This window comes from Cytobacillus oceanisediminis 2691, from assembly GCF_007678455.1.
Taxonomy (GTDB): Bacteria; Bacillota; Bacilli; order Bacillales; family Cytobacillaceae; genus Mesobacillus; species Mesobacillus oceanisediminis_A.
Genome location: NZ_VEEP01000008.1, coordinates 97942 through 155612 on the forward strand (window position 1 = coordinate 97942; position 57671 = coordinate 155612).

The window sequence follows — 57671 nt, forward strand, 5'->3', positions numbered from 1 at the left end:
TCTTGACAGCTTTTCGTCCTTCACTGCCTAACCTGTCAGAATAACCTGCTTTTCTTGACAGCTTTTTAGCTTCAGCAGCCTAACCTGTCAGAATAACGAGGGTTTCTTGACAGCTTTTCTGCTTCCACTGCCCTACCTGTCAGAATAAACAGCTTTTCTTGACAGCTTTTCGTCCTTCACTGCCTTAGCTGTCAGAATAACCTGCTTTTCTTGACAGCTTTTTAGCTTCAGCAGCCTAACCTGTCAGAATAACGAGGGTTTCTTGACAGCTTTTCTGCTTCCACTGCCCAACCTGTCAGAATAACCTGCTTTTCTTGACAACTTTTCTGCTTTCACTGCCTAACCTGTCAGAATAAACAGCTTTTCTTGACAGCTTTTCGTCCTTCACTGCCCAACCTGTCAGAATAACCTGCTTTTCTTGACAACTTTTCAGCTTTCACTGCCCTACCTGTCAGAATAAACAGCTTTTCTTGACAGCTTTTCAGCTTTCACTGCCCTACCTGTCAGAATAAACAGCTTTTCTTGACAACTTTTCTGCTTCCACTGCCCAACCTGTCAGAATAAACAGCTTTTCTTGACAGCTTTTCTGCTTCAGCAGCTTTACCTGTCAGAATAACAGCCTTTACTTGACAGCTTCTCTGTCTTCACTAGCCGTAGCTGTTATAACATCCCGTGTTACAACTGCTTACTTATGACAATCTTCTGGATCTCGCTCGTACCCTCGTAAATCTCGGTGACTTTGGCGTCACGGAAGTAGCGTTCGACTGGATAGTCTTTTGTATAGCCGTAGCCGCCGAATACCTGGATGGCTTCGGTTGTGACTTCGACTGCTGTTCTTGATGTGAACAACTTTGCCATAGAGGCTTCGATTCCGCACTTTTGTCCTTCAGACCGCAATTGAGCCGCTCGGTAGATTAATAGTTTTGCAGCTTCAACGGATGTTGCCATGTCTGCCAGCTTGAAGCCGACGCCTTGCTGGGCTGCGATTGGCTTGCCAAATTGGACTCTTTCTTTTGCATATGAGGACGCTGCGTCCAATGCAGCCTCTGCAATGCCAAGAGCCTGAGCCGCGATGCCGATACGGCCGGAGTCAAGGTTGCTCATCGCGATTTTGAATCCTTCGCCTTCCTGGCCAAGCAGGTTTTCTTCTGGCACCTTCATATCCTCGAATGTCAACTGGACTGTTCGGGAGCCGTACAGCCCCATTTTGTGCTCATCCTTGCCGACGATGAAGCCCGGTGTATCTTTCTCAACGATAAAGGCTGAAACGCCCTTTGTACCTGCTTCAGGATTAGTCGATGCGAAAACAATATAGACATCCGCTTCGCCGCCATTGGTGATGAACACTTTTGATCCGTTCAATACATAATGTCCGTCTTTTTTTACCGCCCGGGTTTTCAGGCTGGCAGCATCGGAACCGGCACTTGGCTCAGTCAGGCAGAAGGCTCCCAGGTATTCCCCTGAAGCTAGCTTAGGTACGTATTTTTTCTTCTGCTCTTCTGTACCGAAGTACAGGATCGGATTTGTTCCTACAGATGTATGAACGGATAGGATGACGCCAACCGTTGCGCTGACCCTGGAAATTTCATGGATGGCAATGATATAGGAAATGAAGTCCATCTCTGAACCGCCATATTCCTCAGGTACCGGAATCCCCATCAGGCCAAGTTCGCCCATCTTTTTTAAAATCTCCCTCGGGAACTCGCCTTCCTCCATTTTTTCAACGAACGGCGCAATTTCCGTATGTGCAAAATCACGGACCATCTTGCGCATCATTTCTTGTTCTTCTGTGAATCTCAGATTCATGTTTTCACCCTCCAGACGTCCAAACAGTGAGTATGTATGGACGCATTTGTCGCTGCATTCTTTACGCGTATGTGTAGAACCCGCGGCCGGATTTTTTGCCTAGCCAGCCAGCTTTTACATATTTCCTTAATAATGGGCACGGTCGATATTTATCGTCGCCGAAGCCTTCGTGAAGTGTTTCCATGATGTAAAGGCAAGTATCCAGACCGATGAAATCAGCAAGCGTCAACGGACCCATTGGATGGTTCATGCCGAGCTTCATGACTTCGTCGATTGCTTCCTTTGTTGCTACGCCTTCATATAATGTGTAGATGGCTTCGTTGATCATCGGCATAAGGATGCGGTTGGACACAAATCCAGGGAAATCATTCACTTCTACAGGAACCTTTTCCAAAGTCTTGGTGATATCTTCGATTGTCTGATACACTTCATCAGCTGTCGCCAGGCCGCGAATGATTTCGACCAGCTTCATGACAGGTACCGGGTTCATGAAATGCATGCCGATAACTTTTTCCGGACGCTTTGTTGCTGCAGCAATCTCGGTGATTGGTAACGATGATGTATTGGAAGCAAGGATTGTGTGTTCAGGTGCGATTTCATCAAGCTGGGCAAAAATCTTTGCCTTGATGTCCATGTTCTCCACAGCAGCTTCGATGACCAGGTCAACCTTACCCGCATCCTGAAGGTCTGTTGAGGCAGTAATCCTGCCAACAACAGCGTCCAACTGTTCTGCTGTCATCCGGCCTTTATCGACCTGGCGGTTAAGATTCTTCTTAATTCCGGAAAGTCCGCGTTCCACAAATTCCGGCTTCAGGTCGTTCAAAAACACATCATATCCACCCTGCGCGCACACCTGGGCAATACCGGAGCCCATCTGACCTGCGCCGATTACCATAATTGTTTTCACACTCATCATTTCTCCTCCTAAAAAAGTTTGTATCAATGGAGGGCAGCTCTCGCATATGCCCTCATTCTTTTTTCGTTATTGTTTCGGAACCTCGATCATCACAGCATCACCCTGGCCGCCGCCTGAGCAGATCGCCGCAATGCCTACCCCGCCGCCGCGGCGTTTCAGTTCATGCATCAATGTCAGGATGATGCGCGCCCCGCTTGCTCCGATCGGGTGTCCGAGGGCAACCGCACCGCCGTTGACATTGACTTTTTCCGGATCAAGGTTTGCGATTCGTCCGCTTGTCAATGCAACCGCTGCGAAGGCTTCATTGATTTCAAATAGGTCAATCTCTTCAAGTGATTTGCCGGTCTTTTTCAATAACTCGTTAATGACGATTCCCGGTGTTTTTGGGAAGTCCTTTGCTTCAGTGGCAATTGCGGCATGAGCCAAAACCACTGCCTGCGCTGTCCTTCCTTCACGCTGCGCACGCTCTTCGCTCATCAGGACGAGGGCGGCCGCACCGTCATTGACACCTGGTGCATTGCCTGCAGTAATAGTGCCGTCCGAATTGAAAACCGGCCCCAGTTTGGCCAGTTTTTCAACTGAAGTGTCCTTCCTCGGCGCTTCATCATGCTGGACCAATATCGGGTCGCCCTTACGCTTCGGCACCTCAACCGGGACGATTTCTTCGGCAAGCTTTCCTGATTCAATCGCTTCGATAGCCCTTTGATGGCTGCGGTACGACCACTGATCCTGCTCCTCACGGCTGATTTCATATTCCTTCGCTACTTCATTTCCGTATGTCCCCATATGGACACCTTTGAAGCTGCATGTCAGGCCATCATGGATCATCAGGTCTTTCACCTGACCGTCGCCCATCCTGAAGCCCCATCGTGCTTTAGGCAGGATATAAGGCGCATTGCTCATTGACTCCATTCCGCCGGCTACAATCACTTCCTCATCTCCAGCACGGATGATCTGGTCGCCAAGTGTCAGGCTGCGCATCCCGGATGCACATACTTTGTTGATGGTTTCTGTTTTCACTTCCCATGGAATGCCTGCTTCCCTTGCTGCCTGGCGTGATGGAAGCTGTCCCTGGCCTCCCTGCAGCACTGTCCCAAGAATGACTTCGCCGACTTCCTCAGGTTTAACACCAGCGCGTGATAATGCTTCCTTTACAGCAATTCCTCCTAACTGACTGGCCGAAAAACTGCTCAATCCGCCGCCAAGCTTGCCAAACGGTGTTCTTGCCCCTGCTAAAATGACTGTTCTTCCCATTGCCATCTCTCCCTTTTAATCTATTAATTTTTAAAAATGAAAAATTCTTGTGACATTGAGTGACTGAACGCTCGCTCGATACTGGTCCAAAAAAAATCCTTCTGCTGTTCCATGAGGCTATAAAAAGTGGATTCTTGCTGAATAAGATAAATGTAAGCGCTTTATCATATTATTCATTTTACTTTAAAAATAGTAGAAATTGAAACACTTTGCTAAAAATTCTGGCATATGTCGAATTTTTAATGTGAGTCAACTTCTACTATTCAGGTTTTAACTATTCATTAAGAAACTAACGGCTTAATCTCACCAAAAACGGATTTTTCAAGCAGTTCCGCAACGTCGAGCGTCTCAACGCTGTCTTCAACTTCCTTCGCCTTAGTGCCATCGGAAAGCATTGTCAGGCAGTATGGGCAGCCGGAACTGATGACGGACGGGTTCACGGCAAGTGCCTGTTCGGTACGGGAAACGTTGATTCTGTGGCCCGTTTCTTCCTCCATCCACATCAAGCCGCCGCCAGCGCCGCAGCACATTGCTGTATCGCGGTTGCGTTCCATTTCCTTGAGGTCCACGCCCGGGATCGCTTTGAGGATATCTCGCGGTGCGTCATAAACCTCGTTATAGCGGCCAAGGTAGCAGGAATCATGGAAAGTGATCGTTTCGTTCACTGCATGCTTCGGAGTCAGTCTTCCTTCCTTGACTAATTGAGCAAGAAGTTCAGTGTGGTGATATACCTCTGCTTCAAGGCCGAAATCTGGATACTCATTCTTAAAGATATTGTATGCGTGAGGGTCGATCGTCACGATCTTCTTTACTTCATTTTTCTCGAATTCTTCGATATTCTTTGTTGCCAGCTCCTGGAACAGGAATTCATTGCCCAGACGGCGCGGTGTATCGCCGGAGTTCTTTTCCTTGTTGCCAAGGATGGCGAATTTGACGCCTGCTTCGTTCATCAGCTTGGCGAATGACAGCGCGATCTTTTGGCTGCGGTTGTCAAACGCACCCATTGCGCCGACCCAGAATAAGTATTCGAATTCTTCATCTGCTTTCTTAAGTTCTTTTACGGTAGGAACGACAACATCGTCGCGAAGCTCGCGCCAGTTTTCTTTTTCCTTGCGGTTCAAGCCCCAAGGGTTGCCCTGGCGTTCGATATTTGTCATCGCACGCTGTGCATCAGCGTCCATCTTGCCTTCTGTCAAAACAAGATAACGGCGAAGGTCGATGATTTTATCAACGTGTTCGTTCATGACCGGACACTGGTCTTCACAGTTTCGGCAAGTCGTACATGCCCAGATTTCCTCTTCTGTGATGACATCGCCGATCATGCTTGGGCTGTAAGCCAGAGCTGCAGCCGATTCATTGACACCCTGTCCTGAAGCTGACAGAGCAATCTGATTGCCTTTTGTGCCTGAAAATGCAAATGTCGGTACCCAGGGCTGTTTTGATGTGACCGCTGCACCTGTTAGAGTCAGATGGTCACGCAGTTTGACGATCAAGTCCATCGGAGACAGCATCTTCCCAGTCCCTGTTGCAGGACACATATTCGTACAGCGTCCGCATTCAACACAAGCATAGAAGTCGATCATTTGTTCATAATTGAAATCAGTGATTTTACCAGCACCGAATGTTTCCTGTGTTTCATCTTCAAAATCGATCTTCGTGATTTTTCCTGGTGAGTCAACCCTTGTTAAATAAACATTGGCTGGTCCAGCAATCAAGTGGGCGTGCTTTGATTGCGGCACGTACACAAGGAACGCAAGCAGGAATAATAAGTGAATCCACCATGCAATATAGAAAACCGTAATGGCAGCTGCCTCAGGAATTCCGCTGAAAGCCGCAGCAATAAGTGATGCAACCGGCTCAGTCCATGTTCCTTCATGGCCATGCCAGATCATGCCCATCCCGTTCCCGAGCAGTACAGAAAGCATCAATCCGCCGATGAACAGCAAGACCAATCCGTTTTTGAAGCCGCGCTTCAGGCGGACAAGTTTTTCAACATAACGGCGGTAAAAAGCCCATACAACCGCTACAAGAATCGTCAGTGTAACAAGCTCCTGGAAGAAAGTGAAGCCCGGATACAACGGTCCCAGCGGCAAATGCGAGCCAGGCTTTATGCCCTTCCAGATAAAATCAATTGCCCCAAACTGGACAAGGAGGAAGCCATAGAAAAACATAACGTGGATGGCGCCGCTTTTCTTGTCCTTCAAGAGCCTTTTCTGGCCGAATACATGAACAAGGATTCTTCTCCAGCGATCTTTGATATCATCATCAAACTCAGATTTCTTGCCGAGTTTGATGTATTCGATTCTCGTCTTTACCACATAAACGAACAGACTGATAGCGTAAGCGGTTACAAACAAGAACGCAATAAGATTGATCCAAAGCAAACCGTTCATAAAATCATTTACCCCTTTCGATGCTGAATTTTTGGGAGAAAATTTTTAACCAAATCAATTTTCTGAATTTACCTTTAACTCCATTATATAATGAATGAGCATTCAGTCAACTCATTTCCATTCATTTCTGAAAATTGTTTACGCTCGCCCTTTTACAGGAACTTAACATATATAAAGCGTTTTCGGCAAAAATAATATGAAATGTACAACCCTAAATTTTTAACAAGGGAGCCAAAACGCTATGGTAATTGGATGGATGATATTTTGGATAATAGCCGGGATTGCACTGTGGGTCACAGCGGACTTCTTTCTTGGCAGGAAGCAGCATCTTGCAAATGCAAAAAAGTACGCTTTTCCAGAAAGGTATAGTGATCTGGAAATATTCGCAAAGGGACCAGAATTGTTCGAGGATTTATTTTCTGAAATTAAAAAGGCCAGACAGCACATCCATATTTTATTTTATATCATCAAAGATGATAAACTCAGCCACGAGTTCGTCACTTTATTGAAGGAAAAGGCACAGGAGGGAGTTGAGGTTCGGCTTCTTGTAGATTGGATCGGAAGCAACTTGAAACGGAAGACGATCCAGTCCCTGAAAGCAGCGGGAGTGCAGTTCGCTTATACCCATATTCCGAAGCCCCCCTTCCTGTTCTATTCATCCCAGGTCCGCAACCATCGCAAGATTACGGTTATTGACGGACAAATCGGTTACCTTGGCGGCTTTAATATTGGTGATGAATATAATGACAAGAATCCAAAGCTTTCACCTTGGCGGGATTATCATTTGAAATTAACTGGTGAAGGGATTGTTGACTTGCAGAAGGAATTTTTACGTGACTGGCAATGTGCAAGCAAGGTGAACCTTCTCCAGAACAAAGCGTACTTTCCTGAGTTGCAAAAGGGATCGATTCGCCAGCAGTTCGTCCCAACCGAAGGTGATTCACTCGAAGACTTAATCGCCACATTAATCAGCGAAGCAAAGAAATCCATCATCATCGGCACACCATATTTCATTCCAAGCAAAGAGGTATTTGAGCAATTAAATGCTGCGATTTCCCGGGGAGTGTCCGTTACGGTCCTTGTCCCATATAAGTCCGATCATATTCTCGTAAAAGAAGCATCGTACAGGTATTTACGTTCCCTCCTCAAGGATGGAGCCGATGTATATCAATATTTGAAGGGTTTTTATCATGCCAAAGTCGTGATGATCGATGACAATATTTGTGATATCGGAACAGCAAATTTTGATCAACGAAGCATGTTTTTAAATTATGAATTGAATTGCTTAGTTTATGACCCTTCTTTTATTAAAAAAGTGAAGCATATTCTCACTGAAGACATGTTGGATTCTCATAAAGCTTCACTTGCTGACTTCAGCCGCGCTAACCTGTTTTTATCATTCAAAGAAACAGCCGCAAGGACGATTTCATTTTTCCTATAGGCTCTTTTCGTAAAAATTCGGAAGCATCTCTGAAAAGCAGCGAAAACAGCCTTTCTATAACATAACCGGAGTTAGTGTTCGGCCTCCTCCGGAAAAAGGAGGTTCTATATGATCATTCGGCTGGGATATGTATCCACCGCCATCAGCCTATGGGATGCATCTCCCTCCAAGGCACTTACGTTTGCCAGATTTGGGCAGCTGCCTGAGGAGGTGCGGTATGAAAAATTGCTTTCCGTTACCTATCAAAATCTCTTGAACACGGAAAGAATGATTCATTACAATATCGCCCATGACATTCCTTTATACCGCTTTTCAAGCTCGATCGCCCCGCTGGCGACCCATCCGGAGGTCAAGTGGGATTTTGTCACACCTTTTCGTGAAAAATGGCTGGAAATCGGTGCGTTGGTGAAAAAGCATGAGTTGCGCACAAGCTTCCATCCTAACCAGTATACGCTGTTCACTTCCCCGAGGGAGGAAGTAACGGCCAATGCCATCATCGATATGGAATATCACTACGGAATGATCGAAGCAATGGGATTGGAAAACAACGCACTCATCAATATCCATATTGGCGGTGCTTACGGAAACAAAGAAGAGACAATTTTGCGTTTTCATGAAAGCTTCGCAAAACTGCCTCCCCATATCAAGGCAATCACCACGCTTGAAAACGATGATAAAACCTATAATTCTGAAGAAACTTTGAAGGCTTGTAAAAAAGAGGACGTGCCATTCATGTTCGATTATCACCATCACATGGCAAACCTCTGTGAAGAGCCTCTTGAAAAATTGCTTCCTGAAGGTTTCGCAACCTGGGAACGGATAGGGATGAAGCCAAAGATCCACATCTCCTCACCGAAATCAGAAAAAGCGTACCGCTCACATGCCGATTATGTGGATCCGGATTTCATCCTTCCGCTGATCCATATTTTGCGGAGTATCGGCCAGGACATTGATTTTATGATTGAAGCGAAGGAGAAGGACAAAGCAGCGTTGAAGCTCGTCGAGGATTTGACGAAAATCCGCGGAGTGAAGCGGATTGGCGGTGCTGTTTTGGAGTGGAAGTGAAGAATATAGAAGCTAGGAAAGATAATGGCATCCGTTTCCTATATGGTATAATTATCTAGCACAGCAAAAAGCAGGGTGAGCAGCGGCCGTCCCCAATCCAGCAGGAAAGGGGGTGACGCTGATGGTTACTTACGAAGCAATGAACTTGATGGTGAGTTTCGCCACGCTTATCGTTGCCGTAATCGCCATAGGTATTTCTTCTAATAAAAAGAAGTAACCTACCCTGCACATCGCCAAATGTGAGTAGATTACTTCTATTCGGAACTGGCCGCTGTAATTCAAGCAGCTTGCTGTGTATTGAGATCTCGGTTGCAGCCGAGATCTCTTTTTTTACTATATGGACTTTATGCTTAAATTATAAACCTTATATTACATCAATTCAACAAAACCGATAATACTTCACTATAATTTGGAAGTTCAGTTACTAAGAGAGACCCAGCCAAGTGGCTGGATCTCTTAAAAGGTATATTACATCTTCTCCGGAGCAGATACCCCGATCAACTCAAGTGCATTCTTCAAAGTGATCTGCGCTGTCTTGATCAGCGACAGACGGGCTGCTGTTCTTTCTTTATTCTCCAGATCCAGTACTTTTTCAGCGTTGTAGAAGCTGTGGAATACGGATGCCAGTTCGAAAATGTAGTTAGAGATTCGATGCGGCATACGCTTCTGGGCTGCTTCGGCAACAGCCAGCGGGAATTCTCCCAGCTTTTTCAGCAGGTCGATTTCCTTCTCGGATTGGATATGCTTGAAGTCTGCTTCAATGTCGAAAATCAAACCTTGCTCTGCAGCAGAACGCAGAATGCTGTTAATGCGGGCGTGAGCATATTGTGCGTAGAATACCGGGTTTTCGTTTGACTGGGAAACGGCCAGGTCAAGATCGAAGTCCATGTGAGTATCAGCGCTTCTCATTGCGAAGAAGTAACGCACTGCATCCAGGCCTACTTCATCAATCAAATCACGCATTGTCACGGCTTTACCCGTACGCTTGCTCATCTTCATCTTTTCGCCATTCTTGTACAGGTGGACGAGCTGGATGATTTCGACTTCAAGCGCATCACGGTCATAGCCCAATGCCTGGATCGCCGCCTTCATCCGCGGGATGTACCCGTGGTGGTCTGCTCCCCAGATGTTGATCAGCTTTTCAAAACCGCGCTCAAGCTTGTCTTTATGGTAGGCAATATCAGGCAGCAGGTAAGTATAAGAGCCATCCTGCTTGATCAGCACGCGGTCCTTGTCATCTCCAAGCTCTGATGAACGGAACCATGTTGCGCCGTCCTCCTCATAGATATGGCCATTTTCACGCAATGCTTCAAGCGCCACGTCAATTTTGCCGTTTTGATATAGAGATGTTTCCGAGTACCAGACATCGAACTTAACACGGAAGTTTTCAAGGTCCTGCTTCAGTTTTTCCATTTCATATTTCAGGCCATATTCACGGAAAGCATCAAAACGCTCCTGTTCAGGAACATTTACATACTTATCACCAAACTCTTCAGCCAGGGTCTGGCCTATCCCAATGATGTCAGCGCCATGGTAGCCATCCTCAGGCATCTGCTTATCCATGCCAAGCGCCTGGAAATAGCGAGCCTCAACAGAGAGCGCCAGGTTATTGATCTGGTTGCCGGCATCATTGATATAGTACTCACGGGAAACATCGTAACCCGCTTTAGCGAGCACATTGCACAAAGTATCGCCGACAGCCGCGCCGCGCGCATGTCCAAGGTGTAGGTCGCCAGTCGGGTTCGCCGAAACGAACTCAACCTGGATTTTCTGGCCGTTTCCTACCTTTGATTCCCCATAGTTATCCCCTGCTTCAAGGATTGCCGGAATCAAATCCGTCAGATAGCTATTGTCCATGTAAAAATTGATGAAGCCCGGACCGGCAATTTCAATTTTCTCAATGGATGCCTTGCTTTTATCAAAGTTCTCGATCAATTGTTCAGCGATCTGGCGCGGAGCTTTCTTCGCCACGCGGGCAAGCTGCATCGCCATATTCGTGGAGTAGTCACCGTGCGCTTTTTCCTTTGGCGTTTCAAGGATCACAGCCGGAATCTGCGCTTCTTCAGCAAGATTGGCCTTGATGATCGCCTGCTTGATTTCTTCCTTCAGCTTCAATTGAACCTGTTCAACTATATTCATTTGCCTTCCTCCTTATATTTAATCGTCATATGGTATGTACCTGCACTCGCGCACTGGATCGCCATTTCATACAGCAAGTCCACATGGCCCTCCTGCTTTTCCTCGTTAAAATCCAGATCAAGACGCTTCGTCAGCGCAGAAGTCTCGAGCAGACCGTATGGCGTCTTGTAATTGCCAGGGGTTTTTTTATTCAGCAGAAAATGAAGCCTCATCTTGATTGCACCGCTGCGCAGGATCAGCACTTCATCTCCTGAAATTTTCACCGTCGTATGAACATCCCCTTCCTCCATCACTTCATCATACTGGAGGTACGAGCTGTTCGCCTTTTTATAGTATCGGCCAAAAGTGGTCAATTCAAAAGTATCCTTCTCACTGCCACTATAAATTGCCGTTTTCACCGTCACCTTTACAGGAGTCTGTTCAGCGGGTCCAGTTGACACCGATAACACATCCTTTTCAAACACTATTATAACTTTATAAGTATAAATATTCTCCTATGAAAGTGCAAGGTTCTCGGAGATTTGAATGATAAATGGAATACCCTGATAGGATTAACTCTGCTGAAAAGCGGGTATTGATTATCAAAACCTTTTAAGGAGGTGGCCTTCATGAAAATTGAAGTTAAATGTGAAGTAGAAAACTGCAAATACTGGGCTGAAGGCGACAAATGTGTTGCTGATTCAATCCTTGTCGTTGCGAATTCAGGAAAACAGGCACTAAATGAACGCGAAACCATTTGTGATACATTCGAAAAGATGTAAGAATGTGAAAAACCGGCTGGCGAAATGCCTGCCGGTTTTATCATGTTTAGGAAATCCAGTGATATCCCTCATTATCCCGCGAAAACTAGCCTCGATTCCGCGAAAAATCCCCCCCTATCCCGCGAAAGTCTCCCCTAATTCCGCCAAAAACAACCCCGATTCCGCGAACTGGAAAAAAACTCCTGATTTTTTCCAGTTAGAAGAATAGCATTCCAGCTGAAATGACAACTCCTGAAACAACCAGCATGAGGACACAGTATCCCATGATATCTTTTGCCTTCAAACCGGCAATTGCCAGTGCTGGCAGTGCCCAGAACGGCTGGATCAGGTTGGTCCATGCATCACCCCAGGCAACAGCCATCGCCGTTTTTGGGATCGAAACACCAAGAGTCTGTGCTGCGTCAAGCATGACAGGCGCCTGGACTGCCCATTGTCCTCCGCCAGACGGTACAAAGAAGTTGACTAGTCCCGCGCTCAGGAAGGTGAAGAACGGGAAGGTGAATTCATTCGAAATCGACACGAAGCCTTCCGACATGACCGCTGCCAGGCCAGAAGCTGTCATCATACCCATGATCCCCGCGTAGAAAGGGAATTGGATGATGATTCCGCTTGCCCCTTTTACCGCATTCACCACCGCGTCAAGGAATCGCTTTGGCGTTCCATGGAACAGGATTCCGAGGAATAGGAACAAGAAGTTAACTATATCGAGATTTAGCTTGAATCCGTTTGTTGCAAAATAGTAAAACAGGAAAACAAGGCCCATTATTCCAATCAATAAAGAAATGATTCTGCTGTTTTCCAGTTTTTCTGCAGGTGTCATCGCTCCCTGCTCAATTGCCGCTGCCTGAACATCCGCTTCAAGCAATACAGGATCGACCATCACTGTTTGATCCTTAGATGGCATCATCATTCGGTTAACTACCGGCAAGACGATAAGCAAGATTAAGATAATCAAAAGATTGAAGCCTGCAAAAATCGTCTGGTCAGTCGGGATGATTCCAATCAGATCCTGGGAGAAGTGCCCCTCCGTCGCAATCGTCAGCGGAATCGAACCAGAGATGCCGCCATGCCAGACGATGAAGCCCCCGTAAGCGCTTGCAATTAACAGTCTGTAGTCGACATTTTGAATCTTTTTCGCCAGCTCTTTCGCGAATAGAGCACCTATGACCAGACCAAATCCCCAGTTGATCAAGCTTGCGATCATTGAAACGACCGTGACGATCACAATCGCCTGCCCCGGCGATTTCGCCAGCGATGCCAGCGCACCCAATCCTTTTTTAAAGATATTGCTGCTCGCGAGAACATGCCCTGTCACAAGCACGAGCACCATCTGCATCGAGAACGTCAGCAGGCTCCAGAAGCCGCCGCCCCAATGCTGGGCCATTTGATAAGGACCACTGTCAGTAAAAATAAGGCCCAATCCAAATACAACAAAAGTTAGGATAATGACAAAAAGAAATGGATCAGGCAAATACCGCTGCATCAGGCGGTTGAAAAAAGAAACCAACATTTTCATCCTTATTACCTCCTTTTTAGTAGTTACCTTCATAAATACTATATTTTCTATACATTTCGGAATATTCCTTCTTTTAATACCAACTATTAATACTTGGTTTTTAAAAAATCCCTATACAAGACTGTTGATTTTCGTTCCAGGCGCTTCGCTTTCCGCGGGGCTGGCGCTGAGCCTCCTCGTCGCTTTGCTCCTGCGGGGTCTCACCTGACCAGCTGCGCCCGCAGGAGTCTACGCGCCTTCCACTACAATCAACAGGGTTTAAAAATCAAACCTTCAGCTTTTAATAGAGCCGTAAATAACCATAAAAAAATGCCCCCTCAATAAAGGGAGCATTGCTTAACTTTCTTATTTTACAAACCCAAGCAGCATTTCACGGATGATTTTGCTAGCTGTGTTTGCGGTCATTTCGGATGTATCGTAGATTGGCGCTACTTCCACAAGGTCGGCTCCTACTACATTGACTTCAGAGTTTGCGATCGCATGGATGGAAGCCAGCAGTTCCTTGGAAGTGATGCCGCCAGCGTCAACCGTTCCTGTTCCAGGAGCGTGAGCCGGGTCAAGAACATCGATATCGATCGTCACATAAACCGGACGCTCAGCAAGCTTCGGCAATACTTCCTTCAACGGTTCAAGAACCTCAAACTTAGAAATATGCATGCCCACTTCCTTGGCCCATTCGAATTCTTCCTTCATCCCTGAACGGATCCCGAATGAATAAACATTCTTCGGTCCGATGTGCTCAGCGATCTTACGGATTGGCGTGGAGTGTGACAATGGCTCGCCCTCATAATGCTCACGCAGGTCAGTGTGTGCATCAAAGTGAATGATGGCAAGGTCTTCATACTTTTTCGCGAATGCCTTCATGACCGGCCATGACACGAGGTGCTCGCCGCCCATTCCAAGCGGGAATTTTTCCTCAGCCAAAAGCTTGTCCACGTACTCCTCGATTAAATCAAGGCTCTTCTGGGCATTACCGAATGGCAGCGGGATGTCTCCTGCATCGAAGTAGTTAAGGTCTGCCATCTCGCGGTCAAGATACGGGCTGTATTCTTCAAGGCCGATCGATACCTCACGGATGCGGGTCGGGCCGAAACGTGAACCCGGACGGTAGCTGACAGTCCAGTCCATTGGCATTCCGTAAAGGACAGCCTTGCTTTCTCCATAGTTTGAATGGCTGCCGATAAACACATTGCCAGAATAGGCTTCATCAAAACGCATTGCAAACACCTCTTTTTAAAAATATTTTTACAGTAAAACGGCCCCCGGGAAACCGGGAAGCCGATTGAGATTTTGATTATTTTACAAGGTCGCCAACAAATTTAGGCAAGACGAAAGCTGCTTTGTGAAGCTCTTTCGTGTAGTACTTTGTTTCGATGTCGTGGAAACGCTCCTCGCCCACTTCAAGCGGATCGTGCTTCTTGGATCCAAGTGTGAATGCCCACATTCCGCTTGGGTATGTCGGGATGTTCGCCACATAAAGGCGAGTAATCGGGAAGATTTCCTTAACATCCTTTTGCACGTTGCGAATCAGGTCAGCCTTGAACCATGGGTTGTCAGACTGGGCAACAAAGATACCGTCTTCTTTCAATGCTTTTGAAATTCCAGCGTAAAAGCCCTTTGTGAACAGATTTACTGCCGGTCCAACTGGCTCAGTAGAGTCAACCATGATGACATCATACTGGTTGTCGCTTTCTGCAATGTGCATGAAGCCGTCGCCAACCTGGACATCGACGCGCGGGTCGTCCAGCTTGCCTGCGATTTCAGGCAGGTATTTCTTTGAGTACTCGATGACTTTTCCATCGATATCGACAAGAGTCGCCTTTTTCACGCTTGGGTGCTTAAGCACTTCACGGATGACACCGCCGTCGCCGCCGCCTACTACCAATACGTGCTCAGGGTTCGGGTGAGTGAACAACGGAATATGCGCAACCATTTCGTGGTAAACGAACTCATCTTTTACAGAAGTCATGACCATGTCGTCAAGCAGAAGCATATTGCCCCACTCCTCTGTTTCAACCATGTCAAGCTTCTGGAATTCTGTCTGTTCTGTATGTAACGTCTTGTTCACTTTCATAGTGATACCAAAGTTTTCTGTCTGCTTTTCTGTAAACCAAAGACCCATTTTTCTTCCTTCCTTTCGGCAAAAAAATTTTCCGTTATGTTGCGGCGAATTTTTCATGGTGGGAGCCACTGACCAAATTTTATATGAATCAAGCATTGCGCTTACATTTATTTGTTATACTTCCCCAACATCACGAATACAAACATCAGAAAAAGTATAGTTGAATCTAGCAAAAATGCAAGCAAAATTTGATTCTATGTTTAAAAACAGCTGTTTTTTTTCATACTGATACTATCTATCTTTTTAGGGGGAAGCAGTATGGAGCTGATGACCGACCAGCGGTTTCGCAAAACAATCAAATATTTGCGTGCTTTGATCTTTTTCGGGCTTGCGGGGCTTGCATTGGCGATGATCGTCTATTTTTCGCTGATCGGCTATGCGAAAATCCAGGGTCCGCCCCCTCTCGCCGTGCCGCAATCGACCTTGTTATTTTCAAACGATGGGACGGTAATCGGCGAAAGCCATTCGGGACAGAAGCGCTATTGGGTGGCGCTCAAGGATATCTCGCCCCATTTGATCAATGCGACGGTTTCGATAGAGGATAAGACCTTTTTTACCCATAACGGGTTTGATTATAAGCGAATTGCAGGTGCCGCAATTGCGGATATGAAGGCAATGTCCAAAGTCCAGGGCGCGAGCACGATCACACAGCAGTATGCAAGGAACCTTTTCCTCGAGCATGATAAGACATGGTCACGGAAAGCGACCGAGGCGCTCTACACCTTGCGCCTTGAGATGAATTATTCCAAAGATGAGATTCTCGAAGGCTATCTGAATACGATTTATTACGGCCACGGAGCATACGGCGTCCAGGCAGCGAGCCTTTATTATTTTGGCAAGGATGCAAAGGATTTATCCCTGGCGGAAGCTTCCATGCTTGCAGGGATTCCGAAAGGACCAAGCATCTACTCGCCTTTTTCATCTATGGAAAAAGCAAAGCAGCGTCAGCAGACGATTTTAAATACAATGAAATCCAATGGGTATATCACAGAGCTTGCCGCGCAAAAAGCAGGCACGGAAAAGCTGAAGCTTGTCGGTGAGCACCAGCATAACCGGATTGGCACGGCACCTTACTTCCAGGATGCTGTTCAAAATGCACTCCGGAACTCGTTGAATTTTGATGACCGGACGATTTCACTCGGCGGTTTGAGGGTTTACACAACACTTGACCTTGAGCAGCAGGAAGTGGCCGAAAAATCGATCAGCAAAATGATCGCGACTGATTCAGAAATCCAGGCAGGATTGGTGGCGATGAATCCGAAAAATGGTTATGTAAAGGCACTCGTCGGCGGCAGGGATTATAAGGTGAGCCCTTTTAACCGGGCAGTGCAGGCTGTCAGGCAGCCAGGGTCGACGATGAAGCCAATCCTGTACTATGCTGCTCTCGAGAATGGCTTCACGCCGTCGACAACGATGAAAAGCCAGTTGACGACCTTCCTGTTCGATGATGGTCGTTCGGAGTATACGCCGCATAATTTCAACAATAAATACGCTGAAGAGGATATCACAATGGCGCAGGCCCTGGCATTGTCGGATAACGTCTATGCCGTAAAAACCCATCTGTTCCTGGGCGAGGATACGCTGATCAAGACAGCGAAGCGCTTTGGAATCAAGACAGAGATGGAGAAGGTTCCCTCTCTCGCCCTGGGTACCTCAGGCGTCAGAGTCATCGAGATGGCCAATGCATACAGCATTTTAGCCAATGGCGGGAAAAAAGTAGAACCAGTCCTGATCACAAAGGTCGAAAACCATAAAGGCGAGGTCATCTATGAATATGAGGGTGAAAAGAAAGAGGTATTGAAGCCCGAACTCGCATCGGTGATGACCCATATGCTGACAGGCATCTTCGATAAAAAATTGAATGGCTATTCTTCCGTGACAGGAAGCACGCTGATCAAAAAGATGACTCGGCCATACGCAGCAAAATCAGGCACGACAGAAACGGACAGCTGGATGGTTGGCTATACCCCGCAGCTCGTGTCGGCAGTTTGGACGGGATATGACAAAGGGAAACCGATTGAGCTGACCGTGGAAAAATCCTACGCTAAAAATATCTGGATGGATTTTATGGAAAAATCGCTCGACAATGAACCTGTCAAAAAATTCAAGGCAGCCAAAGGCACGGTCGCCGTCTATGTGGATCCCGCTAACGGAAACCTCGCCTCCGATGGCTGCCCAGTTAAAAGACTTACTTGGTTCGCGGCAGGAACCGAGCCAACCGAATATTGCACAGACCATCTTGCACACGAGGAGCATAAAGAAGAAACATCTGAAATGAAGAAAGAGAAGAAGCCTTGGTACAAGCGCTGGTTCGGATTATAGAACCACATATATCAAAAGAAAAACCCCGGAAGCATAGCTCCGGGGTTTTTCTCGTCCTAGCATAAAATGTGTTTTACGCTGTTATCAGTTTACTTTTTTTATTGAAATTGAGCAAGCCAGATATTGTCACTTGCTATCAAATGTCACAATTTAGACACTTTTTTAGAATAATTATCCAATCGCTACTCTGCAGATAAATCGGTCTTCAACTTCTCTTCAGACCGCTCCCACATTCCAGGGTCATGGTTCTTCAGGAAGTCTGCGAGAATTTTCTTGGATTTTTCATCCATATGGTCGACGATGATATGGCGCTTGATCGACTTGTCAAGACGGTTCACATGCTCCGGAAGCGATTTATAACCGCGGCGGATTTCCCGGTTGACGGTCATTTCACAGGCAGTGACGCCAGCGTAATATGGCCCTTCTTCCTTCCTGTCAATTGTCACCCAGACAACCCAGTATAGCTTGGCATCCGGCACTTCATTGCGGTCAGGAAGGAACTTGATGCCTTTTTCAACAGCACTGCGCGCGTGCATCGCTCCCACTTCTACAGCTGCTTCCCCCGCATCAACATCAATGATGACCGGTGATACATTATCAAGTGTAAGGACGCCTTTACCAAAACCCTTATGGCCATCCATAGGGTCATTTTTTATAATATTGAAGCCAATATTCTTTCCCTTTTTTTCTTCCATGAAAAATACCTCCTAGAAAAACAGATTGGATATTCCATCAGTCACAGCCGGGATCAAATAGCTGAAAATCGGCTGGATTGTATATTGGTCAAGGGGTGTGATCACCAGGATCAAGAAAATGATTGAACCGTATGCTTCGTATTGGGTCATTTTTGCCCGGATGTCCGCTGGTGCCAGGTCCTCGATGATCCGGTAGCCATCAAGCGGCGGGAACGGCAGAAGGTTGAAGACGAACAGCATCGCATTCAGCCCGATAAATATATTCAGGAATTCCAGGAAAAATTCCGGAACTACCTGGGCCAAACCGAGCGTGACAAATATGTACCAGATTGCAAAAGCCAGGAACACAAGAATAAGATTGCTTATTGGCCCGGCAACCGATACAAGCACACCGGCAAGCCTGGGATTCTTGAACATGAATCGATTGACTGGAACTGGCCTTGCCCACCCGAATCCAGCGATAAAAATCAAGATAGTCCCCAGCGGATCCAGATGCTTGATCGGATTCAAGGTCAACCGTCCCTGTCTCTGGGCAGTCGGGTCGCCAAACTTATACGCCACCCAGGCGTGCGCGAATTCATGGACCGCGAAAGCGATCATCAAAGCTGCAGCTACAAACGGAATTTGCTCTAACGAATAGGGTAAGCTCACATTCCATTCCCCTTTTATTGTCTTTTCCCTAAAGTATAACCCATTCTCGTTGGAATGTGAAAAAGACAATCTTTCACCAGACTTGCGAATTTCCGCGAATTATGAAAAACTCAATTTAGATTTACATATCTATCATTTTAAGGAGGCAAAACAAATGCCATACGTAACAGTAAAAATGATTGAAGGCCGCACAGAGGACCAAAAGAAAGCACTAGTTGAAAAGGTAACAGACGCTGTCAGCGAAACAACAGGCGCACCAAAGGAGAAAGTCGTTGTGTTCATCGAGGAAATGGCGAAGAATCATTATGCGGTAGCTGGCAAAAGGTTAAGTGACGAATAGGACTCCTAAAAGCTCAGAGAAATCTGGGCTTTTTTCTTTTTGTGCCCGTAAACCGTGATTTTCTCGTTTTACGGGCACATGTTTCCCTTTCTTGTGACCGTAATCCGCGGTTTCCTCTTTTCACGGGCACATATTTCCCTTTCTTGTGACCGTGACCTCGGCTTCTCCTTTGCACGGGCACATGTTTCCCTATTATATGGCCGCCATTTCAATTTCACACCTCTAACGGTCGCATAATACCTTTTCTTTTTTTACATAAAAAAACCGAGCACAAAACCCTATAAGGGCCCATACTCGATTCCAAGTAAAAATCTGCTTATGCTAATAATTGCTTTGACTTGCTTTTCAAACTCGAGATATAATCATAAGCTTCATCAATTTCTTCGTCTGTGTATTTCTGGCTCTTTTTCACGGTCTGGATCTTCTCGCGTACTTCGGCTTCTGGCAAGTTATCAAAATATAAAACCGTGGAAACGAGTTCAAGGAATCTTGCATTCTGGTCGTTGATGTCGGTCAGGCAGTCGCCGAGGCATGGCATCTCGATGCTGTTTTCACCGAGGAATTCCTGGCCTGCTTCTGTCAGGGTGTAGCGGTATTGATAGTAGCCGCCTTTCTTTTCCTTCACTTCGTCGAGGAAGCCCATATTGCAAAGCTCCTCTACTCTAAGGGTCAGTTCTTCGGAATAGGGTCCGTAAAAATGGAACTGGAATCGTTCCTGGAATGGGAACTCCATCTTTTTGGCGATATAGATCATCTTCTGAAGCTTTTTCCTGCCGATGACTTCTCCAGAAACTGAAATGGCATGTATGATTTTAGCGTGGTCTTTTAACAAAACGAGTCAACTCCTGTATCAAATGGTCCCATTGTCTAAGTTCAGTTCAAGAATCTGTGCAATCTGCCTGATTTCAGGTCGGGCTTTTTCCCTTTCCAGGAAATCGGCAGGATAATAAAGTTTGTGGTCGGTCCTTCTTTTTCCGGAAATGGCGTCGACAATCTCTGACTCGCGTGAAAGTTCGCGGATTTCGCCGTTTTTCTTCAGCAGGTGGATTGGGAGGCGTTCTTCCTCCTCGCCAGGACGGTAAAAATCGTATGGAAGGTCTGATGATGAATCGACCACCAGGTAGTATTCAGGGTCAAGACCAGCCTGCTCGAATAACACAGAAAGCTTTGCCAGCTTCTTGTATTCTTTTGCAGGGTCGAACTCGACATATTTAAATAGATTTCGGTTATTGAAGCGGCGGCACAAATCGCTCAGGATCTGGTCCTCCTCTTCCTCCCATATCTGGAAATAATAGAGGAACACAGCTTCATCCAATTTTAAATAGTCTTGCAAAGTCATGCGGTCCTCAAAGATTGAGTAAAAATGGTGCGGTTTATGTTTAAATGTGTAGTTTTGCTCATGAAGGTGTTTGGCACGGTGCAGGATTTTCGTCAGGATGACCTCGGCACTCCTTGTCACTGGGTGGAAATAAACTTGCCAGTACATCTGGTAGCGGCTCATTATGTAGTCCTCGACAGCATGCATCCCGCTTTGCTTGATGACGACCTGGTCCTCGCGCGGGCGCATGACGCGCAAAATCCGTTCCATATCAAAATGTCCGTAGCTGACTCCTGTAAAATATGCATCCCTCTGCAGATAATCCATCCGGTCGGCATCAATCTGGCTCGAAATCAGGCTGATGACAAGCTTGTTCTCATAGGTTTTTTCGATCACTTCAGCAACCTTCTTCGGGAAATCTGCGGCGACCTTTGAAAGCACCTGATTCACTTCTGTATCGCCAAGGATGATTTCCCTTGTGAAATCCTCATGATCAAGGTCGAATACCTTCTCGAACGAGTGCGAAAACGGTCCATGGCCAAGGTCATGAAGCAGGGCGGCGCATAACGATAGCAGGCGCTCTCCTTCATTCCATTCAGGGCGGGATGCGAACGCATTGTCAACTATCCGCCGGGTGATTTCATAGACTCCCAGTGAATGGTTGAAGCGGCTGTGTTCAGCTCCGTGGAAGGTCAGGTACGTTGTGCCGAGCTGCTTGATCCTTCTCAGGCGCTGGAATTCCTTTGTCCCGATCAAATCCCAGATGACACGGTCACGGACATGGACATACCGGTGTACTGGATCTTTGAATACTTTTTCTTCAAGTAATTTTTCTTCCGAATATTCCATCGTTCTCCTTCTTCCTGATTAGCTTGTTTTTATTATAGCCTGTTTCATTCGTCAAATCATCTCGATTTTCTGCAAATTTTTACAAAAATTGCATACTGTTTTTAAAATCCTATTCCCTTCATTCCAATATTCCCGGATGTATAAACTAGTTTGCAAGTTTGCGCGGGAAAAAAAATCACCTCTAAACGGTGGTTTAAAGGTGATTTATCTATTTTATAAGGAAAAAGTTTATTTAAGCTTCTTTTGCACTTTTTCCATGAGCTCTTCCTCAGACAGTGCAGCGACTGGCCGATTGTTGACGAATGCGAAAGTCTTCTTCCTGCCTGGTCCGCAGTAGGACTGGCAGCCGATGTCAACTGTTGCTTCAGGATCAAGCTGCTTGAGCTTCGGTATCAATGTTTTAAGGTTTACGGCCTGACAATCGTCGCAAACACGGAATTCGTTTGCCATTTAGGACAACCCTTTCTTTAAAAACTGTCCAGCTGCGCCGCCCCTCCAAGTGCCTTAGCAGGAATCCGGATTGCTGTCCCGATCCAGCTTTGCTTTATGGCTGACAAGGCGGTTGCGCTTTTCTTTAAGACTAAAGCGTATTTTACCTCTAATTGGACTTGAATGCAAGCTGTTGAACAGGCCCACTTGCTTATCTATCTATATGGAAAACACGTATTTCCCGCAAAAAATCTACTATCCTCCAATTATACGATGTATAAGGTTTCCAATTTCAGGACAAGATTGAAATAGAAGTTTCAATAGTTAACCAAAGTAAAAGGGAGTTGAAGAAGAATGAAAACACGCCAGGATGCCTGGACAGATGAAAATGATTTATTGCTGGCTGAAACCGTGCTCCGCCATGTAAGAGAAGGCAGCACCCAATTGAATGCTTTTGAAGAGGTGGGCGACAAGCTCGACCGTACTTCCGCTGCCTGCGGATTCCGCTGGAACGCCGTTGTGAGGCATAACTATGAAAAAGCCTTGCAGCTTGCCAAAAAGCAGCGTAAACAGAGACAGAGAATCCTAGGAAAAGATCAGGGCGGCAAGAAAAAACTGCTATACAACCCGCCGGTTCCAACATTGGATGAAAGTTTGACAGGATCGTTGCCAGCAGAAGAACTAACTGAAATGGCCCAGCCTACCTTCGACCTATCCGTTCTTGAACAAGATGATAAACAGATCGATGCTGCACTCATGGCAGAAATGCAAGAATTAGTGAACAAGGAGAACGCGCAAAAGGATTACTCAGTGGAAACGGCTGAAGAAGTGTCCGAAATGCCGGTCCAGGCTGTACAAACACGAGTAACCCATACGGCACCTGTCCGTCACACTGTCCCGCCAACCGGCCTGACAATGGGACATGTCATCGCCTATCTGCAAAGCCTGAACGGCTCATCGCTGCAGGTTGATATTTATAAGAGCGAGAATGAAAGATTGAAGCGTGAAATCCATAGTTTAAGAAAACATAATGAAGAACTGCAGCAAAAAATCAACAGGCTTGAAGAAAATACGAACACCATGCAGGAAGATTACGAAACACTCATGAAAATCATGAACCGCGCCCGCAAGCTTGCCCTGTTTGAAGAAGAAGAGCGTCCGGCAACCAAATTCAAGATGGACCGCAATGGCAATCTCGAAAAAGTAGCCGAATAGATATCTAGTTATAAAATAAATAGATAATAGATGGAGAAGGAGACTTTGGCAGCTGCCCCCTCTTATGTTTTTTAAAAAAAGCCGGAAATCACAGATTTCCGGCTTTCATTGCATTAATCCAGGAATTTTTCATTCCGTTCGATGACACGATTATAATAATGATCAAAAAGCCCAATCTCGTCTCCGTTCAAATATCCTGAAGTGAGCTCGTTGCTGTTGGCATGCAGGAATGTCAAAAACCGCAGCATAACATCCTGAATGGTCAGCTCAATCCCGAATAATTCGGACAAGGAGGCCATGACCTCTGGCTGGACTTCCGGATAGGTGAATTTCGTGATCTCCCCTTTTTTGGCGCGATCGTAAAATCCACGGATCAATTCAGCCCTCTGGCTGCCGCTTCCCGTCACACAAAGATAGATTTGCACAGCTACCCCTTTTTTCAGGCGGCGTTGCGAGATGCCAGCGAATTTTTTACCGGCGATGCTCAAATCATAGCTTCCAGGACAATAGGAAGCAGAAATTTCCCTTGCCTCAATCTTTTTATTGAAGTCAGCGAACATCTCCTTGATCAATAACCACATAGCATCATAGCCGCGATTGATGTCAATCCCTTTTTCCTTTTCAGGTAAAATGAGTGAAAGATTCAGGACACCTTCGTCCAGCACGACAGCAAGTCCGCCTGAATTGCGGACGATATACTGATAGCCCTGCTCCTCGAGGTAGTCGAGACCTTCCTGGAGATGAGGAAGCCTTGTATCCTGGATTCCGAGGACAACTGTGTCATGATGGACCCATGCCCTTGCAGTTGCCGGTGACTGTCCTTTGCCGACCGATTCGCATAATGTATCATCCGTCCCGAATGACTGCAGGGCATGAAATTGCGTGCCGAGCGCCGACTGGTCGATCAATCTCCATTTATCCTGACGCAGTAAATTAAGCGCCTCATCCATCGTGGTTTCCTCTTTTCTATCTCTAGCTTTTTCGTTGATATTATAGCATATCTGGGCCGGCAGCTAATACGATAGCCGATTTAAAAAAGCCGATCGAAAAGTTCCGACCGGCTCAGAAATTCATTATTTTTACTTCGTAAGTGCCTGTGCTGCCGTTATGAGCGCAAGCTTGTACACGTCTTCTTCGCTGCAGCCGCGGGACAGGTCGTTTACCGGACGGTTCAAGCCCTGCAAAATTGGTCCAACTGCTTCGAATCCTCCTAAGCGCTGAGCAATCTTATAGCCGATATTCCCTGCTTCAAGGCTTGGGAATACGAAAACATTCGCATTGCCCATGATCACTGAATCGGGAGCTTTCTTTTCAGCAACAGATGGAACGAAAGCTGCATCGAATTGGAACTCTCCGTCAACGATTAATAATGGGTCGCGAAGCTTGGCTTCTTCGACTGCTTTGGACACTCTTTCAGTCTCAGGAGAAACAGCTGAGCCTTTTGTGGAGAAGCTAAGCATGGCCACGCGCGGCTCTACATCGAACATTCTTGCTGTCTTTGCACTTTCGACCGCGATTTCAGCAAGGTCCTGGCTGTCGGGAGCGATATTGATCGCGCAGTCAGCGAAGACATACTTCTCATCTTCACGTACCATAATGAAGACACCTGAGGTCTTGCGTACGCCTTCCTTCGTCTTGATGATCTGCAATGCCGGTCTTACTGTGTCCGCAGTCGAGTGTGCCGCACCGCTTACAAGACCATCTGCTTTGTTCGAATACACGAGCATCGTACCGAAGTAGTTTTCATCGAGAAGGATTTTGCGCGCCTGCTCTTCTGTTGCTTTTCCTTTCCGTCTCTCAACGAATGCAGCGACAAGCTCATCCATCATCGCAAAATTGACAGGATCATAAATTTCTGCCGCATCCAACGAAACATTCATATCAGCAGCTTTCGCCTGGATCTGTTCAATATTCCCTACTAAAATTGGTGTTAATACTCCGTCTGCAGCCAGTCTTCCCGCTGCAGCAAGAATCCGTTCGTCGAGGCCTTCCGGAAACACGATCCGTAAATTTTGTCCGCTTAATTTGGCTTTTAAGCCTTCAAATAAATCACTCATGCTGACTCCTCCTTTTATCTATACTTATAGCATACTTTACCAGCCCTAAAATTCAAGAATGTTACCGTTTACAGCCCAGAAGTCTTTTTATTGAAAATTTTCAAGCATGTTTTTCCTGCCCCTTTTACTATTTGCAATCTTTAACAAAATATCCTTTTTCCCATCAGGATAAACAAACGGGGTTTATTAACATGACGAATGGCGAAACTATGATATGATATTGGTATATTGTTGATTTATAGGAGTGATATAAAATGACTGAAGCAGCACAGACTTTGGATGGCTGGTATGCCCTTCATGATTTCCGCACTGTTGATTGGACAACCTGGAAAATGCTCCCGGGTGAAGAGCGCCAGGAAATCATCCAGGAATTCCTCGGCCTTGTGGAAAAGTGGAATAAAACTCAGGCTGAAAAACAAGGCAGCCATGCCCTGTATACAATCGTTGGCCAAAAAGCAGATTTCATGATGATGATCCTGCGCCCTACGATGGAAGAATTGAATGAAATCGAGACAGAATTCAACAAATCCAGACTTGCTGAATACACGATTCCTGCTCATTCTTATGTTTCTGTTGTCGAGCTCAGCAACTATCTGCCAGCAGGCGAAGATCCTTACCAGAATCCGCAAATCCTTGCCCGCCTTTACCCTGAACTTCCAAAGGCGAAATATGTTTGCTTCTATCCAATGGACAAGCGCCGTCAGGGCGAAGACAACTGGTACATGCTGCCGATGGAAGACCGCCGCAATATGATGCGCAGCCACGGCATGATCGGCCGCCAGTATGCAGGCAAAGTCAAGCAGATCATCACTGGTTCCGTCGGCTTCGACGACTATGAGTGGGGCGTAACATTGTTCGCGGACGATGTCCTTCAATTCAAAAAGCTAGTATATGAAATGCGTTTTGACGAAGTCAGCGCACGCTATGGCGAATTCGGTTCATTCTTCGTAGGAAACCTGCTGGAAGAAGACCGCGTTGTTTCATTCCTGAATGTCTAATGATTCGATAAATCCCCGGGCTGATGCCCGGGGATTTTTTTGTCCGTTCTCATTAATATGAAGCATTGTTTATGCCCCTTTCTTACGCCCCTCCATCCAAAATATTTGAGTCATAAAATGCAGCTTCCCTCATATGAATGAAATAGTGAGGATTCATTTTACTTGTACCCTATCCTATTAAAGCTCAATTTCACCATTTACATAAATAAGGTGAAATGAATGAAAAGAAAATAATTTTAAGGAGGCTACACAATGACTCAATACAATAACCCATACTATAACTACAGAACCTATCCACAGATGTATCAGCCTTATAGCGGCACAGAAGAAAAATCGGCAGCACAAGCCCAGGTGCCGCAGATGTCTCAGATGGGACAGATGGGACAAATGGGGCAAATGGGGCAAATGGGCCAGCCAGGATTCCCGCAGGCAACATCATTCCCAACCCAGTCTGGCGGTGCCTTTCCAGGTACAAGTGCAGGTGCAGTTGGAGGTGTCCAGGTACCAGGAATGCTTCCAATTGAAGCATCCTACATCGAGAATATCCTTCGCTTGAACAAAGGAAAACTCGCAACAGTGTATGCTACTTTTGAAAACAACACCGAATGGAATGCGAAAATTTTTCAGGGACTCATAGAAGCTGCTGGACGTGACCATCTCATCCTCAGTGACCCGCAAACAGGAAAACGGATTCTCCTGCCAATGATTTACCTTGATTATGTTACTTTCGATGAAGAAATCGAGTACGAATATCCATTCGGCGGCGGAGCTGGACTGACGGTATACCCGCCAAGATAATGAAAACTACTATTCTCCAAAGCGGCTTCGGCCGTTTTTTTGTTGTGGTATCATTCATTATTTTTAAACAATCTTTTTTCTGACAGGTGACAGAAAACACGTAGTTGGGACAGTTAATCATGATTAATCAGCTAAAAAGCATGTCATAGTTCAGCCTACAAATTCTTGACAATGATTCTACTCGAAAAATAAAATTTATATACTTACTATATCCGATGAAGGAAGCTGGGTGGATGAGATGGTTTCAAATGAAAGCAATATTAGGCTTGTAGTGGCAGGTTTGCTGCTTGGGATCTTGATGGCTGCAATGGATAATACGATTGTGGCGACGGCAATGGGAACAATTGTTGCGGACCTTGGCGACTTTGACAAGTTTATCTGGGTGACCTCTGCTTATATGGTTACCGTGATGGCCGGAATGCCCATTTTTGGGAAGCTGTCAGATATGTATGGCCGGAAACGATTTTACATATTTGGCTTGCTGGTTTTTTTAATAGGCTCCGCGCTTTGCGGAATTGCCCAAACAATGGTGCAGCTAAGCATTTTCAGGGCGATCCAGGGAATCGGCGGCGGAGCTTTGATGCCGATTGCGTTCACGATTGTTTTTGATATCTTCCCTCCCGAAAGGCGCGGCAAAATGACTGGACTGCTTGGCGCCGTTTTCGGGACTTCAAGTGTCCTTGGACCACTCCTTGGTGCTTATATCACTGACTGGTTCAGCTGGCATTGGGTGTTTTACATTAATGTCCCGATTGGCATTGTCTCTTTATTCTTTATTGGGAAGTATTATCATGAATCCACTCAGCATTCCAGGCAGAAAATTGACTGGGCTGGCGCCTTCACATTAGTTGTCGCAGTTGTCAGCTTAATGTTCGCCCTCGAACTCGGCGGAAAAGAATATGACTGGGGCTCAGTCCAAATCATAGGTTTGTTTTCAAGTTTCGCTCTATTCTTTTTAGTATTTATTTTTGCTGAAAGAAAAGCAGCGGAACCGATCATTTCTTTTTGGATGTTTAAAAGGCGGCTGTTTGCTGCATCACAGGTTCTGGCCTTCCTCTACGGAGCAACATTCATCATTCTCGCAGTCTATATCCCTATTTTTGTACAGGCGGTTTATGGGGGCTCGGCTAAGACGGCTGGACTGATTTTGACACCGATGATGCTAGGTTCTGTTGCCGGCAGTGCGGTTGGCGGCATATTCCAGACAAAGACCAGCTATCGGAACCTTATGTTCATTTCGGTTATCGCCTACTTTGCAGGGATGCTGCTGCTCAGCATGATGTCACCTGATACGTCGAGACTGGTCCTGACACTTTTCATGATATTGGTCGGATTTGGAATGGGCTTCTCTTTCTCCCTCCTCCCTACAGCTTCCATACACAACCTCGACCCGCGGCACCGAGGATCGGCGAATTCAACTAATTCGTTCCTTCGCTCGCTTGGAATGACACTGGGCATCACCATATTTGGGACTATCCAGAATAATAGTTTTATGGACCAGCTAAAAAGTGCCTTTGCTGGAATGGGCGGCGGCCAAGGAAACCAGCTGATGGGAGACCCGCAGCAATTATTCCAGTCTGGACAACGTTCGCAAATCCCGGAATTTGTCCTGGATAAAATCGTCGAGGCGATGTCTTCTTCAATCACTCATATTTTCGCACTTGCTTTAATTCCAATTGCTATTTCGGCAATTGCGGTCTTTTTCATGGGAAAAGAACGTGTTGAAATCAATAAGACGATTGTCAAAGAATCTTAATGAGCCTGTAAAAAGAGCATGCCAGCCGGCATGCTCTTTGATTATAAGTATTTAACTGCGGCAATGATCAACAATACCCAGGCGGCGAGGAATGATACTCCACCAAGCGGGGTGATGGCCCCAAGGATGCTGATTTTTGTAAGGGTCAAGGCATACAGGCTTCCGGAAAACAGGATGATTCCGATCAGCATCAGCCAGCCTGACCAGTTCAGCAGTGAAGTTGCAGGGAGTTTTCCCAGCAGGACTCCAATTATCAAGATTCCGGTTGCGTGGAACATCTGGTATGTAACACCGGTTTTCCAGGTTTCTAGATATTTTGGTTCGACCTTGCCTTCCAGCCCATGTGCTCCAAAGGCTCCGAGTGCGACTGCAAGAAAGGCATTGATTGCCCCTATTATGATAAATAACTTCATCATTTCCACCTCTATCTTTAAATTAAGGCTCTTTTCTCAAACTATGTTGCCATTGATTACAAAATGGGATTGAATGACCTAGTTTTCTGCATAAAAAAGCTTATTATGAGAAAAGAGCTTGCACACTTAAAAACGAACTGCAAAATGGCTTAATAGCACGTTAAAATCGGCTTTAAGATTTTAACAACAATCTTTACGAAAACAACCTAAATTAGAAATCGAATAGCGAGTCTCCGTTTGAATCATCATCCATTTCCAGTTTTTTCGGCTGCGGAACCATTGTTGATGGCTGGCTTACTGGCATCTGCTGCTGAGGAAAGACTGGTTGAGCAGGAATAAATTGCTGTGCTGGCTGCTGGATGATATGGCATTGCCCGGACTTGCCTGACCCCTGCTGTGGTTCATCAAGAACAAGTTCACAAAGCGTTTTAATCGACTGGATTCGTTCTCGCTGTGCAGCTTCAGATTGTGTCGATTTGGCCCGGCTTAATTCTTCTTCCATTTTCAAAAGCAATTTTTGCAGTGAAATATTCATTAACTCACCTCCACGGGCGGTACCTGATAAGTAGGATCAGACTCGATCATGCTGTACGGTTCCATTCTACAATAAATCTTTTATATTTTCGACTGTATAAGAATTTGCTGTCAGTTCCACGTGGAACATGTCGATTTTTACAAAAAGAACTCAGTCGACCAGAAAAAAACTCTGGTCCCCAAGAGCTAATAATTTTTCATCTCGTCGATTTGCCAATCGATTTCCTGTCTGCCCCACTCTCGCAAAATCTCGTTTACTCTTGAGAATGGCTTGCTTCCAAAGAAACCTCTTCTTGCGGACAAAGGGCTTGGATGTGCAGACATGATGATCTTATGTTTGCTTTCATCAATCAACTTTAATTTACTTTGAGCCGGTTTGCCCCAAAGGATGAAAATGACTGGTTCTTGACGTTCATTCAACAGGGTGATGACTTTATCGGTGAAGGTTTCCCAGCCCTTCCCCTTGTGAGAATGCGCTTCGCCCTTCCTGACTGTAAGCACCGTATTCAAAAGCAGCACACCCTGGTCTGCCCACTTTTTCAAATATCCGTGATTGGGTATCTCACAGCCAAGATCAGCCTTTAGCTCCTTGAACATGTTCCGGAGTGATGGCGGGATTGCAACCCCTGGTTTTACCGAAAAACTCAAGCCATGTGCCTGACCCGGTCCGTGGTATGGATCCTGGCCAAGGATGACCACTTTTACCTTATCATAGTCGGTATACCGCAATGCATTGAAGATGTCTTCCTTATCGGGATAAACCGTTTTGTTCTGGTATTCTTCTATCAAGAATTCTCTTAAATCCAGATAATAAGCTTCTTCAAACTCCTCTGCCATCAGTGGTGCCCAGCCGTTTTGCATTAAGCGCATCGTGATCGCTCCTTTCTCTACTATCTAACTACCCGATTTCCAAAAAGGTATGTGAACATTTGCCAGCATGTTTAATAGAGCAAAAAACGGTTATATAAATAGTGTAGACGCGGAAGGCTATAAAAGCTTCCCAAACTAGTATAGGTTAAAAACACTTAAGGAGGAAGATAATATGTTGAAAGTAGAAGTTGTGGAAAACGGCGTACAGGCAACTGAAAAAATCAGCTCTCTGGAAGCTGAAGGTTTTGGAAAAGAAAACATTTATATTTTCGCTCATGATGAAGACCGAAGTGAGCACTTGACAGATGCTACCGAAACAGGCGGTATGGGCTTCAAGGAACAGGGCTTCTTTGATTCCATCGGCAATATGTTCAAGTCCCGCGGAGACGAACTGCGAAACAAATTCGAATCCCTCGGACTTTCAAAGCAAGAAGCTGAGCAGTATGAGGTCGAATTGGACAAAGGCCGTTTAGTCCTTGTCGCAACCGATGAAGTAAAATAAAGCCATTAATCAGCAATGGTATATCCGATCCGCTGTGATCGTTTATCATAGAAACCCCCTGCCGAAGCCGGCAGGGGGTTTGCGCTTTTAAAGGTTTTTAGCCAAAGAATCTCTGGTAGATGCTGCGAGCCTGCGCCAGATCCTTCGTTCCATGGATCAATGCACGCCCGTCCTGGAAAATGACCATCCTGTTATCATCCATTTCAACAGATACCAGATAAGGGTTTCCTTTTACCTGATAACCCAAATCCCTCATTTTTTCAGCCGTCTCCTGGAGGTTAAGCTGCTGCTGTTTCGGCGGCCTGATCTGTACGGTATCACGGCCGCACAGGACAGTCGTTTTGGTCATATTTTCAACATCCAAATACGGATATTCCGGATTGTCGCCGCATGAGAGACAGCCAGGGTCCTTCGCTTTTGACATTTTCATGCTTGTATACTGATTCCGCCACAGATCAAAGCTGACAAAAGAAGTTCTGACCGCATCCCAGTCTTCCACAAGGATCTTCAGTGCTTCGGCACCCTGGTGGGCAATGACCATCTGTACCGCAGGCCCGATGATTCCGCCGGTATCGCAGGTCAGCCCCTGCAGCGGCACCGTCTTCAGCAAACAGTTCAGACATGGTGTTTTTCCAGGAATAATGGAGAAACTCATGCCAAAGCTGGCAACGCAGGCACCATATATCCACGGAATCTGGTACTTCTGCGAAATATCATTAATGGCCATCCTTGTTTCAAAATTATCGGTAGCATCGATAATCAAATCGACGCCATCAACAAGCTCAGCCAGTTTTTCGGGAGTGGCATCCGCAATCAATGCGGTGATTTCAACGTCAGAATTGATCGCCTTCAATCTTTTTTCAGCCGCTGCAGCCTTTGGAAGCTTCTCAGCGACATCCTCTTCAGTATATAATTGCTGTCTTTGCAGGTTGCTTGCTTCGACATAATCCCGGTCGACAATCGTCAGACGGCCGATACCTGCTCTAACCAGCAGCTCGGCATTCCCTGAACCAAGTGCACCTGCGCCAATCATCAGGACATGCTTGCTGCGGATTTTGTCCTGGCCTCCCTTGCCTATTTGAGGAAACAGCGTCTGGCGTGAATATCTTTCTGACATAGGGTGTACCCCCTCCTGTAAAACAAACGCCCTGATTCCATCGACAATCCTGTCAACGGAACGGGGCGCCGTAATTTGCTATGGATCAACCGCCGGAAACAGGCGGTATGAAGGCAATTGTGTCTCCTTCTTTAATGACTTCATCATTAGATGAAAATTCTTCATTGATCGCTGTCATTGAAGTATCAAGCTTTTGGACACCATATTTTTCTGCGACTATTTGCTTCAGTTCGGCAACTGTCTTGCCTGCTGCTTCGATTTCGACTGATTCATGGCCTGCTTCGTCACGCAGGTGGGCAAAAAATAATATTTTATTCATTGAGATCCTTCTCCTCCGGTTTCCCTGTCGGATATGGGACAGTTTCTAGTTGGTTGCCAATCCATTCTTCCCCGTCTTCCCAATGCTCTTTCTTCCAGATTGGGACGATTTCCTTGATGCGCTCGATCGCATAACGATTGGCTTCATATGCATCGTTGCGGTGAGGTGTGGAAACGGCGATCACGACAGCAATATCCGTGATGTCGAGCTTGCCGACCCGATGGGTGATCGCGACCTGCGCGCCATCCCAGCGTTCCTGGATTTCCGTGCCAATCTGCTCAAGCTTTTTGACAGCCATCGGCTCATAAGCTTCATATATAAGATAAAGGGTTTTCTTTCCCTTCGTCAATTCACGGACAGTGCCAATGAATGTCGTGATTGCCCCTGCTTCACGCTGGACCACTTTATCAATGACAGATTGAACGTTGATTGGATCTTTCGCTATTTCATAATTCATCAAAATCACCTCAATAAACTGATCCGGATCAGGATTTAATATGTTTATGGACACTTTTTCCGGGTTCTGGCTCCGTTTTGTCCATTAGAGTGTCCCTTTAAAAATGGCTCTGTTAAACAAGACTGTTGATTTTCGTTCCAGGCGCATCGCTTTCCGCGGGGCTGGCGCTGAGCCTCCTCGTCGCTCTGCTCCTGCGGGGTCTCACCTGACCAGCTGCGCCCGCAGGAGTCTACGCGCCTTCCACTACAATCAACAGGTGTATAAACATCATTGGGCTTTAACAGAGCCTTAAAAATAAACAGGCTCAGGATTCTCAACAACTGCGTATCCGCCAATTTTGTCGACTTCGGCTTTGAAGACCTGTGATTGGATCACTGACCTTAACCATATACCCTTTTCGCTTTCGAAGAATGCCTTTGTCATCAGCAAATCGTAGCTTTCGTCAGCGACCGGGATGAAGTCGAGCCCCATTGCCCTGGCAGCCGGGAATATGCCGAGTCCGGCCGCATTGTCGTTCCCCTTCACTTCAGCAGCGACGCTCAAATGTGAGAACATTTCACGGTCATAGCCGTTGACCTGTTCTGCGTCAAGGCCGGCATCTTTTAACATTAAATCAAACAGGATCCGTGTACCGGCGCCTTTTTGCCTGTTGGCATAATCTGCGCCCTTCACAGCGATGTCGCTGACATTTTCGATTCCGAGCGGATTGCCTTTTGGCAGCATCCAGCCCTGGGTTCTTTTCAAGAAAGGATAAAGGACTGCGTCTTGCCCGGCAAGGAATTTCCTTACGTAGGTAACATTATATTCTTTCGTCTCCGGGTCAAGCAAATGAATGCCCGCTACATGGGCTTCCCCTTTTCTGATTGCCATCAAACCGGCCATGCTGCCAACATGGGAAGAAACAATTTTCATGTCGGTGCGCTGATTTTTGAGCTGGGAGGACAAAAGGTCAATCGTCAGGTCATGGCTGCCGCTGAAGACGATCGCGTTCTTGATTTCTTCAACCGGTCTGTATAGCTCGACCATGACGGTATCTCCCTGTTCATATCCTAACTCCTCCGGCGGAACAACGAGCAAGCCGTCCGCACGCACCAGTGACATCGTGACCCCCGCCGCGCGTGTCAGCGGATTGGCGACAAATTGTCCATCCACATAGCCGATATTCATTCGGACAAAGTCCTCCGCCCCCATTGTGGAGACGATCCTGCGGCCAAGCTTCACTTCTAGTTTTGGCCTTTCGGGTTCTGGTATCCCCAGATACTTGCAAACGAGCGGCCTGACGAACCACTCAAGCGCCATGTAGGCCGACACTGGATATCCAGGCACGCCTACTACCACTTTATCTTTAATTTTCCCAAGGATGACTGGCTTACCCGGCCTTGTCGCGACACCATGGGTAAAAACAGTGCCTAGCTCCTCAAGGATGTGTACGGTATAATCTTTTGAACCTGCGGAAGAACCAGCATTAATCACGACAATATCAGATGTTTCTACCGCGTTCAGCAATGCTTCCCTGATTTTTTCCGGTTCATCCTTCACGATCGGATGCAAATAAGGCTTGCCGCCCCAATCTTCTACATATGCGCTAAAAACGGTGCCATTGAACTCGATGATCCTTCCTGAAGACAGCGACGCATCTGCGCTGACCAGTTCATTTCCTGTCGGGATGATCGTTACCAGCGGTTTCTTCATAACGCATACTTCGGTCACCTGTGCTGCAAGGAGTGCTCCGAGGTCGGCAGGACGCAGCTGATGCCCCTGCGTGAACAACATCTCCTCCTGGACGATATCCTCACCGATCGGGCGGATATGCTGCCAGGGAGTTGCCGGCTCGATGATTTCGATGGTCTCATCGTCAATGACGTGAATGTTTTCGACCATAATGACGGCATTGAACTCCTGAGGGATCGCATTGCCTGTATCAACGTATTTAAACTGCTCATCCTTTTTTAAATGGAGCGGGCGCTGCTCATGTGCTTCATAAGTATCCTCAGCGTTGACGGCAACTCCATCCATTGCGGATGCATGGTAAAAAGGCATCGACACATTGGCGAAAACAGGTTCAGCAGTAATTCGGCCAAGGGCAGCGGCAGCCGGAATCCATTCTTTTTCCTGAGGCAGGTCGAACGCAGCCAGCACTTCATCTCTGGCTTGCACGCGCGGCTTGTCTTCAAGATAAATCTTTCGGTTATAACGTATTTGGTCCATGATGCTGCTCCCCCTATCTCGTCAAAATGACTGGAACGTATTCGCCTTGAGAAATCCCCTCTTTTTCGGAAACAATCTCCACGATTCCATCGCTTTTTACCAAAGTTGTGATCAGGCCTGATTTGCCGATGATCGGCTCGGCCCACCATTCTCCATCTCTTTCCTCAAGTCTCACCCTGATATAGTCAGATCGCCCTGGTGAGGAGGCAATATTTTTAACAATCCGGGCAAAAATCCGCTCGGGCTTCTGTTCGTATTTTTCACCCTTCAGCTTCCTGAAGACCTGTTCGCCAAACAGCTTGAAGATGATCATTGCCGATGCTGGATGCCCCGGCAGTCCGATGACTGGTTTTCCATCCGCCACCGCTAGAATCGTCGGCTTGCCTGGCTTAATCGAGATTCCGTGGACAAATACGCCTGGATCTCCAAGTGACTGGATGACCTCGGTCGTGTAATCCTTCGTGCCGACAGAACTTCCCCCTGATAAAATAAGGCAGTCCGCCTGTTCATACAATTCGCGGGCCTTGCTTGCGAACTCCTGATAGTCATCGCGGGTGATGCCGCCATATATGACCTCAATGTCCCATTCATTGGCCAGGCCTTTGACAGTCAGGTAATTGATATCGCGGATTTGACCGGTTTCAAGTGTTTTCGTTTCATAAGGAACGATTTCGTCCCCTGAAGAAAGGTAAGCAGCTTTCAGCTTGCGGTAGACTTTCACCTCGGAAACGCCTAATGCCGCCAGGGCTCCGAGCTCCTGTGGCCGCAATTTTGTCCCTTGTGTCAACAGCACCTCGCCTGAGCGGATATCTTCCCCTGATCGGATGACGTTTTCGCCTGGGGCAATCTGCTTGTAAGTATTCAACAGCCCGCCGATTTCCTCGCAATGCTCGATCATCAGGACGCTGTCGCTGCCCGGAGGAAGCATTCCGCCCGTCGGGACATAGATTGCTTCTCCCCTGCCCACCGGTTTTACTGCTTCTTCGCCCATATGGACCTCACCGGCGACATTCAGGAATCCAGGCATGGATTCAGAAGATCCATAGGTGTCCCTGGCGATGACGGCATAACCATCAACGGTCGATCGATCAAAGCCCGGCACATTTTCTTCCGCTCTGATGTCCTCGGCCAGGATGAAATGAAGTGCCTCATCAAGCGTGCGAACCTCGGTTTCTTTGATCTTGCTGATTTTCTCATCAATTAACGCAAAGGTATCTTCAACCGTTTTCACTTTGAAAAATTGCATGCTGCCTATCTTCCTTTCTGGCACCTGAAAACTATTCCCCGGATTCCGTCCACTTCTTCGCATTTTCATATTCTTCGGGATGGTTCATATTGAAAAAGACGCGTTCAAGATTGTTTCCGCAATAGAGTTGCAAATCTGACTCATCGAGGTATCGGACATTCAGTTTTTCAAGCATATGCCTGATCCTTAACGTTCCGTCCTCAATGCATTTCACCGCTTCGCGGGCCACGCGTTTTTGGTACGCCGCAAAAAGCGGATGCTTCCGCCCATCACTGACGGGCACGACTGCATCGTGGTGCTTGAGGGCTTTCACAAGGTTCTCGGCAAGCTCTGCGGATACAAATGGCATATCACAGGCAACGATGAAATTCTCTTCGTAATCTGATGCCTCGAGCCCCGCATGGATTCCCGCCAGCGGTCCAGAACCCGGATATTGGTCTGTCACACTTTTGATATTTAAAAATTGATAGGTTTCAGGATCATTTGTTACTAGAATTATATCATCAAAAACGTGCTGTAACTCATCCTTAATTCTCTCAATATTCGTTTTTTCGTGAAATTTCAGGAGAGCTTTATTCGTTCCCATCCTGCTAGATTTGCCGCCTGCTAAAATAATCGCTCCGGCTTTCATCCCACAGCACCTTCTTTTAATTTGTCTGTTTGGTTTCCCCAGCGGCTTTGTAGCCATTTTCCTGTGCAACAAAATCGAGGTGGATTGTATTCAAGTCTAGCATTGCCGGTGTCGGCTTCACAATATATTGTCTTGTATCGATTACTTTCGTGTAGCCCTTGCATTCCTCACAAACCTGGATCTGGGCAGCGGACTCACCCTCGATGGTCAGGAACTGGACTGTTTCATGATCTTCATTGCCACAATGCGAGCATGTAATGCGTTTATCATGCCAGTGGGCCAGACAGCGAGGGCAATGCAATACCTTTTTTCCTCCGTCTTCCAGCTGAGCAAGGCGGACTGGTTCACCGCAGACAGGACATCCGGCGCCGTGAACAGCATATTGGATTTCATCCTGGACTTTTTCAGCGGTCAGCTGCAAATAGGGACGCAGCACGGTTTCGGCGATAAATTGGGGAATCCACGCATCGACACCCTGCTCTTCTGCAAAGCTGGCAAAATAAATATGGTTAAAAGCAAAAGCCTCATCAATCCAGCGTGTTGCTGTCTCTTCATCTAATAGTCTCTTGATTGATTCCATTGTTTTTTCGAGCTCTGGTTGATACTTCGCTAAAAGTTCACCTATATCCTCTATCCACTGTAAGAATAGGGGAATATCAAAATCAATGGCCGTCAATGCAGCGACAGGCACCCCTGTTTCCATGGCCGCTTTGTCAAGCTTAGGCTCGATACGGTCAGGGTTGAGTGATGTTTTCCATTGTTCCTGCAACGTGATAATATCTTTCTGCAGTTTCTGGTACTCTTTTGAGACAACGGACTTTTTCATTGCTGTAGCCTCTTTTCATCAGATTTTATTAAGCGGCGACGATTTAAATTTTGAGGGAATGGGCCCATTTGGTGAACCCATTCCCTCTGTCAAAGGTTTTAAGCGCCTTTTTTCTTGTTCTTGCCTTTGTCAAGATCAGGGAAGTTGCCTTTCTTGACTTCTTCTTCATACCATTCTGTATAGTGGTCTTTTGCCCACTCTGCCGGAACCTCACCTGTAATGACGCCCGTATATCCTGGACGTGAATTTTTGTGGATGACACTCAGATAGATGTGGCCGACCACGACTGCGATCGCAAGACCGAAGCCAACGTTATGGGCGACATATGCCCACTGAACCATTGCTTTCGGGAACAAGGCCGGGAACCACATCGGGAATCCCGAACCGATGATCAAAATTGCTGTGAAGATCTGGATGATCGAGTTGATTTTTTCACCCGCGTTGAAGAATGTCTGTTTTACATGCTTGAACTTAAAGCCGAACAGTTCTTTAACGAACTCCGTGAAAAACTGGATATCCCTCTTTTTCCAGGTAACGAGTTCCTTGCCCCAGCGAAGCAGGCCTTTTGGATCCATGATCATCCAGATGAAAGTCGGCGTGACGAACGCGACAGCGAAAATCCTATGGAGCAATCTGGCACCTTCTGGTCCGCCAAGCACAGGGTATAGCCAGTCAAACCATTCTGTATACATCGGCAAGGCCGTGATATACAGGGCGAAGAATGAAATGGCGTTCACAGCATGCGCTAAGACAAAGCCTTTTGAAAAACGTTTGACCTTCACACCTGAGTACTGCGTTTTACTCATGGCTGCCACCTCCATCTTCTTCATGGCCTTTGTCCTCTTTATTGAACAGCTTATTGCTGACGAATGCGCCAACAAGTGCCATGCTTGTCGCTCCAAGCATCATTTTGCCGATTGGCTGTGCGTAATCCTTCCAGACTACCGCTGAAGTTGGAACCTTAGGCTTTTCAGGCAATCCGTAAACGGAAGGCTTTTCAGCTAGGACATAAATCGTATGTGTACCGCCGACTCCTTCTGGGTTGTAGATCATGGCGTTAGGGAAACGGCCCTTGATTTCGCTCAGGCGCTTTTCAGCTTTCTTGAGCATTTCATCTTTTGTGCCGAACTCCATTGCGTCTGTATGGCAGGTAGTGACACAAGCAGGCTGCATGCCTTCCTCAAGGCGGTCAACACACATCGTGCATTTCTGGGCCTTCTTGTATTCCTTGCCATTCTTGTCTTTGTATGTTGCCAGCTGGACGACATCGAATGGGCAGTTCTGTACACAGTAGCCGCAGCCAACGCATTTATCCGTGTTCACATCGACCGTGCCGAATTCTGTGTAGTGCATAGCATCCTCCGGGCACACCTTAACGCAGGCAGCTTCCGTACAATGGAAACAGGATGAATGACGGAAAAGGTATTCAAGATTTCCTTTTCCGTTTTCGTGTTCAATGAATGACAGCACGTTCCAGGTATTTGCCGTTACATTCGCATGTGATTGGACGCTGCCCTGGAAAGCTTCCGGCTCAGCCGGAAGGTCATTCCAGTTTTTGCAGGCGACCATACATGCGCGGCAGCCATCACACTTGGTCACGTCAACAAATTTTACATATTCAGCCTTCGCCATTAGTCAGCCCTCCTTACGTCGCAGAGGAATGCCTTATATTCAGGAATCATCGTGTTGGCGTCCCCGATATGAGGTGTTAAGCGGTTTGCTGTATCCCCTGTTGCATATCCTTTATATCCGAAGTGCCAAGGCATGCCAATCTGGTGGACTTTCTTGCCGTTTACAGTGTGCGGCTTGAAGCGTTTCGTCACCATCGCATAGGCTTTAACCTCGCCGCGAGCTGATGTCACGATAACCTCGTCCTTGTTCTTGATGCCTTTTTCCTTCGCTAGCTCTTCACTCATCTCGATGTACATATGGCCCATCAATTCTGACAGCCATTGCTGGTTCCTTGTCATCGAGCCTGATTGCCAGTGTTCACTTACACGATACGTTGTCGCCACGATCGGGTACTGCTTCTTCGTGCCTTTAAGGTTGAAGTCGCCATCCCAGACCTTGATGGTCGGGTTGAATTCCTGGCTGGAGAACGCATTCGGCACCGGACTTTCAAACGGCTCATAGTGTTCTGGGAACGGTCCGTCATTGAGCGTTGGAGCAAACATGCCGCCGACGCCATCCTTCAGCATGATGAATGGATTCGTGCCTCCCTTGTCAGAAGGAGCGACCACTGCCTTGAAGTCAGGAATATCATGTCCAGTCCATTTTTTAGCCAGGCCATCCCACCAGATGACTGCCTTATCCTTGTTCCATGGCTTGCCGGCTGGATCTGCAGATGCGCGATTATAAAGAATCCGACGGTTCATAGGCCATGCATAAGACCAGTTCAGGAAATTGCCCATGCCATTATCCTTGTTGTCACGGCGCTTGGACAGGTTGCCTTCTTCCGGATAGAAGCCTGAATAAATCCAGTTTCCGGAGCATGTGGACCCGTCATCAGCAAGCGAACCGAAGTTCTCGACCTGTTTGCCTGTCTTAGTGTAATAACCGTTGATTTCACGGGCGACTAGATCGAATTCTGGATGATCATGTTCACCGTAATTCCAGTACAGTGCATTGATAGCTTTTGCAGCAGGTGAGCTTTCATTTTTGTACATGCCTTTGATTCTTTGCATCAGCATATGGATGATTTCCATGTCTGCCTTTGATTCGCCTTTAGGCTCAATTGCCTTCCAGCGGTACTGCATCCAGCGTCCGCTGTTCGAAACCGTTCCTTCTTTCTCGTATGAGGATGCGGCCGGAAGCAGGAATACCTCTGTGTTGATTTTTGATGGATCGCTGCCAGCTTCTTTTTGCCAGAATGCTGAAGTTTCTGTCTCCCAAAGGTCAATTGCAACCAGCCAGTCAAGGTTGCTGAGTGCTTCTTTTTCCTTGCCTGCATTCGGGCCGCCGACTACAGGATTGGTTCCAAACAGGAATGCGCCATCCAATTCGCCTTTATACATCGCATTGAAAAGGGCGATATGGGAGTAATTCTTGTTTCCTTTAGGAAGATATTGATAGCAGAACTCATTGTCCTTTGTCGCGTTAGGGCCATACCATGCCTTGAGAAGGCTGACGACGAATTTTGGCTTATTGCTCCAATATCCAGCAGCAGGCGTTTCTTTTTCAAGATAGGCCTTAAGAGTTGCATGTTCAGGAAGCTCTTTCGGCGCTCCCAGGTATCCTGGAAGATCCCCGAACAAAAGACCGAAGTCTGTTGAGCCTTGTACGTTTGATTCACCGCGAAGGGCGTTAACTCCGCCGCCAGGCATACCGATGTTGCCAAGAAGCAGCTGAAGCATGGCATATGAGCGGACGTTCTGGGTACCGACCGTATGCTGGGTTGTACCCATCGCATAAAGGATCGTACCTGCTTTTCCAGGCTTTCCTGTTGAACAGAATGATTCAGCCACTTTCAGATAGTCTTCCTTAGGTGTTCCTGTCACTGTTGACACAGTGTCAACATCATAACGAGAATAATGCTTTTTCATTAACTGGAACACGCTGCGAGGATGCTGTAGTGTTTCATCCTTGACCGGGGTTCCGTCTTCTTGTGTTTCGAAAGACCAGCTAGCCTTGTCATATGAACGGGTTTTTGCATCATATCCGCTGAACAGGCCATCCTTGAATTCGAAGCCTTCCTTGACGATGAAGGAGGCATTTGTATATTTAGCAACATACTCTTTGTGGAAAAGATTCTTTTCAATCGCATAATTGATCAATCCGCCGATAAAAGGAATATCGGTTCCAGAACGGAGCGGAGCATAAGTGTCAGCCTGTGACGACGTTCTTGTGAAACGCGGGTCGACTGATAGTATTTTCCCTCCGTTTTCCCTTGCCTTTAAAAGCCATCTAAAGCTGACTGGATGGTTTTCAGCAGGGTTCGCGCCAATAATCAGCGCACAATCGGTATGCTGCAGATCATTCCAGTGATTTGTCATTGCTCCACGACCAAATGAAGGTGCCAGACCGGCAACCGTTGAACTGTGTCATATTCGTGCCTGGTGCTCTAAATAGGTGACACCAAGCCCTCTCATCATTTTCGCGAGCAAATAAGTTTCTTCATTATCAAGTGCCGCGCCGCCTAGGCTGGCGATCGCTTCTGTTTTATTGACAAAAATTCCGTTTGTTTTTTCAACGAATGTCTTGTCACGTGTTTCCTTCACGCGCTTGGCAATGGTATCAAGCATCCATCCCCAATCTTTTTCTTCCCACTTATCGCTTCCAGGAGCCCGGTAACGAGGCTTCAGGACGCGTTTTTCTGAGGTGAATAATTGTCTGATCGTTGTCCCTTTGCTGCACAGGCTTCCTTCGTTGATGGGATGGTCCGGATCCCCTTCCGTATATACCACATCATTGTTTTTCGTATGGACTAAAATTCCGCAGCCCACAGCGCAGTATGGACAAATGGTTGGTGTAACAGTAGCTTTGGCAATCTTGAATTCTTTTGTTTTCGCATGGACTTCTTTTTCGTTGAAGCCAAGTTCAACAATCGCCAGGGTTGCCGCAGTGGCTCCTGACAGCTTCAAAAACTGCCTGCGATTCAGGTTGATTTCAACCATCTCTCTCTCTCCTTCCCAATAGTTGCTTGAACATCCGTAATCCCACAGTTGGTGTTAATTCAATACTTGCTGGGCTTCCCCCCTTTCAAGCAGGTCATCCGCAGCAGCGGGCGGGGTTAAATCATTGTTGATCCTCCCGGCCGATGTATAAATCGTCGCCATTTTCCCGCGAAGGTAGCCGACAACCTCAATATTGAGGAATCTTGCCAGCTGTACCGCCTGCTTGGTGGCAGCTGTACGGGAACCGATGACGGCAAAGCCAAATTTTGCTGCTTTTGAGAGCATTTCATATGAAACCCTGCCGGTCGTCAGCAGGACGAGCCGGTCGGGCTGCAAACGCTTTCGAATTGCGTGTCCGATAATCTTATCGACAGCATTATGCCTGCCGATGTCTTCCCGGACCTTGATACTGCCATCCTCCAGGATGATACATGCGCCATGCATGCCGCCTGTTTCCAGGTACAATGGCGAATTTTGCGCGAATTCCGCCCGTTTTTTCAATAAATAGGTCAACGAATAGGTTTCATCGGAATTCACTTTATTGAACTTTTTGACATCCGTCATTGAAAAGAAGGTCACTCCCCGGCCGCAGCCCGCTGTATAGTGCTTCTTTTTCGAAAACATCTGTTCAGGATCGAAGGAATTGCATAACGACACATTCAATGTGCCAGTCTTTTCACTAAAATCAACACTGACGACATCCTCCGGGCCATCGATCAACCCTTCTGAGAAAAGGTAGCCGTATACCCAATCTTCGAGATCCTGATTGGTCAGCTGGAAAACCGCAATTTCATATCCATTCAGCTTCAGGCTGATTGGATATTCTTCAGGACAGCCTTTCTTTGTCATGTTCTTCACCCCTTATCTGTTCGGTCATCTCTGGGTCCGGTTCAGCAATCGATATCTCCCAGTTCATTGGAATTGAAAGACTGTGATCAATCTCGCAAACTGGCAATCTCTATAATTCACTCAGTAACATTAGATGCTTTGAAATCCTTGAAAACGGCCTTTCTGAATCAATTACAAGGTTGCTGTGCCATACATTAAAAAACATTTCACTATGCAAAAAGGAATAATACCCCTATGCCTTAAATGTAAGGGAAAACGAATGGTTGTAACCGTTTCAATTGTTACAATAATATAGATGAAAATTGTCTATTTCTTTAACAAATGCTTAAATCTATATTTTCGTTTTACGAAAAATTTGTTCTGAGCCAAATTACACATTTCCCATGCTATATCAAATTATTTTTCCGCTCAGTAACTTTCATCACGTCAACGCACTAATGCCACAGAATTGTCAAAAGTTAATTTTTACCTAATACACCTTTCTCAAAAACCAATTCTTTGTCTATTCTTACAGAATTGGTATAATTATAAGAAAGTGTTGAAGGCGACAGGCCTGTCCATTCAGGCAGCCGCCATTCTATAAATGGAGGTAGTTCACATGAGTTTGAAAAAGGTGTTAACAATCGCAGGATCCGATACAAGCGGCGGCGCCGGCATCCAGGCTGACCTAAAAACGTTCCAGGAACTTGGCGTTTACGGAATGACCGCTCTTACAACGGTCGTGACAATGGACCCAAAGAACCACTGGCATCATGAAGTCTTCCCTCAGCCGGTAGACCTGGTAGAAAAGCAGCTGGAAACGATCCTTTCCGTCGGAATTGACGCGATGAAGACAGGAATGCTGGGAACGGTTGAGATCATCGAGCTTTCTGCCCGTAAAATCGATGAATATAACTTGGACCGAGTTGTCATCGACCCTGTCATGGTCTGCAAGGGAGAAGATGAGGTTTTGATGCCTGAAAACACAGACGCTATGAGGGAATTGCTACTTCCAAGAGCGACTGTAGTCACTCCCAACCTTTTCGAAGCATGGCAGCTGGCACAGACAGGACCAATCCGCACGATCGATGACATGAAAGAAGCAGCTGCAAAAATCCATGACCTTGGCGCGAAGAATGTCATGATCAAGGGCGGAAACAAACTGAACCATGAAAAAGCAGTCGACCTTCTATATGACGGAAAAGACTTCACACTGTTCGAATCAGAAAAAGTTGAAACAAGCTTCACGCATGGCGCAGGCTGCACATTCGCGTCAGCGATCACAGCTCAGCTGGCAAAAGGCAAAACAGTCCCTGAAGCACTGGAAGTCGCAAAAAAATTCATCACAGAAGCAATCAAGCATGGCTTCAGACTGAACAAATATGTAGGACCAACCGCGCATCTTGCTTACAACAAATACGCAGACGGCAACCGCGGAGAATAAACCATAATAAAAAGGATGGCAGCCGCCATCCTTTTTTCTATCCCTATTTCTGTTTCTAATGATATTTTAAAAGCCTTTTTGCCTGGTAGAGCCCTTTTTATGGACACTTTTCTGGGATTCTTCTATATTTTTGTCCATTAGAGCCCTTCTTACGGACACTTTTTCAGGAATTCCTCATGTTTTTGTCCATTAGGGCCCTTCTCATGGACACTTTTCTGGGATTTCTCTTTATTTTTGTCCATTAGAGCCCCTCTTACGGACATTTTTCAGGGAATTCGTCATGTTTTTGTCCGATAGAGCTCTTCTAATGGACACCAGCAATCGTCATCTTTTTGTCCAATAGACTCTTCTCCTGCCCACTATACAGCGGCCTCCAAGAGTCTAACAGCTATTATCCAGCCTATTTTTTCTATTATATTTTCCGGTTGATATGAAGAACCCGATCTGCGACATAACTATGGAAGAACCATTCACCAGAGGCGATCAGGGCAGCTGCAAAAAGTGACGCTCCAATCAAGCCATTAGTCTGTTCAAACAACATCAGCCCCAGTCCCAATATTACGAGAAACGACAATGCAAAATCTGCAAGTGAAGCTGTCAGATTGCTTGTTTTTGGAAGAATAAACAAATCTCCAGCCAGGTAGGATATGGCCCCAAGAACAATGGTGATGATCAGGATGTCTCCTAACCCTGCATAACTGCCCAAAAACAGAAGCAGGATGGCAAATGTCATGATGGCTTTAATCAGCAATGCTTTTGCGTGCTCCATATGCTCCCTCCTTTTCCCTTCACTATTTCCATTTACTTTCCTGATTAAACACTTACTGTAAAAACCTCCGAGCGTACATTTCGCTTTAAGAAAGATTTTTTAGTAATATAGATATAATCGATTTTAAAAAGATTGATGCAATCAAAAGCAGAAGGACGAAGCCGCGAAAACTTGTCGATAGACCGAAAGGCGAATCATTCATTTTTCACATAGAAGGCTGTCCCTTCGGCTATTATAAATTGAAAACATCGAAATCCGGGAAGGAGGAACAAGGATGGATCCGGTGATTTTGTCAGATGTCCAGGAAGCATTGGACCGTTTTAAAGACAAAGAAGTCTATATTCATTTGGAAACAACAAATGGGGCATACGCATCCCATAACGATGAGTCGTTCTTTTCATCAGGCGCATATATTCGAAATGCGAAGGTCACTTATGAACGCGCGAAGATTGCTGGCGAAGGTCCATATCGGGCTGGTTTAAAGATACCCTTCGGCTGGGTTTACGCAGAAGGAATCACCCATTTTGAAATTGATGATAAAGGCAGGCTGCTGCTTGCAGGCCATGATTTTAATGGGAAGTTAGCCGTCGCCCTTGAAATAAGCGAAACGCCGTTCGAATAAATAGCGTACAGAAAGGAGAGATCTTACGATGGAAAAAGAAAGGCAGGTACTTGTCGTGTTCCCTCATCCTGATGATGAGGCATTTGGTGTTTCAGGAACAATCGCATCCCATGTCAATATGGGTACACCTGTTACATATGCGTGTTTGACACTTGGACAGATGGGACGAAATATGGGAAATCCGCCATTCGCAAACAGGGAAACCCTTCCTGCAATCCGTGAGCAAGAATTAGACAACGCAGCACGGGCTATGGGCATCAACGATTTGCGGAAGCTTGGATTCCGTGACAAAACGGTTGAGTTCGAGGATGAAAATATGCTGACAAACCTTATGTCCTCACTGATTGCTGAATTGAACCCTTCACTCGTCATCACATTCTACCCTGGCTATTCCGTACACCCGGACCACGAGGCAACAGGTGCAGCAGTGGTGCGCGCAGTAGAGAAAATCCCTGAAGCAGACCGGCCAAAACTGCATTGCGTAGCGTTCTCGCGCAACTGTGTTGAAGAGCTCGGTGAACCGGATATCGTCCATAATATCAGCGCCGTTGCCGATATCAAGCTGGATGCTATTCGTGCCCACCGCTCGCAAACCGAGCTGATGCTTGAGAATATGGCGGAAAAGCTGAAAGAGAAAGATCCACAAACGATGGCGTGGCTCAATAATGAACGCTTTTGGACCTATAAATTTTAATCCACCTGTTTCAGGTGGATTTTTTATTTTCTTTCATATACTCCTTCAATCATCAGGCCTTTCACGAACACCACTTCCTCGGCAGGCTCTCCTTTGATTTTCCACACTGATTCCTTGAATCCAAGGAATTTGCTGTTGTTTGTCTTGCCGATCAACCTGTCGATTTCGAAATTCCGTTCCCCATTATGATAAAATTTCTGATACGTTTCATAGCCGGTATGGAATTCCTGGTCCTTAAAGATCAGGACCCCGTTTGTTTTGCTGGTATACACATCAAGGTTCACATCATAGAAGTAAAGGCCAGCGATTAACAAGACCGGAGCAAGAATCAATACCCATCTCTTCTTTTTCTGGAACAAGCAACCACTTCCCTCTTTTTTAAAATTTTCAGTCACTTCCTATAATAGCATATTACCCTGGCTTCAATTAAAATTGTCGGATTATAAGTTAATTTGTGAGTGATTACTCACTATACAAATTTATGTGAATGCGTTATGCTCTTAGTGAGTGATTACTCACTTCTAAAAAGGAAGGTGAACTCAAATGATTGTTTCGATAAAAAACGTAAGTAAACGTTACGGTACTCATGAAGTCTTAAAAGATCTCAATCTCGAGATTGAAAGCGGGGAAATCTTTGGACTGCTGGGTCCCTCAGGTGCTGGAAAAACCACTCTTGTCAGGCAGCTCGTCGGACTGGAAACACCGACTGAAGGCGAAAACTATCTTTTCGGTGAAAAAATGCCATCATTGCAGCTGATTGAAAGAATTGGCTATATGGCTCAATCCGACGCGCTTTATACCGAATTATCCGCTAAGGAAAACCTTGAATTCTTCGCTTCATTGTTCGGCCTGAAAGGTGCGCAGCGAAAAAAGCGAATTCTGGAAGTGATGGAGCTGGTGGACTTGTCCGACCATCTTAACAAACTGGTAACCAATTACTCTGGCGGCATGAAGCGGCGCCTCTCCCTTGCTGCTGCATTGCTGCATGAGCCTGAACTGCTGATCCTCGATGAGCCGACTGTCGGGATCGACCCAGTTCTCCGCCAGAGCATTTGGTCAGGATTTTATGATTTGAAAAACAGCGGAAAGACGCTGATTGTCACAACACATGTCATGGATGAAGCAGAGAAATGCGACAGACTGGGACTGATCCGCGACGGAAAACTGATTGCAGTCGGCACTCCTGCCGAGTTGAAGGAAAAAACCGGTTCAGCCAGTGTCGAGGAAGCATTTTTAGCATACGGAGGTGTCCAGCTTGCGAATTAGAGCTCTGGCAATCAGGATTATCCGGCAATTTCTGAGGGATAAAAGGACGCTTGCGATGATGCTCGTCGCTCCTCTATTGATCTTGACGATGCTCCATCTTGTATTTAATGGCGAAAACTATATTCCCAAGGTCGGTTTGGTCAATACCCCTGATACAATCATTAACAAACTGGATTTAAAAGATGTCAAAATGACAGAATATGACTCTGAAAAAATTGCGAAAGAAGCCGCCCTCGACCATACTCTTGACGGATATGTTGTATTTGAAGGTCCAATGGTAGATAAAATTGTGCTTGAAGGAAGTGACCCATCCGTTAACGGTGCTTTTATGAAGTGGTTCCAACAGGCTGCCAAGCAGCTAATGCCTTCACAAGGTAACCCTGAATTGAACACTGAATACCTGCACGGATCGGAGGATATGGGACAATTTGATTATTTTGGGCCTGTATTGCTTGGATTCTTTGCCTTCTTCTTTGTATTCATTATTTCCGGGATTTCATTTTTGCGGGAGAGAACGAGCGGCACCCTTGAAAAATTGCTGTCGAGTCCATTGAGGAAATGGGAGATTGTTGTCGGCTATATTCTTGGATTTGGGCTGTTCACCTTGCTGCAGGCTACCTTGATCGCCTGGTATGCGATTTACATTCTCGGAATGCTGATGGAAGGCTCGTTCATCTATGTACTGCTGATAACGCTGATGCTTTCCATGACGGCACTGACACTCGGGACACTGCTGTCGGCGTTCGCGAACAACGAGTTCCAGATGATCCAGTTCATCCCGATCATCATCGTGCCGCAGTTTTTCTTCTCCGGCCTGATCAATCTTGAGACGATTTCCGATTGGCTGAGCTGGCTCGGACCGATCACACCGCTCTATTATGCTGCTGATGCGTTGCGTGATATTATGGTGAGAGGATACGGATGGGATGCTATCTACGTGAATATGCTGATGCTTGCCGGGTTCTCTGCTCTGTTCATGTTCCTGAATATTTTAGCGCTGCGAAAGCACCGCGCAGTCTAAACACCAGCGAAAGGAGTAAACAATGACAGATCCAGAATTAACAATAGATGAGTTGATGGACGGAGAAGAGCTGACAGATAAGCAGAAGAAGATTATCGTCTCTGCGATTGAATCCTTCGCCGAAAAAGGATTTTCAGCTACATCAACCAGCGAAATCGCCAAAAAGGCAGGCGTAGCGGAAGGAACGATCTTCAGGCATTATAAAACGAAAAAGGAGTTGCTGCTGGCGATTGTTTCACCAGTAATGGCAAAGTTCGTGGCTCCTTTTATCATAAAAGATTTAAAAAAGATCCTTCATCAGGATTACGAACATTTTGAAGACTTCCTTACAGCAATGCTTATGAATCGCCGTGATTTCCTTGTCAAAAACCTTGCTACCGTTAAAATTCTGGTGCAGGAAATTCCGTTCCACCCTGAATTGAAGGAATTATTCAAGGAACATATCGCCCTTAAAGTATATGCCCAATTCGAAAGGCTTGTTGAGCATTATCAGGCTAAAGGCCAAATTATTGATATTCCAGCCTACAGTGTATTCAGGATGACGTTTTCCTCTATCTTCGGCTATTTGATTGCACGCTATATGATTCTGCCCGAAGCAGACTGGGACGATGAAGCAGAAACAGAACGGACAATCCAGTTCATCATGCATGGATTGGCAGGACCAAACAGTAAGAATTGAACCGGGTGTGGGTGCCCGGTTTATTTAATTGGAAAAAATCACGGAAAATTACCAGTTCGCCAATAAATTTTGATTTTCGCCAATAAACCAGTGAAAATCGCCAATAAAAAAATTTTTTCGCCAATAAAGTTGTGAACTTCGCCAATAAAACTCGATTTTCGCCAATAAAATGATTAGCGCCTTTATAATAGGAAGTTAAAACTCTCCTTTCTCCCCAAAAAAGAAAAGAAGCACCGTTTTAAGTGCTTCTTCTGTACAATTTTAACGCAATTCTTCAAGTTTAACGCGATATAGTTTGTCATCGCCCTCACTTGGGGTGCCGCGGCCGTCTGTATTATTGCTGATAAAATACAGATACTCCCCATCCGCCATTACGTCCCTGATCCGGCCGACTCCCGTAATGACCTCTTTCGTCGTTTTTGCAGCTGGATCGAATTCACGGAGTGCATTGCCTCTTAAGGTTGCGACATATAGCTTGCCCTCGTTCGCTGCCATGCCGGATGGTGCCCATGTATTGCTGCCAGACTGAAAAATGGGTGTTTCCATGCCCTGCTTTGTATTATCACCGGTAATTTCCGGCCAGCCGTAGTTTTTTCCTGCTTCAATCCGATTGATTTCATCATGAGCGGAAGGCCCGTGCTCGCTGGCAAACATCGTTCCATCCTCCGACCAGGCGATTCCCTGAGGATTGCGGTGGCCGTAGCTGTATACGTATGAATTTTTGTACGGATTATCTTCGGGAAAAGACCCATCAAGGTTCATCCGCAGAATTTTTCCGCCGAGCGAGGTTAAATCCTGAGCGATTTCCGGGTTTGTTGCAGCGTCCCCTGCTGTGGCATATAATTTTCCGTCCGGACCGATTTTCAGTCTGCCGCCATGATGGAAGCGTCCGCTCGGGATGTTATCGAGCAACAACTTCCCTTCCGTCCATTCATCATTTTTCAAAGTTAGCTCGACAATCCGATTGAACTGGCCGGTGCCATTCTTGTATGTGTAGTAGGCAAATGCCTTCTGCGATTGCTCGAAATCCGGTGCCAGGACAAATCCAAGCAAACCGGCTTCAGCTGCCTGTGATAAGTCCTTTTTCAATGAAACATTTTGTCGTGTCATGTTTTCACCAGATACTTTTACAATCGAGCCAGGACGCTCACTGAGGTAAAAGGTTTCCCCGCTTTTACTGATCGACCACGGCACTTGCAAATTTTCCGCCACAACCTCAAGCCCGCCAATCTGCTCCACCGCTTCCTCGTCCGCTTGATTTTTATTCGCTTCTCCGGCAGGCTTTGTTTCTTCGTCACTGCCTGTACATCCTGATAAAACCATCAGCATCATCAGCAGCACATACAAGATTCTTTTCATGACACCAGTCCTTTCTTAAATCAGTCTGCCAACACACTCATAATCGCCTTTCCTACACCGCTCTCTTCATTCGTCAATGTCACTTCGCCGCATATGACTTTGATTTCTTCAGCTGCATTGCCCATTGCGACCGGTTTCCCGACTTTTTCAAGCATCGACACATCATTGAAATTATCTCCGAGGGCCATCGTTTCTTCGAGACTGATCCCTCTTGATTGAACGAATTTTTCAAGAGCGATGCCTTTTTGGGCGTCAAGGCTTGTGATTTCGATATTCTCCCGTCCGGATGAACTTACTGCTAATCCGGCAATTTCCTTCAAACCAGACCTAGCAGCACCAAGCTTGGCATCATCGAGAGAAAAAGCCAGAAGTTTGTATATTTCGTATTGGTCATCCTTGAATAACTGGTCATATTGATCAATCTTTGTAATCAGTCCTTTATGCATCCTTTCCTCAGCCGCAGCGGCAATCTGCTCGATTGGCACTTCTGGATTGGCTGTTGAAAAAATATCGGCGATGATCGAGACCGCTTTATCTTCGTCTTCCGTGAATGTTCCTTTGTTTGTATACACCTCGAAATAGACACCGTTTTCTACAAGACGCAGTGCAGCCTGACGGGCCTTTGCCTTTTCCAGTGGATTCGAGGCAACAACCTCGCCTGCTTCCGAACGGACCTCTGCACCATTCACACAGATCATCGGCAGCTTAAGTCCTGCTTCCTCCACTACGAATCTTGCCTCCTGGTAAGAGCGCCCGGTCGCGACAACTACCTCGACCCCCTGCTCCTTCGCTTTTAAAATCGCTTCGCGGTTTTCAGGTGTAATCTCCTGGGTTGCCGTCAATAATGTTCCATCCATATCAGTTGCTATGCACTTAATCATGTCTTCACCTTCTGCTATTATTTTTCAGTATTATCATCCATGATAGACCTTCAAACCCACCACAAGCAAATAATACGTGTATATACATCATGCTATGCTTTAATCCCCAGCTATCTAACTTTTTTGCAAACTTAAATTCTCTGAAACTTTCATATTGTCATCGTGAAAATCATATGCTATTATGTAGCCACAAGCTGCAATCGTTTGCATACAAGGGCATCACTCTTCTACTTTTGCCAAAAAGTCCAATAACGCTAATGTTTGCAGACTTTTTACCCTTTTATGTAAGCGTTTTTAAGGTGTTGTATATTATCAATATCTTCCTAGAATCTATGCAAAATATGCAAACGCTTTCGGAACGCAGGTATTGCACGCAAAAAACAAAATATTTGGGGGTATCTCAGCAATGAAAGCAAAAAAGCTATTTCCAGCAGTTCTTTCTCTTGGGCTTTTAGTTGGCGGCGGACTGGCAGGATGTTCATCAGATGATGACGCGAAAAAATCAGGAGATGGCGGCGGCGACCAGGTTACCGTTGACATTTTCCAATTCAAGGTAGAATTCAAGGATCAGTTCGAAGACCTTGCAAAAGCTTATGAAGATGCACACAAGGACGTAGACATCAACATAACAACTGTTGGCGGCGGCGAAGATTACGGTGCAGCACTTAAATCCAAGTTCGCTTCAGGCAATGAACCTACCATCTACAACGTTGGCGGACCACAGGACGTTGCAGACTGGGAAGATAAGCTGGCAGACCTTTCTGACACAGCTGCTGCAAAGGCTGCTCTAAGCGGAACTCTTGAAGGCGTAACGAAAGATGACAAAGTACTTGGACTTCCATACAACCAGGAAGGCTATGGCTTCATCTATAATAAAAGCATTTTTGAAAAAGCAGGGATCGATCCTAAGAGCATCACAAGCTACAGTGCTCTAGAAGAAGCGGTTAAGACACTTGACAGCAAGAAGAAAGATCTTGGTCTGACATCTGTATTCGCTCTACCTGCAAAAGAAACCTGGGTAACAGGACTTCACCTTTCAAACGTGTTCCTGGCACCTGAATTTGACCAGAACGTAATCAACGCATTCAATGCGAAGGAAGTCACTTTCAAGCATGGCGATGCGTTCAAGAAGATTCTTGACCTGCAAAACAAATATTCTGACCAGCCTACTGTAAGCCTCGACTATGCTAAGCAAGTTGAAGAATTATTCTCTACTGGCAAAGCAGCGATCATTCAGCAAGGTAACTGGGTATCTGGTTCAATCGCTGGAATCGACGAAGAGCTTGCTAACAGCGGCGTAGGAATCCTTCCTATTCCAGTTGAAGGCTACAAAGAAGATTCAATCCCGGTTGGCGTGCCAATGTACTGGGCTGTAAACAGCAACAAGGATGACAAAGAAGTAGCAGCAGCTAAGGAATTCTTAGACTGGCTATATACTTCTGAAGAAGGAAAAACTGCTGTAATCGAAGATTTCAAATTCATACCAGCATATGAAGGATACGACGCTGGCAAGATCTCTGACCCTCTTGCAAAAGAAATCTATGAATACTCTTCAGCTGGCAAGACTTTGGCTTGGACATTCATGGGTTACCCAACTGGCTGGGGACAAGAAAAGCTTGGTGTCAACATCCAGAAGTATGTAAGCGGTGAAATGAGCTGGGATGAACTAGTAAAAGAGTCTTCCAAAGCTTGGGCAGACGCTCGTAAATAATAGCTTTTCATCAGAGAAGGAAACAGAACGGCCGCGGCTGTTTTGTTTCCTATCTTTTTTCTGGGAGGCTATCGCTCCGCCGCTGATTTTTGCGGAATTATGAAAAAGCCCTGCTGCTGGTTTTTTCATAATTCTTCTGCAGCGCTATTGGAGCATCATTTATTTAAATTAGATTATTACACCATTAAGAATAGGAGGATTTACAGATGCGCAACCGGAATCTTTGGTACTGGCTTTTCCTTGCTCCAGCTTTGCTTGCCCTGGCTGTGGTGGTTCTTCTGCCGCTGGCTTACGGCGTTTATTACTCATTTACAGACTGGAATGGGATTAAGACCCCATCTTTTGTAGGTCTAGAACATTATAAAGCACTATTTGCTGAAGAAGAATTCAGGGATGCCCTGTGGTTCACTACAAAATTCACTGTTGTTTCTGTGTTCCTGATCAACTTTTTTGGACTTTCCCTGGCTTTGCTGGTTACACAGAAATTCAGGACAAACAATATCCTGCGAACAATTTTCTTCATGCCGAACCTGATCGGCGGATTGATCCTTGGATTCATCTGGCAGTTCATTTTCACAAAGGTTTTCGCCAGCATTGGTGAATTGATCGGTGTGGAAGGACTCCAGGGCTGGCTGTCGACTGAAACGACCGGCTTCTGGGCAATGGCAATTTTAATGAGCTGGCAAATGGCCGGTTACATCATGGTCATCTATATCTCATTCCTTGAAGGCGTGCCGCAGGAATTGCTTGAGGCAGCTGAAATTGACGGTGCGAACAGCTTCCAGCGCTTTTACCATGTCACGTTCCCGCTGGTCATGCCGGCATTCACGGTCAGCTTGTTCCTGACCCTTTCCAACTCTTTCAAGCTTTATGACCAGAACCTGTCGCTTACTGGCGGAGGTCCTTACAACTCCACCCAGATGGTCGCAATGGAAATTTTCAAGACGGCGTTCGTCGAAAACGCCATGGCTTTCGCACAGGCAAAAGCAGTCATCTTCTTCCTGATCGTCGCGGCCATTTCGTTGACACAGGTGTATATCAATAAGAAACGGGAGGTCGAGATGTAATGAAAAAGAAGAAGCAAAGCCGAATCATTCTTGAAATTCTCGGCATCATTCTTGCGCTGATCTGGCTTTCCCCGTTTTACTTGATGATCGTCAACTCGTTTAAGACGAAACGGGAAATGTTCGAGGACACTTTGAAGCTTCCGGATGTTTTTTCATTCGAAAACTATACGATTGCGTTTGAACGGCTTGATTTTATCAAAACATTTTTCAACTCTGTTCTGATTACTGTGCTAGCAGTTGCGGTGATCATCATTTTCTCCTCGATGGCTGCTTATGCCCTATCAAGACGAGGCGGAAAAACAAGCGGAATCATCTTCATGCTGTTCGTTGCGGCAATGCTGATTCCTTTCCAATCGGTCATGATCCCGCTCGTATCCATTTTCGGAAAGCTCGAAATGCTGAACAGAGCCGGCCTGGTTTTCATGTATCTTGGTTTTGGCGCGAGCCTGTCCATTTTCCTTTATCATGGAACATTGAGCGGGATTTCAAAGTCGCTTGATGAAGCGGCGACAATCGACGGAGCGAACCGGTTCCAGATTTTCTGGTACATCATTTTCCCGATGTTAAAGCCTGTTTCCGTTACTGTGGCAATTTTAAACATCATCTGGATCTGGAACGACTACCTGCTTCCTTCTCTTGTCATCAACCAGCAGGGAATGGAAACAATACCGCTAAAGATGTTCTTCTTCTTTGGGGAATATACAAAGCAATGGCATCTGGCGCTCGCAGGATTGACGATCGCGATCATCCCGGTCATCATCATCTACTTCTTCCTGCAAAAACAAATCATCAAGGGAGTTTCAGAAGGTTCGGTAAAATAATCGATACTATAGGAGAGACGACCAATGGCAGTCACAATCAAAGATGTAGCCAGGGCAGCCGGTGTGTCACCTTCCACCGTTTCCCGGGTAATTGGGGACCATCCTCATATCAATGACGAAACGAAGAAACGTGTGCGAAAGGTGATGGATGAAATGGGGTATCATCCTAATTACCAGGCACGCAGTCTCGTGGGAAAAAGTACAGAAACGATCGGGATCGTCATGCCAAATTCGGCTACCCAGGCATTGCAAAATCCTTTTTTCCCTGAAGTCATCAGGGGAATAAGCATGAAAGCCCATGAACACCAATTTGGGGTATATTTAACAACCGGCATCACCGATGAAGAAATTTATCAGCAGGTCGTTTCGATGGTACAGGGCCGCAGGGTTGACGGTATCATCCTCCTCTACTCGAAGACCGACGACAAGATCATGAAATATCTGCTGAATCAAAAATTCCCTTTTACCGTCATCGGCCGTCCGAGCAAGAATGCCGAGCGGATTACGTATGTCGATAATGATAATATCTATATCACCAGGCAAGTGACAGACTATCTGATCAGCCTTGGCCACAGAAGGATCGCGTTTATCGGGGTCAATACTGAATATGTTTTCACGATTGACCGGCTTGAAGGCTTCAAACAGGCTCTTGAGGAAGCGAACATTCCTTTTGAAAAGGAATATATCATTCATGAACAATGCTTGAAATCCGAGGGGAAAGAAGGCATTCAGTCGTTCCTCTCCTCTCATGAGCCCCCTACTGCCCTGGTAGTAGCGGATGATTTTACAGCAATCGAACTGATGAGTTATTCAGAGGAATTGAATATATTGGTTCCGGATGATATCTCGATTGTCAGCTTCAATGACGTACCGCTGGCAGAGCATATGAAACCGCAGCTGACTTCAGTCAATATCGACATTTTCCAGCTGGGATTCGAAGCGGCCAACTGTTTAATCGAGCTTATCAAGAATCCGGACGCTTTGCCGAAAAGGGTCACAATCCCGGCAAAAATGATTGAGCGAAAATCTTGCAGTGAAATTAATAAGTAAGTTACTGGCAGCGCAAAATGATTAAAATGAAAGGCTGTTTTCGTAAAGATTGTTGTTAAAATCCTAAAGCCGATTTTAACGTGATAATAGCCATTTTGTATGTCGGTACTAAGTTTGCAAGCTCTTTTCTCAGCATAAGCGTTAATTGTGTGAATAATCTTAGGTAATTCAATCCTATTATTTAGGCAATAGCAACAAAGTTTGAGAAAAGAGCCTTATGAAATGACAGGTTACATCAGGATTAAACAATGAAATGAGGGTTCACATTGAAACATACATGGTGGAAAGAGGCTGTTGCCTATCAGGTATATCCAAGGAGCTTCATGGATTCCAACGGTGACGGCATCGGCGATTTGCAAGGAATGATTTCAAAGCTTGATTACTTAAAGGATTTAGGGATCGATGTCATCTGGATTTGCCCGATGTACAAGTCCCCTAATGACGATAACGGTTATGATATCAGCGATTATCAGGATATCATGGATGAGTTCGGAACGATGGAGGACTTTGACCAACTGCTTGCTGAGACGCACAAGCGCGGCATGAAGCTGATCATTGACCTTGTCATCAACCATACGAGCGATGAGCATCAATGGTTTATCGAATCCCGTGAATCCAAGGAAAGCCCTAAGCGCGACTGGTATATCTGGCGCGATGGCAAGGACGGCGCTGAGCCTAACAACTGGGAGAGCATTTTTGGCGGATCTGCCTGGGAGTATGATGAGACGACAGATCAGTACTTCCTGCATATCTTCTCCCGCAAACAGCCGGACCTGAACTGGGAAAACAAAGAGGTCCGCACGGCATTGTACGACATGATCAACTGGTGGCTTGATAAGGGAATTGATGGTTTCCGTGTTGATGCGATCAGCCATATCAAAA

At 46.2% G+C, this 57671-nt stretch carries 56 protein-coding genes and 1 pseudogene (1 of these 57 running past the window's edge); 22 read left to right on the forward strand and 35 right to left on the reverse strand.

Annotated elements, in window-relative coordinates; genetic code table 11:
- Positions 1-675: 675 nt before the first annotated feature.
- From FS736_RS16345 to FS736_RS16360, 4 genes are all read right to left on the reverse strand, one after another.
- The gene (locus tag FS736_RS16345; protein ID WP_144479195.1) at positions 676-1806 is read right to left on the reverse strand and encodes an acyl-CoA dehydrogenase; all 1131 of its coding nucleotides are present in this window, start codon (positions 1804-1806) and stop codon (positions 676-678) included.
- A 61-nt stretch (positions 1807-1867) separates the two neighbouring features.
- Positions 1868-2719: a 3-hydroxybutyryl-CoA dehydrogenase gene (locus tag FS736_RS16350; RefSeq protein WP_144479474.1), complete on the reverse strand. Its 852-nt coding sequence runs from the start codon at positions 2717-2719 to the stop codon at positions 1868-1870.
- Between the two features lie 69 nt (positions 2720-2788).
- Positions 2789-3976 (reverse strand): acetyl-CoA C-acetyltransferase, encoded by a 1188-nt coding sequence (locus FS736_RS16355; RefSeq protein ID WP_144479197.1) that lies wholly within the window; start codon positions 3974-3976, stop codon positions 2789-2791.
- A 281-nt stretch (positions 3977-4257) separates the two neighbouring features.
- Positions 4258-6369: a (Fe-S)-binding protein gene (locus FS736_RS16360; RefSeq protein ID WP_144479199.1), complete on the reverse strand. Its 2112-nt coding sequence runs from the start codon at positions 6367-6369 to the stop codon at positions 4258-4260.
- 241 nt (positions 6370-6610) lie between these two features.
- On the opposite strand from FS736_RS16360, the gene cls reads away from it, so the two are divergent.
- From cls to FS736_RS24825, 3 genes are all read left to right on the forward strand, one after another.
- A complete protein-coding gene (gene cls, locus FS736_RS16365; protein ID WP_186326819.1) occupies positions 6611-7810 on the forward strand; it encodes a cardiolipin synthase in 1200 nt (399 codons plus the stop codon).
- Positions 7811-7918: 108 nt separating this feature from the next.
- The gene (gene uvsE, locus FS736_RS16370) at positions 7919-8875 is read left to right on the forward strand and encodes a UV DNA damage repair endonuclease UvsE (protein WP_144479201.1); all 957 of its coding nucleotides are present in this window, start codon (positions 7919-7921) and stop codon (positions 8873-8875) included.
- Positions 8876-8996: 121 nt separating this feature from the next.
- Entirely contained in the window at positions 8997-9092 is a 96-nt protein-coding gene (locus FS736_RS24825) for a putative holin-like toxin (protein ID WP_222125080.1), read from the forward strand.
- Positions 9093-9343: 251 nt separating this feature from the next.
- Here FS736_RS24825 and argS read toward each other — a convergent pair whose 3' ends face one another.
- Together argS and FS736_RS16380 are read right to left on the reverse strand one after the other, a co-directional pair.
- Positions 9344-11014, reverse strand: a complete 1671-nt coding sequence (gene argS, locus FS736_RS16375) for an arginine--tRNA ligase (RefSeq protein ID WP_144479203.1) — start codon at positions 11012-11014, stop codon at positions 9344-9346.
- Positions 11011-11454 (reverse strand): YwiB family protein, encoded by a 444-nt coding sequence (locus tag FS736_RS16380; protein WP_144479205.1) that lies wholly within the window; start codon positions 11452-11454, stop codon positions 11011-11013. Before FS736_RS16380 ends, argS begins: the two co-directional genes overlap by 4 nt.
- Positions 11455-11622: 168 nt before the next feature.
- Here FS736_RS16380 and FS736_RS16385 point away from each other — a divergent pair, with 168 nt between their 5' ends.
- Complete coding sequence (locus FS736_RS16385; RefSeq protein ID WP_102264619.1) at positions 11623-11775, forward strand: DUF1540 domain-containing protein; 153 nt, start codon at positions 11623-11625, stop codon at positions 11773-11775.
- A gap of 196 nt (positions 11776-11971) precedes the next feature.
- On the opposite strand, the gene FS736_RS16390 is transcribed toward FS736_RS16385, so the two are convergent.
- The 3 genes from FS736_RS16390 to speE form a co-directional block, all read right to left on the reverse strand.
- Positions 11972-13291 (reverse strand): short-chain fatty acid transporter, encoded by a 1320-nt coding sequence (locus FS736_RS16390; protein ID WP_144479207.1) that lies wholly within the window; start codon positions 13289-13291, stop codon positions 11972-11974.
- 345 nt (positions 13292-13636) lie between these two features.
- A complete protein-coding gene (gene speB, locus FS736_RS16395) occupies positions 13637-14509 on the reverse strand; it encodes an agmatinase (protein WP_144479209.1) in 873 nt (290 codons plus the stop codon).
- A gap of 76 nt (positions 14510-14585) precedes the next feature.
- The gene (gene speE / locus FS736_RS16400) at positions 14586-15413 is read right to left on the reverse strand and encodes a spermidine synthase (RefSeq protein ID WP_144479211.1); all 828 of its coding nucleotides are present in this window, start codon (positions 15411-15413) and stop codon (positions 14586-14588) included.
- Positions 15414-15671: 258 nt separating this feature from the next.
- On the opposite strand from speE, the gene FS736_RS16405 reads away from it, so the two are divergent.
- Positions 15672-17735, forward strand: coding sequence for a transglycosylase domain-containing protein (locus FS736_RS16405; RefSeq protein ID WP_144479213.1), 2064 nt, complete (start codon positions 15672-15674; stop codon positions 17733-17735).
- 182 nt (positions 17736-17917) lie between these two features.
- Here FS736_RS16405 and FS736_RS16410 read toward each other — a convergent pair whose 3' ends face one another.
- Positions 17918-18430 (reverse strand): YwhD family protein, encoded by a 513-nt coding sequence (locus tag FS736_RS16410; protein ID WP_144479215.1) that lies wholly within the window; start codon positions 18428-18430, stop codon positions 17918-17920.
- Positions 18431-18442: 12 nt separating this feature from the next.
- A complete protein-coding gene (locus FS736_RS16415; protein ID WP_144479478.1) occupies positions 18443-19030 on the reverse strand; it encodes a site-2 protease family protein in 588 nt (195 codons plus the stop codon).
- A 178-nt stretch (positions 19031-19208) separates the two neighbouring features.
- Here FS736_RS16415 and FS736_RS16420 point away from each other — a divergent pair, with 178 nt between their 5' ends.
- The gene (locus tag FS736_RS16420; RefSeq protein ID WP_353618660.1) at positions 19209-19421 is read left to right on the forward strand and encodes a 2-hydroxymuconate tautomerase; all 213 of its coding nucleotides are present in this window, start codon (positions 19209-19211) and stop codon (positions 19419-19421) included.
- A 316-nt stretch (positions 19422-19737) separates the two neighbouring features.
- Here FS736_RS16420 and FS736_RS16425 read toward each other — a convergent pair whose 3' ends face one another.
- The 3 genes from FS736_RS16425 to FS736_RS16435 all read right to left on the reverse strand — a co-directional run bounded on the left by FS736_RS16425 (position 19738) and on the right by FS736_RS16435 (position 22038).
- Positions 19738-20253, reverse strand: a complete 516-nt coding sequence (locus tag FS736_RS16425; RefSeq protein WP_144479219.1) for a YwgA family protein — start codon at positions 20251-20253, stop codon at positions 19738-19740.
- An 18-nt stretch (positions 20254-20271) separates the two neighbouring features.
- Entirely contained in the window at positions 20272-21588 is a 1317-nt protein-coding gene (locus FS736_RS16430) for an HD domain-containing protein (protein WP_144479221.1), read from the reverse strand.
- Between the two features lie 228 nt (positions 21589-21816).
- On the reverse strand, positions 21817-22038 hold the full coding sequence (locus tag FS736_RS16435) for a YuzB family protein (RefSeq protein ID WP_079506214.1): 222 nt from the start codon (positions 22036-22038) through the stop codon (positions 21817-21819).
- Positions 22039-22371: 333 nt separating this feature from the next.
- Here FS736_RS16435 and FS736_RS16440 point away from each other — a divergent pair, with 333 nt between their 5' ends.
- Positions 22372-23232 (forward strand): RsfA family transcriptional regulator, encoded by an 861-nt coding sequence (locus FS736_RS16440; protein ID WP_144479223.1) that lies wholly within the window; start codon positions 22372-22374, stop codon positions 23230-23232.
- Between the two features lie 113 nt (positions 23233-23345).
- On the opposite strand, the gene lipL is transcribed toward FS736_RS16440, so the two are convergent.
- Positions 23346-24182, reverse strand: a complete 837-nt coding sequence (gene lipL, locus FS736_RS16445; RefSeq protein WP_144479225.1) for an octanoyl-[GcvH]:protein N-octanoyltransferase — start codon at positions 24180-24182, stop codon at positions 23346-23348.
- 129 nt (positions 24183-24311) lie between these two features.
- Entirely contained in the window at positions 24312-25289 is a 978-nt protein-coding gene (pta, locus tag FS736_RS16450; RefSeq protein WP_144479227.1) for a phosphate acetyltransferase, read from the reverse strand.
- A gap of 254 nt (positions 25290-25543) precedes the next feature.
- Here pta and hemQ point away from each other — a divergent pair, with 254 nt between their 5' ends.
- The 3 genes from hemQ to FS736_RS16465 all read left to right on the forward strand — a co-directional run bounded on the left by hemQ (position 25544) and on the right by FS736_RS16465 (position 28841).
- A complete protein-coding gene (gene hemQ / locus FS736_RS16455; RefSeq protein ID WP_144479229.1) occupies positions 25544-26287 on the forward strand; it encodes a hydrogen peroxide-dependent heme synthase in 744 nt (247 codons plus the stop codon).
- Positions 26288-26539: 252 nt separating this feature from the next.
- Entirely contained in the window at positions 26540-27085 is a 546-nt protein-coding gene (gene gerQ / locus FS736_RS16460; protein ID WP_260983632.1) for a spore coat protein GerQ, read from the forward strand.
- A gap of 238 nt (positions 27086-27323) precedes the next feature.
- On the forward strand, positions 27324-28841 hold the full coding sequence (locus FS736_RS16465) for an MDR family MFS transporter (RefSeq protein ID WP_144479231.1): 1518 nt from the start codon (positions 27324-27326) through the stop codon (positions 28839-28841).
- A 41-nt stretch (positions 28842-28882) separates the two neighbouring features.
- Here the strand turns inward: FS736_RS16465 and FS736_RS16470 are convergent, their stop codons facing one another.
- From FS736_RS16470 to FS736_RS16480, 3 genes are all read right to left on the reverse strand, one after another.
- Positions 28883-29254: a DUF423 domain-containing protein gene (locus tag FS736_RS16470; protein ID WP_144479482.1), complete on the reverse strand. Its 372-nt coding sequence runs from the start codon at positions 29252-29254 to the stop codon at positions 28883-28885.
- A 211-nt stretch (positions 29255-29465) separates the two neighbouring features.
- The gene (locus FS736_RS16475; RefSeq protein ID WP_144479233.1) at positions 29466-29789 is read right to left on the reverse strand and encodes a YwdI family protein; all 324 of its coding nucleotides are present in this window, start codon (positions 29787-29789) and stop codon (positions 29466-29468) included.
- Between the two features lie 185 nt (positions 29790-29974).
- Positions 29975-30658 carry a uracil-DNA glycosylase gene (locus tag FS736_RS16480; RefSeq protein WP_144479235.1) on the reverse strand — a complete coding sequence of 228 codons (684 nt, stop codon included), beginning with the start codon at positions 30656-30658 and terminating at the stop codon, positions 29975-29977.
- 172 nt (positions 30659-30830) lie between these two features.
- Between FS736_RS16480 and FS736_RS16485 the strand changes: the two genes are divergently transcribed.
- The gene (locus tag FS736_RS16485) at positions 30831-31160 is read left to right on the forward strand and encodes a YflT domain-containing protein (RefSeq protein WP_144479237.1); all 330 of its coding nucleotides are present in this window, start codon (positions 30831-30833) and stop codon (positions 31158-31160) included.
- A 97-nt stretch (positions 31161-31257) separates the two neighbouring features.
- Here the strand turns inward: FS736_RS16485 and FS736_RS16490 are convergent, their stop codons facing one another.
- From FS736_RS16490 to fdhD, 12 genes and pseudogenes are all read right to left on the reverse strand, one after another.
- Positions 31258-32277, reverse strand: coding sequence for a thiazole biosynthesis adenylyltransferase ThiF (locus FS736_RS16490; protein ID WP_144479239.1), 1020 nt, complete (start codon positions 32275-32277; stop codon positions 31258-31260).
- 85 nt (positions 32278-32362) lie between these two features.
- The gene (gene moaD, locus FS736_RS16495) at positions 32363-32596 is read right to left on the reverse strand and encodes a molybdopterin converting factor subunit 1 (RefSeq protein WP_144479241.1); all 234 of its coding nucleotides are present in this window, start codon (positions 32594-32596) and stop codon (positions 32363-32365) included.
- A complete protein-coding gene (locus FS736_RS16500) occupies positions 32589-33053 on the reverse strand; it encodes a molybdenum cofactor biosynthesis protein MoaE (protein ID WP_144479243.1) in 465 nt (154 codons plus the stop codon). Before FS736_RS16500 ends, moaD begins: the two co-directional genes overlap by 8 nt.
- Positions 33054-33341: 288 nt before the next feature.
- A complete protein-coding gene (locus tag FS736_RS16505) occupies positions 33342-35261 on the reverse strand; it encodes a molybdopterin biosynthesis protein (RefSeq protein ID WP_144479245.1) in 1920 nt (639 codons plus the stop codon).
- A gap of 13 nt (positions 35262-35274) precedes the next feature.
- Positions 35275-36507 (reverse strand): molybdopterin molybdotransferase MoeA, encoded by a 1233-nt coding sequence (locus FS736_RS16510; RefSeq protein ID WP_144479247.1) that lies wholly within the window; start codon positions 36505-36507, stop codon positions 35275-35277.
- Between the two features lie 31 nt (positions 36508-36538).
- On the reverse strand, positions 36539-37138 hold the full coding sequence (gene mobA, locus FS736_RS16515; RefSeq protein ID WP_144479249.1) for a molybdenum cofactor guanylyltransferase: 600 nt from the start codon (positions 37136-37138) through the stop codon (positions 36539-36541).
- 16 nt (positions 37139-37154) lie between these two features.
- The gene (locus FS736_RS16520; RefSeq protein WP_144479251.1) at positions 37155-37964 is read right to left on the reverse strand and encodes a formate dehydrogenase accessory protein FdhE; all 810 of its coding nucleotides are present in this window, start codon (positions 37962-37964) and stop codon (positions 37155-37157) included.
- Between the two features lie 98 nt (positions 37965-38062).
- Positions 38063-38770, reverse strand: a complete 708-nt coding sequence (locus tag FS736_RS16525) for a formate dehydrogenase subunit gamma (RefSeq protein ID WP_144479253.1) — start codon at positions 38768-38770, stop codon at positions 38063-38065.
- Positions 38763-39596 carry a 4Fe-4S dicluster domain-containing protein gene (locus FS736_RS16530; RefSeq protein WP_144479255.1) on the reverse strand — a complete coding sequence of 278 codons (834 nt, stop codon included), beginning with the start codon at positions 39594-39596 and terminating at the stop codon, positions 38763-38765. The genes FS736_RS16525 and FS736_RS16530 overlap by 8 nt, the downstream gene beginning before the upstream one ends.
- Positions 39596-41992 (reverse strand): annotated as a pseudogene (gene fdnG / locus FS736_RS16535) (formate dehydrogenase-N subunit alpha); the annotation flags it as partial. The pseudogene fdnG and the gene FS736_RS16530, both read right to left, overlap by 1 nt.
- Positions 41993-42004: 12 nt before the next feature.
- The gene (locus tag FS736_RS25725) at positions 42005-42577 is read right to left on the reverse strand and encodes a twin-arginine translocation signal domain-containing protein (protein WP_214710332.1); all 573 of its coding nucleotides are present in this window, start codon (positions 42575-42577) and stop codon (positions 42005-42007) included.
- Between the two features lie 54 nt (positions 42578-42631).
- Positions 42632-43426, reverse strand: coding sequence for a formate dehydrogenase accessory sulfurtransferase FdhD (fdhD, locus tag FS736_RS16540; RefSeq protein WP_144479257.1), 795 nt, complete (start codon positions 43424-43426; stop codon positions 42632-42634).
- Positions 43427-44024: 598 nt separating this feature from the next.
- On the opposite strand from fdhD, the gene pdxK reads away from it, so the two are divergent.
- The gene (pdxK, locus tag FS736_RS16545; RefSeq protein WP_144479259.1) at positions 44025-44849 is read left to right on the forward strand and encodes a pyridoxine/pyridoxal/pyridoxamine kinase; all 825 of its coding nucleotides are present in this window, start codon (positions 44025-44027) and stop codon (positions 44847-44849) included.
- Between the two features lie 412 nt (positions 44850-45261).
- Here the strand turns inward: pdxK and FS736_RS16550 are convergent, their stop codons facing one another.
- A complete protein-coding gene (locus FS736_RS16550; RefSeq protein WP_144479261.1) occupies positions 45262-45618 on the reverse strand; it encodes a DUF2512 family protein in 357 nt (118 codons plus the stop codon).
- A gap of 274 nt (positions 45619-45892) precedes the next feature.
- Between FS736_RS16550 and FS736_RS16555 the strand changes: the two genes are divergently transcribed.
- Together FS736_RS16555 and bshB2 are read left to right on the forward strand one after the other, a co-directional pair.
- A complete protein-coding gene (locus FS736_RS16555; RefSeq protein ID WP_144479263.1) occupies positions 45893-46240 on the forward strand; it encodes a YojF family protein in 348 nt (115 codons plus the stop codon).
- A 28-nt stretch (positions 46241-46268) separates the two neighbouring features.
- Positions 46269-46934 carry a bacillithiol biosynthesis deacetylase BshB2 gene (gene bshB2, locus FS736_RS16560; RefSeq protein ID WP_144479265.1) on the forward strand — a complete coding sequence of 222 codons (666 nt, stop codon included), beginning with the start codon at positions 46269-46271 and terminating at the stop codon, positions 46932-46934.
- Between the two features lie 23 nt (positions 46935-46957).
- On the opposite strand, the gene FS736_RS16565 is transcribed toward bshB2, so the two are convergent.
- A complete protein-coding gene (locus FS736_RS16565; RefSeq protein ID WP_144479267.1) occupies positions 46958-47293 on the reverse strand; it encodes a hypothetical protein in 336 nt (111 codons plus the stop codon).
- A 184-nt stretch (positions 47294-47477) separates the two neighbouring features.
- On the opposite strand from FS736_RS16565, the gene FS736_RS16570 reads away from it, so the two are divergent.
- The 3 genes from FS736_RS16570 to FS736_RS16580 are packed head-to-tail and all read left to right on the forward strand — an operon-like array spanning position 47478 to position 49900.
- Positions 47478-48200 carry an ABC transporter ATP-binding protein gene (locus FS736_RS16570; protein ID WP_144479269.1) on the forward strand — a complete coding sequence of 241 codons (723 nt, stop codon included), beginning with the start codon at positions 47478-47480 and terminating at the stop codon, positions 48198-48200.
- Complete coding sequence (locus tag FS736_RS16575; protein ID WP_144479271.1) at positions 48190-49221, forward strand: ABC transporter permease; 1032 nt, start codon at positions 48190-48192, stop codon at positions 49219-49221. The genes FS736_RS16570 and FS736_RS16575 overlap by 11 nt, the downstream gene beginning before the upstream one ends.
- A 22-nt stretch (positions 49222-49243) precedes the next feature.
- A complete protein-coding gene (locus tag FS736_RS16580; RefSeq protein WP_144479273.1) occupies positions 49244-49900 on the forward strand; it encodes a TetR/AcrR family transcriptional regulator in 657 nt (218 codons plus the stop codon).
- A 261-nt stretch (positions 49901-50161) separates the two neighbouring features.
- On the opposite strand, the gene FS736_RS16585 is transcribed toward FS736_RS16580, so the two are convergent.
- Both FS736_RS16585 and FS736_RS16590 read right to left on the reverse strand, forming a co-directional pair.
- Positions 50162-51259 (reverse strand): PQQ-dependent sugar dehydrogenase, encoded by a 1098-nt coding sequence (locus FS736_RS16585; RefSeq protein WP_144479275.1) that lies wholly within the window; start codon positions 51257-51259, stop codon positions 50162-50164.
- Between the two features lie 20 nt (positions 51260-51279).
- Positions 51280-52140 carry a Cof-type HAD-IIB family hydrolase gene (locus FS736_RS16590; RefSeq protein WP_144479277.1) on the reverse strand — a complete coding sequence of 287 codons (861 nt, stop codon included), beginning with the start codon at positions 52138-52140 and terminating at the stop codon, positions 51280-51282.
- A 406-nt stretch (positions 52141-52546) separates the two neighbouring features.
- Here FS736_RS16590 and FS736_RS16595 point away from each other — a divergent pair, with 406 nt between their 5' ends.
- From FS736_RS16595 to FS736_RS16615, 5 genes are all read left to right on the forward strand, one after another.
- On the forward strand, positions 52547-53851 hold the full coding sequence (locus tag FS736_RS16595) for an ABC transporter substrate-binding protein (protein ID WP_144479279.1): 1305 nt from the start codon (positions 52547-52549) through the stop codon (positions 53849-53851).
- Positions 53852-54057: 206 nt separating this feature from the next.
- Positions 54058-54918 carry a carbohydrate ABC transporter permease gene (locus tag FS736_RS16600; RefSeq protein ID WP_144479281.1) on the forward strand — a complete coding sequence of 287 codons (861 nt, stop codon included), beginning with the start codon at positions 54058-54060 and terminating at the stop codon, positions 54916-54918.
- Positions 54918-55739 carry a carbohydrate ABC transporter permease gene (locus FS736_RS16605; protein WP_144479283.1) on the forward strand — a complete coding sequence of 274 codons (822 nt, stop codon included), beginning with the start codon at positions 54918-54920 and terminating at the stop codon, positions 55737-55739. The genes FS736_RS16600 and FS736_RS16605 overlap by 1 nt, the downstream gene beginning before the upstream one ends.
- Before the next feature lie 24 nt (positions 55740-55763).
- Entirely contained in the window at positions 55764-56789 is a 1026-nt protein-coding gene (locus FS736_RS16610) for a LacI family DNA-binding transcriptional regulator (protein WP_144479285.1), read from the forward strand.
- Positions 56790-57055: 266 nt separating this feature from the next.
- A protein-coding gene (locus FS736_RS16615; protein WP_144479287.1) for a glycoside hydrolase family 13 protein crosses the window boundary here: on the forward strand, positions 57056-57671 show its 5' end (the start). 1043 nt of this gene lie beyond the right edge of the window; 616 of the gene's 1659 nt are visible here — the first part of the coding sequence; it begins with the start codon at positions 57056-57058; its stop codon lies off the right edge, out of view.

What these genes read in the sequence shown, in the direction of transcription:
- FS736_RS16435 (WP_079506214.1), bottom strand. Translation starts at nt 22,038, where the DNA reads ATGGCAAACGAATTCCGTGTTTGCGACGATTGTCAGGCCGTAAACCTT.
- uvsE (WP_144479201.1), top strand. Translation starts at nt 7,919, where the DNA reads ATGATCATTCGGCTGGGATATGTATCCACCGCCATCAGCCTATGGGAT.
- pdxK (WP_144479259.1), top strand. Translation starts at nt 44,025, where the DNA reads ATGAGTTTGAAAAAGGTGTTAACAATCGCAGGATCCGATACAAGCGGC.
- FS736_RS16505 (WP_144479245.1), bottom strand. Translation starts at nt 35,261, where the DNA reads ATGGACCAAATACGTTATAACCGAAAGATTTATCTTGAAGACAAGCCG.
- FS736_RS16525 (WP_144479253.1), bottom strand. Translation starts at nt 38,770, where the DNA reads ATGAGTAAAACGCAGTACTCAGGTGTGAAGGTCAAACGTTTTTCAAAA.
- moaD (WP_144479241.1), bottom strand. Translation starts at nt 32,596, where the DNA reads ATGAATAAAATATTATTTTTTGCCCACCTGCGTGACGAAGCAGGCCAT.
- hemQ (WP_144479229.1), top strand. Translation starts at nt 25,544, where the DNA reads ATGACTGAAGCAGCACAGACTTTGGATGGCTGGTATGCCCTTCATGAT.
- cls (WP_186326819.1), top strand. Translation starts at nt 6,611, where the DNA reads ATGGTAATTGGATGGATGATATTTTGGATAATAGCCGGGATTGCACTG.
- FS736_RS16570 (WP_144479269.1), top strand. Translation starts at nt 47,478, where the DNA reads ATGATTGTTTCGATAAAAAACGTAAGTAAACGTTACGGTACTCATGAA.
- FS736_RS16360 (WP_144479199.1), bottom strand. Translation starts at nt 6,369, where the DNA reads ATGAACGGTTTGCTTTGGATCAATCTTATTGCGTTCTTGTTTGTAACC.
- gerQ (WP_260983632.1), top strand. Translation starts at nt 26,540, where the DNA reads ATGACTCAATACAATAACCCATACTATAACTACAGAACCTATCCACAG.
- FS736_RS16475 (WP_144479233.1), bottom strand. Translation starts at nt 29,789, where the DNA reads ATGAATATTTCACTGCAAAAATTGCTTTTGAAAATGGAAGAAGAATTA.
- FS736_RS16440 (WP_144479223.1), top strand. Translation starts at nt 22,372, where the DNA reads ATGAAAACACGCCAGGATGCCTGGACAGATGAAAATGATTTATTGCTG.
- FS736_RS16355 (WP_144479197.1), bottom strand. Translation starts at nt 3,976, where the DNA reads ATGGGAAGAACAGTCATTTTAGCAGGGGCAAGAACACCGTTTGGCAAG.
- FS736_RS16580 (WP_144479273.1), top strand. Translation starts at nt 49,244, where the DNA reads ATGACAGATCCAGAATTAACAATAGATGAGTTGATGGACGGAGAAGAG.
- FS736_RS16600 (WP_144479281.1), top strand. Translation starts at nt 54,058, where the DNA reads ATGCGCAACCGGAATCTTTGGTACTGGCTTTTCCTTGCTCCAGCTTTG.
- FS736_RS25725 (WP_214710332.1), bottom strand. Translation starts at nt 42,577, where the DNA reads ATGGTTGAAATCAACCTGAATCGCAGGCAGTTTTTGAAGCTGTCAGGA.
- mobA (WP_144479249.1), bottom strand. Translation starts at nt 37,138, where the DNA reads ATGAAAGCCGGAGCGATTATTTTAGCAGGCGGCAAATCTAGCAGGATG.
- FS736_RS16390 (WP_144479207.1), bottom strand. Translation starts at nt 13,291, where the DNA reads ATGAAAATGTTGGTTTCTTTTTTCAACCGCCTGATGCAGCGGTATTTG.
- FS736_RS16550 (WP_144479261.1), bottom strand. Translation starts at nt 45,618, where the DNA reads ATGGAGCACGCAAAAGCATTGCTGATTAAAGCCATCATGACATTTGCC.
- FS736_RS16410 (WP_144479215.1), bottom strand. Translation starts at nt 18,430, where the DNA reads ATGGAAGAAAAAAAGGGAAAGAATATTGGCTTCAATATTATAAAAAAT.
- FS736_RS16385 (WP_102264619.1), top strand. Translation starts at nt 11,623, where the DNA reads ATGAAAATTGAAGTTAAATGTGAAGTAGAAAACTGCAAATACTGGGCT.
- FS736_RS16585 (WP_144479275.1), bottom strand. Translation starts at nt 51,259, where the DNA reads ATGAAAAGAATCTTGTATGTGCTGCTGATGATGCTGATGGTTTTATCA.
- FS736_RS16470 (WP_144479482.1), bottom strand. Translation starts at nt 29,254, where the DNA reads ATGAAGTTATTTATCATAATAGGGGCAATCAATGCCTTTCTTGCAGTC.
- FS736_RS16595 (WP_144479279.1), top strand. Translation starts at nt 52,547, where the DNA reads ATGAAAGCAAAAAAGCTATTTCCAGCAGTTCTTTCTCTTGGGCTTTTA.
- FS736_RS16480 (WP_144479235.1), bottom strand. Translation starts at nt 30,658, where the DNA reads ATGCGCTTAATGCAAAACGGCTGGGCACCACTGATGGCAGAGGAGTTT.
- FS736_RS16490 (WP_144479239.1), bottom strand. Translation starts at nt 32,277, where the DNA reads ATGTCAGAAAGATATTCACGCCAGACGCTGTTTCCTCAAATAGGCAAG.
- FS736_RS16430 (WP_144479221.1), bottom strand. Translation starts at nt 21,588, where the DNA reads ATGGAATATTCGGAAGAAAAATTACTTGAAGAAAAAGTATTCAAAGAT.
- FS736_RS16465 (WP_144479231.1), top strand. Translation starts at nt 27,324, where the DNA reads ATGGTTTCAAATGAAAGCAATATTAGGCTTGTAGTGGCAGGTTTGCTG.
- FS736_RS16555 (WP_144479263.1), top strand. Translation starts at nt 45,893, where the DNA reads ATGGATCCGGTGATTTTGTCAGATGTCCAGGAAGCATTGGACCGTTTT.
- argS (WP_144479203.1), bottom strand. Translation starts at nt 11,014, where the DNA reads ATGAATATAGTTGAACAGGTTCAATTGAAGCTGAAGGAAGAAATCAAG.
- FS736_RS16510 (WP_144479247.1), bottom strand. Translation starts at nt 36,507, where the DNA reads ATGCAATTTTTCAAAGTGAAAACGGTTGAAGATACCTTTGCGTTAATT.
- FS736_RS16350 (WP_144479474.1), bottom strand. Translation starts at nt 2,719, where the DNA reads ATGAGTGTGAAAACAATTATGGTAATCGGCGCAGGTCAGATGGGCTCC.
- FS736_RS16405 (WP_144479213.1), top strand. Translation starts at nt 15,672, where the DNA reads ATGGAGCTGATGACCGACCAGCGGTTTCGCAAAACAATCAAATATTTG.
- speB (WP_144479209.1), bottom strand. Translation starts at nt 14,509, where the DNA reads ATGCGTTTTGATGAAGCCTATTCTGGCAATGTGTTTATCGGCAGCCAT.
- FS736_RS16590 (WP_144479277.1), bottom strand. Translation starts at nt 52,140, where the DNA reads ATGATTAAGTGCATAGCAACTGATATGGATGGAACATTATTGACGGCA.
- FS736_RS16520 (WP_144479251.1), bottom strand. Translation starts at nt 37,964, where the DNA reads ATGAAAAAGTCCGTTGTCTCAAAAGAGTACCAGAAACTGCAGAAAGAT.
- speE (WP_144479211.1), bottom strand. Translation starts at nt 15,413, where the DNA reads ATGGGTCTTTGGTTTACAGAAAAGCAGACAGAAAACTTTGGTATCACT.
- FS736_RS16610 (WP_144479285.1), top strand. Translation starts at nt 55,764, where the DNA reads ATGGCAGTCACAATCAAAGATGTAGCCAGGGCAGCCGGTGTGTCACCT.
- bshB2 (WP_144479265.1), top strand. Translation starts at nt 46,269, where the DNA reads ATGGAAAAAGAAAGGCAGGTACTTGTCGTGTTCCCTCATCCTGATGAT.
- lipL (WP_144479225.1), bottom strand. Translation starts at nt 24,182, where the DNA reads ATGGATGAGGCGCTTAATTTACTGCGTCAGGATAAATGGAGATTGATC.
- fdhD (WP_144479257.1), bottom strand. Translation starts at nt 43,426, where the DNA reads ATGACAAAGAAAGGCTGTCCTGAAGAATATCCAATCAGCCTGAAGCTG.
- FS736_RS16530 (WP_144479255.1), bottom strand. Translation starts at nt 39,596, where the DNA reads ATGGCGAAGGCTGAATATGTAAAATTTGTTGACGTGACCAAGTGTGAT.
- FS736_RS16345 (WP_144479195.1), bottom strand. Translation starts at nt 1,806, where the DNA reads ATGAATCTGAGATTCACAGAAGAACAAGAAATGATGCGCAAGATGGTC.
- FS736_RS16485 (WP_144479237.1), top strand. Translation starts at nt 30,831, where the DNA reads ATGTTGAAAGTAGAAGTTGTGGAAAACGGCGTACAGGCAACTGAAAAA.
- FS736_RS16605 (WP_144479283.1), top strand. Translation starts at nt 54,918, where the DNA reads ATGAAAAAGAAGAAGCAAAGCCGAATCATTCTTGAAATTCTCGGCATC.
- pta (WP_144479227.1), bottom strand. Translation starts at nt 25,289, where the DNA reads ATGAGTGATTTATTTGAAGGCTTAAAAGCCAAATTAAGCGGACAAAAT.
- FS736_RS16415 (WP_144479478.1), bottom strand. Translation starts at nt 19,030, where the DNA reads ATGATCGCTTTCGCGGTCCATGAATTCGCGCACGCCTGGGTGGCGTAT.
- FS736_RS16500 (WP_144479243.1), bottom strand. Translation starts at nt 33,053, where the DNA reads ATGAATTATGAAATAGCGAAAGATCCAATCAACGTTCAATCTGTCATT.
- FS736_RS24825 (WP_222125080.1), top strand. Translation starts at nt 8,997, where the DNA reads ATGGTTACTTACGAAGCAATGAACTTGATGGTGAGTTTCGCCACGCTT.